This is a genomic window from Streptomyces malaysiense (genome assembly GCF_000980885.2).
GTDB lineage: Bacteria > Actinomycetota > Actinomycetes > Streptomycetales > Streptomycetaceae > Streptomyces > Streptomyces malaysiense.
This window is the reverse complement of sequence record NZ_LBDA02000048.1, coordinates 54,943-108,792: the sequence shown is the minus strand read 5'-3', so window position 1 is coordinate 108,792 and position 53,850 is coordinate 54,943. Positions and strand designations below refer to the sequence as shown.

The 53,850-nt window shown below is 71.7% G+C and carries 56 protein-coding genes, 1 tRNA gene and 1 pseudogene (1 of these 58 only partly in view); 24 read left to right on the top strand and 34 right to left on the bottom strand.

All coding sequences use genetic code 11. The features are described from left to right. Positions 1-180, bottom strand: a 180-nt coding sequence (locus VT52_RS39730) for an IPT/TIG domain-containing protein (protein ID WP_206306571.1), incomplete at its 3' end; no start/stop codon positions are given. 127 nt (positions 181-307) lie between these two features. Beyond that, positions 308-1,105, bottom strand: coding sequence for an IPT/TIG domain-containing protein (locus VT52_RS20385; RefSeq protein WP_046419609.1), 798 nt, complete (start codon positions 1,103-1,105; stop codon positions 308-310). Between the two features lie 922 nt (positions 1,106-2,027). Between VT52_RS20385 and VT52_RS20380 the strand changes: the two genes are divergently transcribed. Further along, positions 2,028-2,342, top strand: coding sequence for a hypothetical protein (locus VT52_RS20380; protein ID WP_046419719.1), 315 nt, complete (start codon positions 2,028-2,030; stop codon positions 2,340-2,342). Between the two features lie 198 nt (positions 2,343-2,540). Here the strand turns inward: VT52_RS20380 and VT52_RS20375 are convergent, their stop codons facing one another. Then, positions 2,541-2,999: a hypothetical protein gene (locus tag VT52_RS20375; protein WP_046419611.1), complete on the bottom strand. Its 459-nt coding sequence runs from the start codon at positions 2,997-2,999 to the stop codon at positions 2,541-2,543. Positions 3,000-3,065: 66 nt separating this feature from the next. Continuing rightward, positions 3,066-3,467, bottom strand: a complete 402-nt coding sequence (locus VT52_RS20370) for a hypothetical protein (RefSeq protein ID WP_046419724.1) — start codon at positions 3,465-3,467, stop codon at positions 3,066-3,068. Positions 3,468-3,785: 318 nt separating this feature from the next. Between VT52_RS20370 and VT52_RS20365 the strand changes: the two genes are divergently transcribed. After that, entirely contained in the window at positions 3,786-4,583 is a 798-nt protein-coding gene (locus tag VT52_RS20365; RefSeq protein WP_046419613.1) for a DUF1963 domain-containing protein, read from the top strand. A 340-nt stretch (positions 4,584-4,923) separates the two neighbouring features. On the opposite strand, the gene VT52_RS20360 is transcribed toward VT52_RS20365, so the two are convergent. Beyond that, positions 4,924-5,133: a hypothetical protein gene (locus tag VT52_RS20360; RefSeq protein WP_046419614.1), complete on the bottom strand. Its 210-nt coding sequence runs from the start codon at positions 5,131-5,133 to the stop codon at positions 4,924-4,926. 270 nt (positions 5,134-5,403) lie between these two features. Here VT52_RS20360 and VT52_RS20355 point away from each other — a divergent pair, with 270 nt between their 5' ends. Together VT52_RS20355 and VT52_RS20350 are read left to right on the top strand one after the other, a co-directional pair. Continuing rightward, positions 5,404-5,940, top strand: a complete 537-nt coding sequence (locus tag VT52_RS20355) for a hypothetical protein (protein ID WP_046419617.1) — start codon at positions 5,404-5,406, stop codon at positions 5,938-5,940. 131 nt (positions 5,941-6,071) lie between these two features. Continuing rightward, positions 6,072-7,151 carry a tyrosine-type recombinase/integrase gene (locus VT52_RS20350; RefSeq protein ID WP_476756026.1) on the top strand — a complete coding sequence of 360 codons (1,080 nt, stop codon included), beginning with the start codon at positions 6,072-6,074 and terminating at the stop codon, positions 7,149-7,151. 81 nt (positions 7,152-7,232) lie between these two features. Here the strand turns inward: VT52_RS20350 and VT52_RS20345 are convergent. Further along, a tRNA-Thr gene (locus VT52_RS20345) sits at positions 7,233-7,306 on the bottom strand. A 219-nt stretch (positions 7,307-7,525) separates the two neighbouring features. Here VT52_RS20345 and VT52_RS20340 point away from each other — a divergent pair. The 3 genes from VT52_RS20340 to VT52_RS20330 all read left to right on the top strand — a co-directional run bounded on the left by VT52_RS20340 (position 7,526) and on the right by VT52_RS20330 (position 10,058). After that, complete coding sequence (locus VT52_RS20340) at positions 7,526-8,662, top strand: ABC transporter ATP-binding protein (protein ID WP_046419618.1); 1,137 nt, start codon at positions 7,526-7,528, stop codon at positions 8,660-8,662. Between the two features lie 172 nt (positions 8,663-8,834). Continuing rightward, the gene (locus VT52_RS20335; protein ID WP_046419621.1) at positions 8,835-9,293 is read left to right on the top strand and encodes a hypothetical protein; all 459 of its coding nucleotides are present in this window, start codon (positions 8,835-8,837) and stop codon (positions 9,291-9,293) included. Positions 9,294-9,326: 33 nt separating this feature from the next. Further along, positions 9,327-10,058 (top strand): nucleotidyltransferase family protein, encoded by a 732-nt coding sequence (locus tag VT52_RS20330; protein ID WP_046419623.1) that lies wholly within the window; start codon positions 9,327-9,329, stop codon positions 10,056-10,058. 92 nt (positions 10,059-10,150) lie between these two features. Here the strand turns inward: VT52_RS20330 and VT52_RS20325 are convergent, their stop codons facing one another. The 7 genes from VT52_RS20325 to VT52_RS20295 form a co-directional block, all read right to left on the bottom strand. Next, the gene (locus VT52_RS20325) at positions 10,151-11,857 is read right to left on the bottom strand and encodes a DoxX family protein (RefSeq protein ID WP_206306568.1); all 1,707 of its coding nucleotides are present in this window, start codon (positions 11,855-11,857) and stop codon (positions 10,151-10,153) included. Positions 11,858-12,027: 170 nt separating this feature from the next. Continuing rightward, the gene (gene rlmB, locus VT52_RS20320; protein WP_046419627.1) at positions 12,028-12,972 is read right to left on the bottom strand and encodes a 23S rRNA (guanosine(2251)-2'-O)-methyltransferase RlmB; all 945 of its coding nucleotides are present in this window, start codon (positions 12,970-12,972) and stop codon (positions 12,028-12,030) included. Between the two features lie 99 nt (positions 12,973-13,071). Beyond that, on the bottom strand, positions 13,072-14,472 hold the full coding sequence (cysS, locus tag VT52_RS20315; RefSeq protein WP_046419630.1) for a cysteine--tRNA ligase: 1,401 nt from the start codon (positions 14,470-14,472) through the stop codon (positions 13,072-13,074). A 112-nt stretch (positions 14,473-14,584) separates the two neighbouring features. Continuing rightward, positions 14,585-14,989 carry a PPOX class F420-dependent oxidoreductase gene (locus VT52_RS20310; protein WP_046419637.1) on the bottom strand — a complete coding sequence of 135 codons (405 nt, stop codon included), beginning with the start codon at positions 14,987-14,989 and terminating at the stop codon, positions 14,585-14,587. A gap of 84 nt (positions 14,990-15,073) precedes the next feature. Continuing rightward, positions 15,074-15,565: a 2-C-methyl-D-erythritol 2,4-cyclodiphosphate synthase gene (gene ispF, locus VT52_RS20305; protein WP_046419639.1), complete on the bottom strand. Its 492-nt coding sequence runs from the start codon at positions 15,563-15,565 to the stop codon at positions 15,074-15,076. Further along, the gene (ispD, locus tag VT52_RS20300; RefSeq protein ID WP_046419642.1) at positions 15,555-16,352 is read right to left on the bottom strand and encodes a 2-C-methyl-D-erythritol 4-phosphate cytidylyltransferase; all 798 of its coding nucleotides are present in this window, start codon (positions 16,350-16,352) and stop codon (positions 15,555-15,557) included. The genes ispF and ispD overlap by 11 nt, the downstream gene beginning before the upstream one ends. Before the next feature lie 368 nt (positions 16,353-16,720). Continuing rightward, entirely contained in the window at positions 16,721-17,203 is a 483-nt protein-coding gene (locus tag VT52_RS20295; protein WP_003953493.1) for a CarD family transcriptional regulator, read from the bottom strand. Between the two features lie 614 nt (positions 17,204-17,817). Between VT52_RS20295 and VT52_RS20290 the strand changes: the two genes are divergently transcribed. Further along, positions 17,818-18,513: a copper chaperone PCu(A)C domain-containing protein gene (locus VT52_RS20290; protein WP_046419659.1), complete on the top strand. Its 696-nt coding sequence runs from the start codon at positions 17,818-17,820 to the stop codon at positions 18,511-18,513. Positions 18,514-18,642: 129 nt separating this feature from the next. Here the strand turns inward: VT52_RS20290 and phoP are convergent, their stop codons facing one another. Both phoP and phoR read right to left on the bottom strand, forming a co-directional pair. Next, a complete protein-coding gene (gene phoP, locus VT52_RS20285; RefSeq protein ID WP_467267396.1) occupies positions 18,643-19,314 on the bottom strand; it encodes a two-component system response regulator PhoP in 672 nt (223 codons plus the stop codon). Between the two features lie 5 nt (positions 19,315-19,319). Beyond that, a complete protein-coding gene (phoR, locus tag VT52_RS20280; RefSeq protein ID WP_046419663.1) occupies positions 19,320-20,576 on the bottom strand; it encodes a two-component system sensor histidine kinase PhoR in 1,257 nt (418 codons plus the stop codon). A 225-nt stretch (positions 20,577-20,801) separates the two neighbouring features. On the opposite strand from phoR, the gene phoU reads away from it, so the two are divergent. Next, positions 20,802-21,491, top strand: a complete 690-nt coding sequence (phoU, locus tag VT52_RS20275; RefSeq protein WP_046419666.1) for a phosphate signaling complex protein PhoU — start codon at positions 20,802-20,804, stop codon at positions 21,489-21,491. 120 nt (positions 21,492-21,611) lie between these two features. Beyond that, a complete protein-coding gene (locus VT52_RS38030) occupies positions 21,612-21,767 on the top strand; it encodes a hypothetical protein (protein ID WP_164932557.1) in 156 nt (51 codons plus the stop codon). 219 nt (positions 21,768-21,986) lie between these two features. On the opposite strand, the gene VT52_RS20270 is transcribed toward VT52_RS38030, so the two are convergent. After that, positions 21,987-22,340 (bottom strand): antibiotic biosynthesis monooxygenase family protein, encoded by a 354-nt coding sequence (locus tag VT52_RS20270; protein WP_046419729.1) that lies wholly within the window; start codon positions 22,338-22,340, stop codon positions 21,987-21,989. Between the two features lie 531 nt (positions 22,341-22,871). Between VT52_RS20270 and VT52_RS20265 the strand changes: the two genes are divergently transcribed. Further along, the gene (locus VT52_RS20265; protein WP_143070895.1) at positions 22,872-23,384 is read left to right on the top strand and encodes a hypothetical protein; all 513 of its coding nucleotides are present in this window, start codon (positions 22,872-22,874) and stop codon (positions 23,382-23,384) included. Between the two features lie 100 nt (positions 23,385-23,484). Further along, positions 23,485-23,880 (top strand): hypothetical protein, encoded by a 396-nt coding sequence (locus tag VT52_RS20260; protein WP_046419670.1) that lies wholly within the window; start codon positions 23,485-23,487, stop codon positions 23,878-23,880. A gap of 185 nt (positions 23,881-24,065) precedes the next feature. Here the strand turns inward: VT52_RS20260 and VT52_RS20255 are convergent, their stop codons facing one another. Then, the gene (locus VT52_RS20255) at positions 24,066-24,827 is read right to left on the bottom strand and encodes a phosphoglyceromutase (protein ID WP_046419673.1); all 762 of its coding nucleotides are present in this window, start codon (positions 24,825-24,827) and stop codon (positions 24,066-24,068) included. Between the two features lie 153 nt (positions 24,828-24,980). Between VT52_RS20255 and VT52_RS20250 the strand changes: the two genes are divergently transcribed. Both VT52_RS20250 and VT52_RS20245 read left to right on the top strand, forming a co-directional pair. Beyond that, complete coding sequence (locus tag VT52_RS20250) at positions 24,981-26,264, top strand: MDR family MFS transporter (protein ID WP_079175149.1); 1,284 nt, start codon at positions 24,981-24,983, stop codon at positions 26,262-26,264. 99 nt (positions 26,265-26,363) lie between these two features. After that, positions 26,364-26,837, top strand: a complete 474-nt coding sequence (locus VT52_RS20245) for a carboxymuconolactone decarboxylase family protein (RefSeq protein WP_046419675.1) — start codon at positions 26,364-26,366, stop codon at positions 26,835-26,837. A 61-nt stretch (positions 26,838-26,898) separates the two neighbouring features. Here VT52_RS20245 and VT52_RS20240 read toward each other — a convergent pair whose 3' ends face one another. Further along, the gene (locus VT52_RS20240) at positions 26,899-27,357 is read right to left on the bottom strand and encodes a DUF2000 domain-containing protein (protein WP_063888342.1); all 459 of its coding nucleotides are present in this window, start codon (positions 27,355-27,357) and stop codon (positions 26,899-26,901) included. 49 nt (positions 27,358-27,406) lie between these two features. On the opposite strand from VT52_RS20240, the gene VT52_RS20235 reads away from it, so the two are divergent. Beyond that, positions 27,407-28,267 carry a helix-turn-helix transcriptional regulator gene (locus VT52_RS20235; protein WP_046419678.1) on the top strand — a complete coding sequence of 287 codons (861 nt, stop codon included), beginning with the start codon at positions 27,407-27,409 and terminating at the stop codon, positions 28,265-28,267. Here the strand turns inward: VT52_RS20235 and VT52_RS20230 are convergent. Beyond that, a complete protein-coding gene (locus VT52_RS20230) occupies positions 28,236-28,736 on the bottom strand; it encodes a type III secretion system chaperone family protein (protein WP_046419680.1) in 501 nt (166 codons plus the stop codon). The genes VT52_RS20235 and VT52_RS20230 overlap by 32 nt on opposite strands. Further along, on the bottom strand, positions 28,729-30,066 hold the full coding sequence (mshA, locus tag VT52_RS20225; RefSeq protein WP_206306567.1) for a D-inositol-3-phosphate glycosyltransferase: 1,338 nt from the start codon (positions 30,064-30,066) through the stop codon (positions 28,729-28,731). The genes VT52_RS20230 and mshA overlap by 8 nt, the downstream gene beginning before the upstream one ends. Before the next feature lie 161 nt (positions 30,067-30,227). Between mshA and VT52_RS20220 the strand changes: the two genes are divergently transcribed. From VT52_RS20220 to VT52_RS20210, 3 genes are all read left to right on the top strand, one after another. After that, the gene (locus VT52_RS20220; protein WP_079175147.1) at positions 30,228-31,043 is read left to right on the top strand and encodes a class I SAM-dependent methyltransferase; all 816 of its coding nucleotides are present in this window, start codon (positions 30,228-30,230) and stop codon (positions 31,041-31,043) included. A 203-nt stretch (positions 31,044-31,246) separates the two neighbouring features. Further along, positions 31,247-32,332 carry a C40 family peptidase gene (locus VT52_RS20215; protein WP_046419687.1) on the top strand — a complete coding sequence of 362 codons (1,086 nt, stop codon included), beginning with the start codon at positions 31,247-31,249 and terminating at the stop codon, positions 32,330-32,332. 324 nt (positions 32,333-32,656) lie between these two features. After that, positions 32,657-33,952 (top strand): PP2C family protein-serine/threonine phosphatase, encoded by a 1,296-nt coding sequence (locus tag VT52_RS20210; protein WP_046419689.1) that lies wholly within the window; start codon positions 32,657-32,659, stop codon positions 33,950-33,952. Between the two features lie 39 nt (positions 33,953-33,991). Here VT52_RS20210 and VT52_RS20205 read toward each other — a convergent pair whose 3' ends face one another. The 3 genes from VT52_RS20205 to VT52_RS20195 form a co-directional block, all read right to left on the bottom strand. Next, the gene (locus VT52_RS20205) at positions 33,992-34,339 is read right to left on the bottom strand and encodes a DUF2516 family protein (RefSeq protein WP_046419736.1); all 348 of its coding nucleotides are present in this window, start codon (positions 34,337-34,339) and stop codon (positions 33,992-33,994) included. Positions 34,340-34,451: 112 nt separating this feature from the next. After that, positions 34,452-35,051: an ATP-grasp domain-containing protein gene (locus VT52_RS20200; protein ID WP_046419738.1), complete on the bottom strand. Its 600-nt coding sequence runs from the start codon at positions 35,049-35,051 to the stop codon at positions 34,452-34,454. A 79-nt stretch (positions 35,052-35,130) separates the two neighbouring features. After that, positions 35,131-35,562, bottom strand: a complete 432-nt coding sequence (locus VT52_RS20195) for a helix-turn-helix domain-containing protein (protein ID WP_046419692.1) — start codon at positions 35,560-35,562, stop codon at positions 35,131-35,133. 232 nt (positions 35,563-35,794) lie between these two features. Here VT52_RS20195 and VT52_RS20190 point away from each other — a divergent pair, with 232 nt between their 5' ends. The 4 genes from VT52_RS20190 (at position 35,795) to VT52_RS20175 (ending at position 38,544) form a co-directional block, all read left to right on the top strand. Continuing rightward, entirely contained in the window at positions 35,795-36,190 is a 396-nt protein-coding gene (locus tag VT52_RS20190; RefSeq protein WP_206306566.1) for a hypothetical protein, read from the top strand. A gap of 3 nt (positions 36,191-36,193) precedes the next feature. Then, positions 36,194-37,048 carry an alpha/beta fold hydrolase gene (locus VT52_RS20185; RefSeq protein WP_046419697.1) on the top strand — a complete coding sequence of 285 codons (855 nt, stop codon included), beginning with the start codon at positions 36,194-36,196 and terminating at the stop codon, positions 37,046-37,048. Between the two features lie 299 nt (positions 37,049-37,347). Then, complete coding sequence (locus tag VT52_RS20180) at positions 37,348-37,857, top strand: NUDIX domain-containing protein (protein ID WP_107481387.1); 510 nt, start codon at positions 37,348-37,350, stop codon at positions 37,855-37,857. A 93-nt stretch (positions 37,858-37,950) separates the two neighbouring features. Next, positions 37,951-38,544, top strand: a complete 594-nt coding sequence (locus tag VT52_RS20175; RefSeq protein WP_046419700.1) for a nucleotidyltransferase family protein — start codon at positions 37,951-37,953, stop codon at positions 38,542-38,544. A gap of 84 nt (positions 38,545-38,628) precedes the next feature. On the opposite strand, the gene VT52_RS20170 is transcribed toward VT52_RS20175, so the two are convergent. Beyond that, positions 38,629-39,873, bottom strand: coding sequence for an MFS transporter (locus VT52_RS20170; RefSeq protein ID WP_167377713.1), 1,245 nt, complete (start codon positions 39,871-39,873; stop codon positions 38,629-38,631). A 95-nt stretch (positions 39,874-39,968) separates the two neighbouring features. Between VT52_RS20170 and VT52_RS20165 the strand changes: the two genes are divergently transcribed. Continuing rightward, complete coding sequence (locus tag VT52_RS20165; protein WP_046419703.1) at positions 39,969-42,338, top strand: ATP-binding cassette domain-containing protein; 2,370 nt, start codon at positions 39,969-39,971, stop codon at positions 42,336-42,338. Positions 42,339-42,341: 3 nt separating this feature from the next. Here VT52_RS20165 and VT52_RS20160 read toward each other — a convergent pair whose 3' ends face one another. From VT52_RS20160 to VT52_RS20125, 9 genes and pseudogenes are all read right to left on the bottom strand, one after another. Continuing rightward, on the bottom strand, positions 42,342-42,818 hold the full coding sequence (locus VT52_RS20160) for an HAD domain-containing protein (RefSeq protein ID WP_046419705.1): 477 nt from the start codon (positions 42,816-42,818) through the stop codon (positions 42,342-42,344). 59 nt (positions 42,819-42,877) lie between these two features. Next, a pseudogene (locus VT52_RS35815) lies at positions 42,878-43,342 on the bottom strand (RraA family protein); the annotation flags it as partial. A 26-nt stretch (positions 43,343-43,368) separates the two neighbouring features. Further along, positions 43,369-45,426 (bottom strand): HelD family protein, encoded by a 2,058-nt coding sequence (locus tag VT52_RS20155; RefSeq protein WP_046419707.1) that lies wholly within the window; start codon positions 45,424-45,426, stop codon positions 43,369-43,371. Between the two features lie 72 nt (positions 45,427-45,498). Then, on the bottom strand, positions 45,499-46,116 hold the full coding sequence (locus tag VT52_RS20150) for a TetR family transcriptional regulator (protein WP_046419710.1): 618 nt from the start codon (positions 46,114-46,116) through the stop codon (positions 45,499-45,501). A gap of 20 nt (positions 46,117-46,136) precedes the next feature. Next, the gene (locus VT52_RS20145; protein WP_053055468.1) at positions 46,137-48,257 is read right to left on the bottom strand and encodes a phosphotransferase family protein; all 2,121 of its coding nucleotides are present in this window, start codon (positions 48,255-48,257) and stop codon (positions 46,137-46,139) included. Positions 48,258-48,536: 279 nt separating this feature from the next. After that, a complete protein-coding gene (locus tag VT52_RS20140; RefSeq protein WP_240509822.1) occupies positions 48,537-49,274 on the bottom strand; it encodes an HAD family hydrolase in 738 nt (245 codons plus the stop codon). Further along, the gene (locus VT52_RS20135) at positions 49,274-50,155 is read right to left on the bottom strand and encodes a winged helix-turn-helix domain-containing protein (protein WP_240509821.1); all 882 of its coding nucleotides are present in this window, start codon (positions 50,153-50,155) and stop codon (positions 49,274-49,276) included. The genes VT52_RS20140 and VT52_RS20135 overlap by 1 nt, the downstream gene beginning before the upstream one ends. Positions 50,156-50,767: 612 nt before the next feature. Then, on the bottom strand, positions 50,768-52,003 hold the full coding sequence (locus VT52_RS20130; RefSeq protein ID WP_046419715.1) for a GNAT family N-acetyltransferase: 1,236 nt from the start codon (positions 52,001-52,003) through the stop codon (positions 50,768-50,770). Between the two features lie 60 nt (positions 52,004-52,063). Further along, positions 52,064-52,666, bottom strand: a complete 603-nt coding sequence (locus tag VT52_RS20125) for an RsiG family protein (RefSeq protein WP_071387474.1) — start codon at positions 52,664-52,666, stop codon at positions 52,064-52,066. Between the two features lie 158 nt (positions 52,667-52,824). Here VT52_RS20125 and dtd point away from each other — a divergent pair, with 158 nt between their 5' ends. After that, a complete protein-coding gene (gene dtd, locus VT52_RS20120) occupies positions 52,825-53,250 on the top strand; it encodes a D-aminoacyl-tRNA deacylase (protein WP_046422650.1) in 426 nt (141 codons plus the stop codon). 28 nt (positions 53,251-53,278) lie between these two features. Here the strand turns inward: dtd and ygfZ are convergent, their stop codons facing one another. Further along, on the bottom strand, positions 53,279-53,850 hold the 3' portion of the coding sequence (gene ygfZ, locus VT52_RS20115; RefSeq protein WP_046422635.1) for a CAF17-like 4Fe-4S cluster assembly/insertion protein YgfZ. It continues 394 nt past the right edge of the window; only the last 572 of its 966 coding nucleotides appear in the window; its start codon lies off the right edge, out of view; the stop codon is at positions 53,279-53,281.

The following is a 53,850-nucleotide window of genomic DNA, read 5'->3' as shown; positions in this document are numbered from 1 at the left end:
GCCCGAACCCGGAGGCGCGATGGCCCTGATCGAGGAGTTGCTGACCACCGTGTAGGCGGCGGAGTTCGTACCGAAGCGGACGGCTGTCGCACCGATGAGGCCGGCGCCCGAGATGATGACCTGGTTGCCGCCGTCGGCGGGGCCCTGGGCGGGATTGAGAGTGCTGATCACCGGTGGCATGGAGCGGGCCTCTCTTGGTTGTCTCTCGTTCGGGGGGTGTGCATTCCGCGCGGGACTGGTCGGCCCCTGACCCGCGGCGGGGCGTGTGTGCCCTGAGCGCCCAGGGCACACACGACTTACGCGGGTATCAGGTGGTGTAGGTGAGGGCGGGGGTGGTGGTGCCGCCGGGGTTGGTGACGGTGACGTCGAGCGCCGTTCCCGTCGGAGCACCCGAAGGGACCGTCACGATCAGCTGGGTGTCACTGAGCTGGGTGAAGTCGGCGGCGTAGTCGGTCGGTCCGGCGGGGTCGGTGAAGGTGACGGCGCTGACGCTGTAGAAGGCGGTGCCCGTGATGAGAACGCCGCTGTCGCCCGGCGATCCCGTGTCGGGCGAGATGGTGGTGGCCGTCGGCTGGTCGTAGTAGGTGTACTGATTGACGGAGCCGGTGACGACGCTGTCCCCGCCCGGGTTCGTCGCCGTGATGCCGACGGTGACCGGGGCCCCGGTGACGGCGAAGTCCGGAGGGGTGGCGGAACGCTGGGAGTCGCTGACGACGGAACCGAGGGTGCCGGCGCCGGCCGCGCCGAAGGTGACCGCCGTGGCCGCGGCGAGCCCGCTGCCGTAGAGAGTGGTGGCGGGCGGGGAGGTGTCGGGGCCGACGCTGGCGCTCAGGCCCCCGATCGTGGGGGCCGCGACGTAGAAGAACGCCTTGCCGTTGCTGGTGGATGTGCCCACGGTGACGGTGACGTTGACCTGCCCCGCGCACCCGCTGGGGGCGGTGACGGTGATCTGGGTGTTGGCGATGGTGACCGCGCCGCTCACGGACGTGTTGCCGAAGGAGACGGTCGGTGTGCTGGCAAGGGCGCCGAACCCGGTACCGGTGATGACCACAACGGTACTGGCCGTGCCCTGGGTGGGGCTGATGGAAGTGATGACGGGTGCCATCGGAGTCCTCCTGTGAGGTCGGATGGTGAGTTGTGCCGTCGCATCCAGACCGGTGCCGCCCGCGAAGGCAGGCAGCAGGCGGCGGATTGGATCGCACCGCCGGGGGCGCCCGTGACCGAAGTTGCCGAGCCGAGGCGTCAATGGGAATCGCAGCACCGCCGCCGATACCCCCAGCGGAGGGATGGGCGGCCCACCTGGTCGGACGTCAGCCAGTGAGCCACTTGGGCGTAGGAAGCGGCAATAAGCGCAACGACAGATCACCCAAATGGGCTACATTCACGTGCCTGCGGGGATATATGAAGAATATCTGCGCGGCGAGCCGTGAGAGCGACCGGCTGACGTCGCACAGCGGCGCGGGAAGGGCACGGAACCGTTCCACGCGGCCTCGACCGGTCGGTTCTGGTGCCGGTGGCACTCGTCCACGGCGCTCGCCGCGCTGGTACCTCGGGAGAGCTACGGCCGGCACCGGGGGATGGAGGAATCCCACCGAGCGGGTGTCATCGGTGAAAAGGGTATCCGGGAGATTGCCGGCCATTCCTCGATCGCCATCACGGCGGACACGCCACGAGGCTGCCTCCCGAGACCGACCTCGCGATCGCCGAGGTCGCTGCCCGCCCCGTGGGCACGGTCCTGGTGGCGCACTCGCTCACTCAAACGGCCCCGGGCGGGGAGCCCGAGGCCGGGCAGGGCGCTTCCCCTGAGAGAAACCCCAGGTCAGCGCGGTACGTATAGAGCCCCCTGTCGGATTCGAACCGACGACCTTCGCTTTACAAGTTCGATCGCTCCTCGGTACTGCCGGGGAGCCACCCGGTCACACTGGCCGTGTCGGACCGCCCAGGAGTGCTGGCGTCCGGCGTCGTTGATGTCACTCGTGGATGTCAGAGTGGAGCAACCCGCGCGCGCTCACTGGCACGATGATCCCGTGGTTGACCTGGAGCGCATCAAAGCAGAGACCGTGGCGTACTTCCGAGCACTCGATGAGGCCGCCACCCTGCGCCACCATTTCTGCCACGCCGACGAGGACGGCGGCTTGTGGTACTTCGAGGCCGTACCCGACCGCGGCGAGTTGATCGCCATCAAGCAAGCCGAGCTGACTCCGGCCGGCCAACTCCACCGGTACAGCTGGGAGCACCTAGAGGACGAGCACGGCTTCCTGACAGACCAGGCGCTCGATCCTGAAAGGGACCCCCTGAAGGCCATCCCGGCCGAGGAGTTCCAGCGGGTCTGGACTCGGTGAGCCCGCCGGACAACCGCTTTAGGAGAGAGGCTGGGGAGCGGGGGCCCTGACCTGGAGCTTCGATACCTGGTCGGGTCACCGCGGAACTCGGCCGCGAAGCACCCCGGTTGACCGTGGATGGCCCTTGTATCTGGCACGACTGTGGCACGCGGCGAGCATGCTGCTCGAAACCTGGCCGGCTCCCCCGGTGCATGGGGCTCAACCGCCGTAGCGGCTGCGCAGATCCTCGGTGATTCGCGACATCAGCTCAATCGAGCCTACCGGTGGTGTCTCCGTCAGCGGACGTTCTGTCTGGGGATCGTAGGCAGTCAGCCCGGTCTCCTTCTCGACGATGGCCGCAAGGGCCGAGACCTGGCCGAGCACGACTTCAGTGTCGTCCCCTGCATGCCAGTAGGGCACAGTAATGCTCACCTCGTCACCGAAGACGGACAGGTCGATGCCGGTGCCCGAGTGGCTCAGGTCTCGCGACTCCTGTTCGTACTCCGTGATCTCCACTTCGCCGAGCAGGGTCCGAGCCTGCGGCACTATTCGGTCCCAGGCTTCAAGGACGCGAGTAGGGATCGGCTCGCTGTGCTCGGCCGCGTCTTCCATCGCCTCCAGGACCTCGTCCCAAGACTGCCCATCGAGCCTGCTCAAGAAGTAGATGTCGTAGCTCACGGCGCGATCGTAGACACTCCTCTCGCATGGCCGCAGTCCGCCTGATCCCTCACGACGCGGGGTTGCTCACCAGTCCCGCCACCGGTCCGTGAGCTCGTGCCGACCCAGCCCGCACTTGGCGGTCAGAGCCGCGACGTCGACTCCCTGCTCGGTGAGTGCCTCATCGATGTAGGCGCACAGCTGCTCGCGTTCATCGGTTTCGAAGGCGCATTCGTCGTGAGCCTCGTTCACGGCGTTCAGGGCCAGGACGACGCGCTCCACTGCAGCGAAGATCCGTGCGTCGTCGCCTTCGGCGAGCGTGGGCAAGTCGGCCTCGAACACGTCGAGGACGGCATCGGTCTCCAGCAAGAGCTCTTCGGGGAACAGCTCGACCATGCACGCGCAGTCGGGATCCAGGGTGCCGGCGGCAAGCTCCGCGGCCTCCTCAGCTATGCCCCTGCGCCAGTTCGTCGTCGGTCTCTCAGCCATGGAGCGGACCGTACAGCGCAGGGCTGACAGCAAGACCTGTCTTCATGGGAGAACCCCAGCTTGGGAAGCTTGGGTCTTCTGTCGGCAGTCGCTCGGCTGACCTGCGGCGAGTCGGCATCAGAGACCTGGTCGCGCCGTGACCAGTCCCCGCTGTTCCCCGTGGTTCCCCGCAGGATCTGGCACGCGTCTGGCACGGGAGCGGTCGTCTGGTCTGTGCGCCCGACAGGCCTCTCCGGTGTCCAGAGTTGTCAGCGGTCGAGTGGCGCGTCTCGTGCTTCAAGGTGGCCGAGGCCAAGCAGAGGTTGGCAAGATCCTGGCATGCAGTTCGACGATCCTGGCAGCCTGTTTGACGTGTGCACCCAGCGGCTCGGTGAGAGGGCAGGTCGGCAGTTTGCTGCCCTGGCCCGCCGCGGCTTCCGGCTGATCCGCGCACCCGAAAGGGCCCAGGCAACCGGTCAATGTCGGCTTGGGGGTCCTGCCCTCCTCGAACCGGAGACCCTGTGGCCCGAACAGAACGGTGTTCCGCTGTCCCTGCACGCCGTGCTGGACACGGATGCTCTCGCTACCTGGCTGGGCAATGAACTGCCCGTACGGCCTGGCCTGCTTAACTTCTTCTACCTGGATCCAGACCTGCCGTACGAGGAGTACCGCAAACTGGACCTGTCCGAATCTGGGGTATGCCGCGTCATCCCTGCCGATCCGGCACAGGCAGTCATGGTGACAGCCCCCCAACCAGCGAGAAGTTACGCGGTGATGCCGGTCCACGCGGCTGAGGTGACCATGCTCCCGGACTGCTGGGACGTCGAGGACGATGACGTGGAGTTCGACAGGGGCCAGCACTGGGGAGCGGCATCGTTGATCCTCAGCGAGATGGGAGATCTCGATGGAAACACCGCTGGCAGTCACTGTGCCTTCGGTTGGCCGGACACCTCGTACACGCTGAAGGTGTCGTCTCGCGACTCCGACGGCGCAGCCGTCCATCTACTCCAGCTTGCCGAGGACACCGAGCTCGGATGGGGTTGGGGTGACGCGGGAACGTTGTATTTCACGATCCCGGCCAAGGCATTCGCGGCTGGCGACTTCAGCAAGGTAGTGGGACAGGTCCTCTGCTGTTGACGCGCACAACAGAAGATCGTCGCGGGAGGCCGTATCCGCCGTAGAACTCCATCTGGCACAGTCTGCGTTCACTGTGGCCCCGGCTGTTCCCGCTGTTCTGGTGCACTTGCGGTGCGGCCATCGCGCGTCGGCTCCCCGTGACTTCCCGCCAGACTGGGCGCTCGAAGATCACGGACCACCGCTTTAGGAGTTCGATCCAGCAGCCGTGTACTTGGTGATACTCGCCTTCTTCGCGATCGGATAGATACGGTCGCGTGCGCCTGCGTCTGGTGTCGTTGATGTCAGGCCTGGATGTCAGGGACCTGGTGCGGGTCGCTGTGGTTGTTGCTGCACCGAGCGCCTAGTTGGATCGATGGCGTTTCCGCCGCTGGCGCGCCCTCTCGACCACCGCCACGGCGCCGATGAGCGCGCCCACCCTCACGGCGGAGTCGGCGAGGTCCTCCGGTCCTCCGAGGACTCGGGCCAGACCCCATCCGGCAAGTGACAGGGCCGGCCAGACGATGAGCACGGTGAGCGCGAGTCGACGCCGGTGCGGTGTGTTGTCGGCCATGAACTGAGGTTACTGGTTTGATCCCTGGGCAAGTCCGTACGGTTGTACGACGTTGAAGGACCAGATGGCGATCAGACCTCTTCGTCCCGAAGCAACTGGGGTGGGGGAGCTTCCTCGGGGTGCTGTGCCTCTCACCTGCGCTGACGGTCCGCAGACGTTCGCGCTCGTCCGCCCCCTGTTCGTCGGCGTTGTCACGTAGTTAGACACGCACCTGATGGGGCTTCTCAGAGGTCAGCCTAGGATGCCGAGCGGTCAGGGGAGGGCGGACGTATGGGCGAGAGCCTGCGCAAGATCTTGCTGTGGGGGCGGGTCCTGCAAGAGTGGTGGTCGGACCGTCTCGGTAAGGAGATCGTCTCCACATGGGCGGCAGGCATCATTTTGGGTGTTCCTGTCTGGATCTTCATCGAGACGTTCTGGCACCCGGACTCGATCCTCGGTGACGGCGGGCTCGCCGCCTTCGGGCTGCTTATCATCCTGGCTGTCGCAACGCTCTTCGCATGGACGGGCGTCATGATCGTCCGCGAAACGATTGCCGAGTCTCGCGTGACTACAGGTGGCACCCGGCGCCGGTTGCTCACGGTTCAGGTACTCACGGCGGGGATGGCCGGGTGGGTCGCTCTGAGGACGATCTTGGTCTTCGGTAATCACGTGTCGCTGACCGTAGGCCTGATCTCGGCGATTCCGCTGGCGGCTCCGTACTCACTCGCGTTCCTGGCACTCGTCGTGCGCGAGGACGTTCAGTGGCGGCTGGTACGTGCTGTGCTCCCCGCGCCGATTGCCCTGGTGGTGCTGCTCCGGTTCATGTGACTCGGTGCGTGGCGCCTGGATTCATCTCCCACGGCAGCATCCTCCCTCCTCAGCCCACCACCCTCCCCAGCTCCCATCCCGTCCGCCGTCGACCCACACACCGTGGAGCGGGCGTGGTTCATGGCGTCCAGGTGGAGCGCGCCACTGTACGAACGACCTGGACGCCATGGGCCGCGTCTGCTCGGCTCTGCCTGGGTCGGCGGTGGATGGGATGGGAGCTCCCCGCGCACGCTCCTACGGACCCGCAGCCGACGGCGGCGCCCCCTCCATCCCGGTGCCCGGAGTGGCTGCCGTACTGGCTGGAGCACTTCATCAAGCCCAACCACAAGCGGACGACGTACAGCAAGTACGCGATGCACGTGCGCCTCTACCTCGTGCCGCTCCTCGGCTCCAAGAGCCTGGAGGCGCTGGGGCCCCGCCACGTGCGGACGTTCATCGCCGAGGTGTCGCGCCGGGCCTCCCCGGCCACGGCCAAAGAGGCGCATCGCGTGCTGAGGACCGCCCTCACCGCGGCCTGCCGTGAGGAGCTGGTGACGCGGAACGCCGCCTCGCTCGTGGAAGCCCCGAAGGTGCCCCGCCGCGAGCTGACGCCGTGGACGCTGGACGAGACGCTGAAGTTCCTGGAGGAGGCCCGCCGCGATCCGCTGTACGCCGCCTTCGTCCTGGCGGTCTCCATGGGCCTGCGGCGTGGCGAGATCCTGGGGCTCCGCTGGTCGGACGTGGACCTCGAACACCGGGTGCTGCGGATCAGCAAGCAGGTGCAGCGCGTGGGCGGGGAGCTGTACGAGGACACGACCAAGAGCGGCCGGGCGCGTCCCGTGCCTCTCCCCCTGATCTGCCTGGCGGCGCTCCGCTGGCACCGGATGCGGCAGTTCGGGGCTGCTCGGCTCAAAGGGGTCGAGCTGTCCCCGTCCTCGTACGTCTTCACCACCCGCACCGGCCGCCCGATCGACCCGCAGAACATCAACCGGTCATTCTTCCGCATCACCGCCGCTGCCGGCCTTCGGCGCATCCGTCTGCACGACGCCCGGCACGGCTGCGCCACGCTCCTCACCGCGGCCGGTGTCGCGCCCCGCGTCGTGATGGAGATCCTGGGGCACAGCCAGATCAGCATCACCATGGACGTCTACACGCACGTGGCCTCGGACACGCAGCGCGAGGCCATCAGCCACATGGATCGCCTGCTCAGGCGCCGTGTCGAACGTGAGTGACCGCCCGCGTTGATGTCACCTGTGGATGTCGAACGCCCCGGACCGATCATCGGCCGGGGCGTTCGCGCCGTTCAACCCAAGAGCCCCCTGTCGGATTCGAACCGACGACCTTCGCTTTACAAGAGCGGCGCTCTGACCAGCTGAGCTAAGGAGGCGTGCCGCGCGCGATGCGCGGACGTGCCTGTGCAGTGTACCCACGTCACCTCGTGGACCCGTCGAAAATTTCCGCGAAGTCCACCGTCGCCCATGTACTGACAGATCACGTGAACGCCGGGTACCGTCTCGAAACGGTTCACTCGCGTGGACTACACCAACCACCTTCCTACAACGGATCGTCCGGCACGTTCCTGCCGGTAGAAGGGGGCCCATTCACCATGGCCACTGTCACGTTCGACAAGGCGACCCGGATCTACCCGGGTTCCAGCAAGCCCGCCGTCGACGCGCTCGACATCGCGATCGAGGACGGCGAGTTCCTCGTCCTGGTCGGCCCGTCGGGCTGCGGCAAGTCCACCTCGCTGCGGATGCTCGCGGGTCTGGAGGACGTCAACGGCGGCGCCATCCGCATCGGCGACCGCGACGTCACCCACCTGCCGCCCAAGGACCGGGACATCGCCATGGTGTTCCAGAACTACGCGCTCTACCCGCACATGACGGTCGCCGACAACATGGGCTTCGCGCTCAAGATCGCCGGCGTCAACAAGGCGGAGATCCGGCAGAAGGTCGAGGAGGCCGCGAAGATCCTCGACCTCACCGAGTACCTCGACCGCAAGCCGAAGGCGCTCTCCGGCGGCCAGCGCCAGCGTGTCGCGATGGGCCGCGCGATCGTGCGCGAGCCCCAGGTCTTCCTGATGGACGAGCCGCTGTCCAACCTGGACGCCAAGCTCCGCGTCTCCACCCGCACCCAGATCGCCTCGCTCCAGCGCCGACTCGGCATCACCACCGTCTACGTCACCCACGACCAGGTCGAGGCCATGACGATGGGCGACCGCGTGGCGGTCCTCAAGGACGGTCTGCTCCAGCAGATCGACACCCCGCGCAACATGTACGACAAGCCCGCCAACCTCTTCGTCGCCGGTTTCATCGGCTCCCCGGCCATGAACCTGGTCGAGGTCCCGATCACCGACGGCGGCGTGAAGTTCGGCAACAGCGTGGTGCCCGTCAACCGCGAGGCACTCAAGGCCGCCACCGACAAGGGTGACCGCACGGTGACCGTGGGCGTGCGCCCCGAGCACTTCGAGGTCGTGGAGCACGGCGCCGCCGCCGCGGCCGCCCTCTCCAAGGACGCCGCCGACGCCCCGGCCGGTCTCGCCGTGTCGGTGAACGTCGTCGAGGAGCTGGGCGCCGACGGCTACGTCTACGGCAGCGCCGACATCGACGGCAGCCAGAAGGAGCTGGTCGTGCGCGTGAACGGCCGCCAGGTGCCGGAGAAGGGCGCCACCCTGCACGTCGTGCCGCGCCCCGGCGAGACCCACGTGTTCTCCACGTCCACCGGCGAGCGCCTGTCCGACTGAGCACCGCCCGGACACCGTTTTGGCAGAGGGCCCCGCGGTACGCCGCAGGGCCCTCCTCGCATGATCGTTCCGGGCCGGGCGTCAACCCCCTACCCCGAAAACCGCACTTTCTCATCCCCCATAAGGGTGACGGAATGTCCTCGCGTCATTACCGCCCGCTACCCTCACACGCGTGAAGCACTCCATCACCACTCAGACGCGACGCAGCCACCGGGGCCCTGCCCGCCGGGTCGGCCGCTCCCTCGCCCTCGTCCTGCCCGTCGTCCTGGTGCTCTCGGGAACCCTCGCGGTCACCCGGGTCAACTGGACCGGAAACCCCGCCGGCTCGGTGCTCACCGCCTCCGACATCACCTCGGCGGAGGCCGCCCCGAAGACGGTCGCCCACGCCCCCGAGGACGTGCTGCGCGACCGCCTGCTGAGCGAGCTGCACGAGAAGAACCCGGGCGTGGTCCTCACCCACCTCCAGGAGGCCGTCAACGGCCACCCCTCGCTCGCCCGGCACTGCACCTCCATCGCCCGCTCCCTCGGCCGGGCCGCGGTGCGCATCTACGGTGCCTCGCGCGCCCAGTCGTACGCGCGCCCGGTGTGCGACACCTCCTTCGCCACCGGGGTGCTGGCCGCACGCGGCTGAACCCGGCCCGGGGCGCCACGTACAGTGCGGGTCATGACCCATCCGAACGCCGCGTCGCGCCCCGCCCAAGCCGTGATCCTGGCCGGCGGCCAGGGCTCCCGGCTGCGTCCGTACACCGACGACCGGCCCAAGCCGATGGTCGAGATCCCCGGCACGGGCACTCCGATCATCGGCCACCAGCTCGCCTGGCTCGCCGAGGAGGGTGTGACGGACGTGGTGGTCTCCTGCGGCCATCTCGCCGAGGTCCTCCAGGACTGGCTGGACTCGGCCCAGCTGCCGGTCTCCGTGCGCACCGTCGTGGAGACCGAGCCCCTCGGCCGCGGCGGCGGCCTCAAGTTCGCCGCCGCGCACCTCCCCCACCCGGACCGGCCCTGGTACGCCACCAACGGCGACATCTGGACCCGCTTCTCCCTGCGGGACATGGCCGACTTCCACACCGAGCGGGACGCCGTGGCGACGCTGGCGCTGGCCCGGCCGCGGATCCCCTGGGGCGCGGTGCGCACCGACGGCTTCGGGCACATCACCGACTTCATCGAGGCCCCGCCGTCCACGTTCGAGATCAACGCCGGTGTGTACGTCTTCTCGCCGGAGTTCACCACCCTGCTGCCCGAGCGCGGCGACCATGAGCGCACGACGTTCCCCGGCCTCGCCCGGGAACGGAAGCTCGCGGGCTTCCCGCTGCCGCAGGGCGCGTACTGGCGGGCCATCGACACCGCGAAGGATCTGACCGAGGCGGCCAAGGAACTGGCGGCGCTGGGACGGTAGCCCTCCCGGTCCCCCTGCCCCCGACTGCCCCGCACGACGAGGAGCCCCCGTACCTTCCCGGTACGGGGGCTCCTCCGCTGTTCCGCCCGGCCTCAGCCCAGCAGGCCGCCCAGTACGCCCGGTTGGCCCGTGGAGGCGCCGCCGCTCGACGTGGAGGTGCCGCCCGGGGCGGAGCCGCCGGAGGTGGTGGAGGTGCCGCCGGTGCCGGTCGGGCCCGCCGTGGTGCTGGGGGCGCCGCCGGTGGGGGCGGACTGGCGGGGCGGGACCCGGCCCGTGGTGCCCTGGGTCGCGCTCGGCGTGGTGGTCGTACCGCCCGCCGAGTGGCTCGCGCCCGGGGCGGTGGCCGAGCCGGAGGGGCTCGCGCCGGCCGTGGCACCGCCCGAGGGGGAGGCGGGCGCCGACGGGGTGGTCCGGTGCCGGGTGCCGGGCTCACCGGGGAGCGGGGAGCCGGGGACGTTGTTGCGGGGGGCCTCGCCGGGGCCGGGCACGACCACGCGGCTGGAGTCGCGGACGGCGCCGCCGAGCAGCGAGCCCACCAGCAGGGTGAGGCCGACGGTCAGCCCGGTGATCAGGGCGCCGCGGCGCAGCACGTAGCGGCGCAGCTCCCAGATGTCGGAGCGGGGGCCGAGCCGCCGCCAGGCGCTGCCCGCGAGGCGGCCGTCCACCGAGTAGACGGGGGCGCCGGCGATGATCAGCGGGGACCAGGCGGCCAGGTAGATGATGTCCGGGGCGTCGTACGCCGGGACCGTCTTCCAGCTGACCGTGACGATCAGCGCGGCCGACAGCAGCGCGCCGACCACCGCGGCCACCCGCTGCCAGCAGCCGAGGATCGTCAGCACGCCCACCACGACCTGCAGGAAGGCGATCACCAGGCCCGAGCCGACCGGGTGGTGCAGGGCGAACTGGCGCAGCGGCTCGGCGACCTCCCACGGGTGCAGGGTGTTGAGCCAGGTGACCATGGAGCCGCGCTTGCCGCCGTCGAAGTAGACGGGGTCGCACAGCTTGCCCATGCCGGCGTAGATCGAGATGAAGCCCAGGAAGATGCGCAGCGGGAGCAGCACCACGCCGAGGTTCATCCGGCGGCCCGGGTAGTAGGCGTGCCGGCCCGGGTCGTCGGCGCCGCGCCGGGCGGGGCGCGGGATGTCGAGGTCGTCCTCGTCGTCCGCGGGGTACGGCGGGAACGGCTCCGTGGGGTCGTCGTCGTACCCGTCGTACTCGTCGTACCCGTCGTGGCGCCCGAAGTCCGTCCGCGGGTAGGGGGGTTGGTCGTAGGAGCCGCTGCGCATGTGCGGCAGGAGCCGGGTGCCCCCGCCGCCGTCGGCGGCGGTGCGCTGGTGGCCGACGACAGGGGTCTCGGTGGTCCGGTCCAGCGCGTCGTACGCCTCGTCGTAGCCGGGGGTGCCGACGCGCGGGATGACGCGGGTGGCGCCGGCGTCGGGCTCCTCGGCGTGGCGGACGATGCTGCCCCGCACGGCCTGGAGGAGCCGGTGGGCGCCGGTGTCGTCGGGTGCGGAGCGGCCGCTCCACACGACCGGCCGGCGGCGGCCGGCGCCGGCCCGGACCGCCTGGCCCGCGAGGGGCGTACGGGCGGTGTCCTGGGCGGCGCTGAGATGGCGGGCGATCCGGGCGGACCGGGTGCGCCCGGCCGTCCCGCCCAGCTGCACGCGGAAGCTGGCGTGGTTGACGATGATCTGCGCCGGGTCGCTCGGCACCTTCACCATGCTCAGCGCGGGAGCGTCGTCGAATCCCGACGAGCGGTCCCCCGTGGGTGTGCGGGGTGTTCTGGTGTCCACACTCATCTAACCGAGTGACATGGAGTTAGGACACTGCTTTGACCGGCCGGATGTGTCCGGGCCCCGTCAAAGCAGCGTCGAACGCCATATGGACGCCTGGATTCCCGCGTAAGGGTGAAGTTCCGGACGGGTGTTCAGCCCCGTCGGCGTGGCGCTTCGGCGGACCGCCGCGCGGGTCAGCTCCGCCTGCGGGCGGCTTCGTAGAGCACGATGCCCGCGGCCACACCGGCGTTGAGGGACTCGGTGCCGCCCGGCATCGGGATGCGCACCCGGTGGTCGCAGGTCTCGCCGACGAGGCGGGACAGGCCCTTGCCCTCGCTGCCGACCACGATCACGACCGGGCCCGCCAGGGCCTCCAGCTCGCCGAGCTCGGCCTCGCCGTCCGCGGCCAGGCCGACGACCGTGACGCCCGCCTTCTTGTACTGCTCCAGGACGCGGGTGAGGTTGGTGGCGCGGGCCACCGGGGTACGGGCGGCCGCACCGGCGGAGGTCTTCCAGGCACCGGCGGTCATACCGGCCGAACGGCGCTCGGGCACGACCACGCCGTGACCGCCGAACGCGGAGACCGAGCGGACGACCGCGCCGAGGTTGCGCGGGTCGGTGACCCCGTCGAGCGCGACGACCAGCGGGTCCGCGCCCTCGTCCGCGGCGGCGTCGAGCAGGTCCTCGGGGTGCGCGTACTCGTACGGCGGGACCTGCAGGACCAGACCCTGGTGGTTCAGGCCGTTGGTCATGCGGTCCAGCTCGGGGCGCGGGGCCTCCATGAGGTTGATGCCGCCGCGCTCGGCGGCGAGCTGGAGTGCCTCGCGGACACGCTCGTCGTTGTCGATGAACTGCTGCACGTAGAGGGTCGACGCGGGGACGCCCTCGCGCAGCGCCTCGACCACCGGGTTACGGCCGACGACCAGCTCGGACGTCGACCTGCCGCCGCCCCGGCGCGCCTGCGGGCGCCCGCCCTGCGAGCGGCGGACCTTGGCGGCGGCGGCGCGCTGCTTGGCGTGCCCCTTGCGCATCTCGGCGGGCGGGGTCGGGCCCTTGCCCTCCAGGCCCCGGCGCCGCTGGCCGCCACTGCCGACCTGCGCGCCCTTCTTGCCGGACATGCGGCGGTTGTTCGCGGCCATGAGTCACCTGTTCCGTGAGCTTTGTTCGTACGTACGTCTTATGCAGTGTGCCGCCCGGGGGGCCGGGCGGCACAATCGATCAACGGGCGCCCGCGGTGGCTAGCGCGCGCCCAGGGTCCAGCGCGGGCCCTGCGGGCCGTCCTCGATGGCCAGGCCCGCCTGGGCGAGCTGGTCGCGGATGGCGTCGGCGGTGGCCCAGTCCTTGCGGGCGCGGGCGGACTCGCGCTGGTCCAGGACGAGCCGTACGAGGCTGTCGACGACGCCGTGCAGGTCCTCGCTCTGGTCGGACTCGCCGGCCCACTGCGCGTCCAGCGGGTCCAGGCCCAGGACGCCGAGCATGGCGCGGACCTCCGCGAAGCGGGCGACCGCGGCGTCCTTGTCGTCGGCGGCGAGCGCGCTGTTGCCCTGGCGGACGGTGGTGTGCACCACGGCGAGGGCGCCGGGGACGCCCAGGTCGTCGTCCATCGCCTCGGCGAAGGCGGGCGGGACCTCGGCGGCGGGCTCGACGGTCTCGCCGGCCAGCTCGGTCACACGCTGGAGGAAGCCCTCGATACGGCCGAACGCGGCCTCGGCCTCGCGCAGGGCCTCCTCGCTGTACTCGATGGTCGAGCGGTAGTGCGGGGTGCCCAGGTAGTAGCGGAGCACGATGGGGCGCCAGTGCTTGACCATCTCGGAGACCAGCACGCTGTTGCCGAGCGACTTGGACATCTTCTCGCCGCTCATGGTGACCCAGGCGTTGTGCACCCAGTACCGGGCGAACTCGTCGCCGAAGGCCTTGGCCTGCGCGATCTCGTTCTCGTGGTGCGGGAAGATCAGGTCCAGGCCGCCGCCGTGCACGTCGAAGGCGGAGCCCAGGTACTTGTGGGCCATCGCCGAGCACTCCAGGTGCCAGCCGGGACGGCCGCGGCCCCACGGGGTCTCCCAGTCGGGCTCGCCGGGCTTGGTGGCCTTCCACATGGCGAAGTCGCGGGGGTCGCGCTTGCCGGTGATGCCCTCCTCGGCGGGCTGGCGCATCTCGTCCAGGTCCTGCTTGGACAGCTCCAGGTAGGAGGGCCAGGAGCGGACGTCGAAGTAGACGCTGCCGTCGGCCTCGTAGGCGTGTCCGCGCTCGATGAGGGTGCGCATCATCTCGACCATCTCGGTGACATGGCCGGTGGCGCGGGGCTCGTAGGTCGGGGGCAGGCAGCCGAGGGCGGTGTAGCCGTCGTTGAACGCCCGCTCGTTCTCGTAGCCGATGGACCACCAGGGGCGGCCCCGCTCCCGGGCCTTGGTGATGATCTTGTCGTCGATGTCGGTGACGTTCCGGACGAACGTCACCTCGTAGCCGCGGTACGCGAACCAGCGGCGCATGATGTCGAAGTTGAGGCCCGAGCGGATGTGCCCGATGTGCGGGGCGGCCTGCACGGTGGCGCCACACAGGTAGATCGAGACACAGCCCGGCTTGACCGGGGCGAAGTCACGGATCTGCCGGGCGCTGGTGTCGTACAGGCGAATAGTCACCACTCCAGAGTAGTGGGCGCGACCCAGTGCCTCACGCCCCTTCCCCTGTTTACGCCGCCCTCCCCCGGCGGCATGCGCGGGTTCGCCCCCTCCGCCCGCCTTTCCCCGGCCCTCAGAGCCGTCCGACGACCTTGCGCGGCGTGATCCGTACGACGACCCGTTCCGCGTCCCGGGACGACTCGGGGTTGAACTCCGCGTACTTCCTGCCCGTGTACTTGAGGCTCAGCTCGTCGATCAGGGACCGGCCGCCGTCGGTGGTCAGTTCGGCGGTGCCGCGGATCTCGGCGTACTCGTAGGGCTGCTCGGGGTTCATGACGACGACGGTGACACGGGGGTCGCGGTCGAGGTTCAGCTTCTTGCGGCGGTCGACCGTGGTGGAGAAGAGGAGGTGCTCGCCGTCGCGCTTCACCCAGACCGGGGACATCTGCGGGCTGCCGTCGGGCTGGACGGTGCCGACGACGATGAACACCTTGCCGTCGAGCAGGGACTTGAGCCGGTCGGACAGGGCGGCGGGCATGGGTACCTCCGAAAGGCCGCGGACGGTGACTCTCCGGGTACCCTCGCACGCTCCCGGCTCACCCGCACCAGGAGGCCGCGGGGTTCAGAACGCCCGCACCACCAGCGCGGTCGCCACCGCCATCAGCCCCTCGTCGCGCCCCGGGAAGCCGAGGCCGTCGGTCGTGGCACCGGAGACGGACACCGGCGCGCCGGCCGCCTCGGAGAGGATCTTCTGCGCCTCGTCCCGCCGTCTGCCGATCTTCGGGCGGGGCCCGATCACCTGCACGGCGACATTGCCGATGGTGAAGCCCGCGGCACGCACGATCCGCGCGGCCTCGGTGAGCAGCGTGACCCCCGACGCGCCGGACCACTCCGGCCGCCCGGTGCCGAAGTGCTGCCCGAGGTCACCGAGCCCGGCCGCGGAGAACAGCGCGTTGCAGGCGGCGTGCGCGACCACGTCCGCGTCGGAGTGCCCGGCCAGACCCGGCCCCTCGCCCTCCCACCGCAGGCCGGCGCACCACAGCTCGCGGCCCTCCTCGAAGGCGTGGATGTCTGTGCCGATGCCGACCTGGGGCAGTGGCGTCTCAGTAGCCATCGTTCAGCCTCCTGCGGGCCAGGACCGCCTCGGCGAGGACCAGGTCCAGCGGGCGGGTCACCTTGAACGCCTCCTCGTGACCGGGCACGGTCACCACGGGCAGGCCGAGCTGCTCCACCATGCTCGCGTCGTCGGTGACGTCCTCGGTCACGGTCTCGTGCGCGCGCACCAGCGTCGCCCGGTCGAACCCCTGCGGCGTCTGCACGGCCCGCAGCCGGGCCCGCTCCGGCGTGGCCACGACCGGCTCGGGCGCGCCGGGCTCGGTGGCCGGTTCGACCTCCTTGACGGTGTCGGCCAGCGGCAGCGCGGGGACGACCGCCGGCGCGCCGTCGCGCACGGCCTCGATCACGGCGTCGACGGTGTCGACCGGGACCAGCGGGCGGGCCGCGTCGTGGACGAGGACGACACCGTACTCGGGCGGTACGGCCGCGAGGCCGAGGGCCACCGACTCCTGGCGGGTCTCGCCGCCCGGCACCACCTGGAAGTCGGTGCTCCCCCAGCTGCCGCTGGGGGCGCTCCCGGACAGCGCGTGCGCGTCGAGCAGCGACTTCACCTCGGCGGGACCGTCCGCCGGGGCGACCACGACCACGAGGGAGACATGGCGGGAGGCCGCCAGCGCGTGCACCGCGTGGATGAGCATGGGAGTGCCGTTGAGTGCCCGCAGCGCCTTGGGCGCGCCCGGTCCGAGCCGTACGCCGCGGCCGGCGGCGGGAATCACGGCGGCGACGGGGGCCCGCACGGGCGCCGAGGGCGGTCCGGCGGGCGAGGGACGCGATTCGTCAGACATCGGTTCCTGTCAGGTTTGTGTGCTCGACCTAGTTGGGTATTGGCTGGAGGAGCGCCGGGCGCGACGCCTTGACCGGACCCTTTCCGTGACCCCTGGTCGAGGCCGTCCACCCGGGCCCGGCACATCGAGTATCGGGGGCCCGCTTCGTTTCGAGGGGCTTTCCGGGGGTAGGCCACAGACGGCGCCGCGGAGACGAACATGCCGCAGCGCCCGGCGACAGAATCGAGTGTCATCGGGCACCGCGGCATTTTCGCTGCGCTGAGGATGTGCGAGAGCGCTGTGCTGGCCGTGCGGGAGTGGGGGCGAGCGGCAGGACCGATCAGGACATCAGCCGCCGCCCGGGGATCGCCGCCCACGGCACGGGCACGTCAGGAGGCGAGCACCTCGTCGAGCAGGGCCTCGGCCTTGTCCTCGTTCGTGTTCTCCGCGAGAGCGAGTTCGCTCACCAGGATCTGGCGAGCCTTGGCGAGCATGCGCTTCTCACCGGCGGACAGTCCGCGCTCGCGCTCACGACGCCACAGGTCGCGCACGACTTCCGCGACCTTGATGACATCGCCGGAGGCGAGCTTCTCCAGGTTTGCCTTGTAGCGACGGGACCAGTTCGTGGGCTCCTCGGCGTACGGCGCGCGCAGCACCTCGAAGACCCGGTCCAGTCCGTCCTGACCGACCACATCACGCACGCCGACGAACTCCGCATTGTCCGCTGGCACACGCACCGTGAGGTCACCCTGGGCGACCTTCAGCACCAAGTAGGTCTTGTCCACGCCTTTGATCTGACGAGTTTCGATGGCCTCGATCAGCGCGGCCCCGTGATGGGGATAGACCACGGTGTCGCCAACCTTGAACGTCATGTGACAGGTACCCCTTCCGTGGCTATCCAGGGTAACACGGATACGGCGTCTTCTGAATGGCGTTTTCGCAGGTCAGGGCATATCTCGGGGCTTGACAACAGCAACCGGAACGTGCTGCGAGGTCCCTCCGGAAGCGGGAATTCGCAGGTGGGAGGGGCTGTCCGGACGGGGTGAAACGCGTACGTTACACACCTCGCGCGCACACGCCAAGTGGATGAACGTCCCGTTTTGTCCGGTTCCTGGCGTACGACTTCCGCTACTCCGTTCGGAGGCCGCGGGCGCATGTGAGCCGATTCCGGAATTGATCAGTGACGGCCGGACGGGTGATCCGGTGATCAATTCCGGGGCGGCGGTACATTCCTTCACGGAAATTTTGCGCGCGGTTATGCGAATGGGGTACCGCGACCTCGGCAAAGTGACCGGAGAGACCGCTGTGACTGCTGAGACGCGTGGAGCGTTGTCCGGGCCGTGTACCCCCACCTGGCGGGAAGGCCGGCGCCAGGGGGAGGGTCGGGTGCGATCACGCGGGAACGGCTCGGTAACCTGAAGCCGCTGACAGACACTTAGGGCGGCTTTACAAGGAAGCCGCCCCTGCGTTAGGAGTTGCCGCCGCCGTGAGCAGCAGCCTTCGACGCGGCGCACTCGCCGCTTCCGCCATTGTCTTCTCGATCGCCTCGCTCGCCGCCTGCGGCGCCGGCAACGACTCGCAGACGCTTCAGGTCAAGCCGGACAACGCGGCCACCAGCGTGGGCGACATCAAGATCCAGAATGCCCTGGTCATCACCCAGCCGGACCCGAAGGCGACCGGCCCCGCCGTGGTCTCCGCGACGCTGTTCAACGCGGGCAGCGACGACGAGACCCTGCAGTCCATCAGCATCCCGGGCACCAGCGACACCGTGAAGCTGACCCCGGCCAAGGGCGGCAGCCTGACCGTCCCGGCGCACGGCTCCCTGATCCTGGGCGGCAAGGGCAACGCCTCCGCCGAGATCCCCGGCGGCCACCAGAGCGTGCAGGACGGCAACGCCCAGCCGGTCACCTTCACCTTCAGCAAGGCCGGCGCGGTGAGCCTGCGCGCCTTCGTGGTCCCGGCCACCAGCTACTTCGACAAGTGGGGCCCCTCCCAGGTGCCGTCCGCCCCCACCGGCTCCCCGGCCGCCGGCGCCACCGCCTCCGGCAGCGCCAAGCCGGGCAAGCACGACGGCGCGAACCCCTCGGCGAGCACGAGCGCGAGCGGCACCGCCACCACCGGCACCGGCACCGGCCCGACCCCGAGCGACTCGGCGTCGCAGTCGGCCGGCGCGGGCCACTGAGCGGTCGTACGACCGGCCGCTGAGCGGTCGTGGGGGCCTCGCACAGCGGACTCCCGCACAGCGGACTCCCGCACAGCGCGAAGGGCGGCACCCCCGAGGGGTGCCGCCCTTTCGTCAGGGGCTTTCGGTCTACGGCTCGAACTTGTAGCCGAGGCCGCGCACCGTGACCAGGTAGCGCGGGGCGCCCGGGTCCGGCTCGATCTTGGCGCGCAGGCGCTTGACGTGGACGTCCAGGGTCTTGGTGTCACCCACGTAGTCGGCACCCCAGACCCGGTCGATCAGCTGCATCCGGGTCAGCACCCGGCCGGCGTTGCGCAGCAGCATCTCCAGCAGGTCGAACTCCTTGAGCGGGAGGTCGACCTTGGCGCCCGCGACCGTCACCACGTGCCGGTCGACATCCATGCGGACCGGACCGGCCTCCAGCGCGGCCGGGGTGACCTCCTCCGGCTCGCCCCGGCGGCGCAGCACCGCGCGGATGCGGGCGACCAGCTCACGGGAGGAGAAGGGCTTGGTGACGTAGTCGTCGGCTCCTATCTCCAGCCCGACGACCTTGTCGATCTCGCTGTCCTTGGCGGTCACCATGATCACGGGGACGTTCGAGCGGCCGCGCAGCTGGCGGCACACCTCGGTGCCGGGCAGGCCCGGCAGCATCAGGTCGAGCAGGACGAGGTCGGCGCCGTTGCGCTCGAACTCGTCGAGGCCGTCGGGGCCGGTGGCCGCCACGGCGACCTCGAAGCCCTCCTTGCGCAGCATGTAGGACAGAGCGTCGGAGAAGGACTCCTCGTCCTCGACGACGAGCACTCGGGTCACGGAAGGACCTCCGGGGAGGGAAGCGGTTCGTACGGGGATGGCTCGGTGGGACCGGCCTCGTCGTCGAGGCCGGGGTCCGGATGCTGCAGCGCGCGGTCGCGGGCCGCGCCCGCCTCCGGCAGCCTGAGGGTGAACGTGGAGCCCTGGCCTTCGGCGCTCCAGACCGTGACCTCCCCGCCGTGCGAGGCGACCACGTGCTTGACGATGGCGAGGCCCAGACCGGTGCCGCCGGTGGCCCGGGAGCGGGCCGGGTCGACGCGGTAGAAGCGCTCGAAGATGCGCTCCTTGTCCTTGTCGGAGATGCCGATGCCCTGGTCGGTCACGGCCAGCTCGATCATGTCGCCGCCGGGGGCGCTCACCCGGCGGGCGGCGATGCCCACCCGGGTGCGGGCCGGGGAGTAGTTCACCGCGTTCTCGACCAGGTTGCCGAGGGCGGCGGCCAGCTGGCCCCGGTTCCCCCAGACGTGCAGGTCGGCGGTGCCGCCGGCGGCGATGGTGATCTGCTTGGTGCCCGCCTGGTGGCGGCAGCGGTCCACGGCCTCGGCGACCAGCTCGTCCACCTGGACGGACTCGGCGTCCTCCAGGGGGTCGTCGTTCTGCACCCGGGACAGGTCGATGAGCTCCTGCACCAGGTTGGTCAGCCGGGTCGCCTCGATCTGCATGCGGCCCGCGAAGCGCTCCACGGCCTCGGGGTCGTCGGAGGCGTCCATGACCGCCTCGGACAGCAAGGAGAGGGCGCCGACCGGCGTCTTCAGCTCATGGCTCACGTTCGCCACGAAGTCGCGTCGTACGGCCTCGATCCGGCGGGCCTCGGTCAGGTCCTCGACCAGCAGCAGGACCAGGCGGGAGCCGAGCGGCGCGACCCGCGCGGAGACGGCGAGCGCCTCACCGCGTCCGCTGCCGCGCCGGGGCAGATCCAGCTCGACCTGGCGTATCTCACCGTCACGCCGGGTGTCGCGGGCCATCTGGAGCATGGGCTCGATGGAGAGTCTGCCCCCGCGCACCAGGCCGAGGGCGTAGGCGGCGGAGCTGGCCTTGACGACGGCGTCGGCCTCGTCGAGGACCACTGCGGAGGAGCGGAGCACCGAGAGAACGGTGTCGACGCCGGGCGGGAGTACGGGATCGGTGTGCAAGGAAGTCCTGGTCGGTCGCTTCTGGTCGCGTTCGCTCCAGCGGAACGCCAGCATGGCGATGACACCGGTGAGCACCCCGGCGATCGCTGCCGCTGCGGCGACCGCCGCGTTCACGTCCATGCGTCCAGGTTAGGCATGGGGTACGAGATGCCCACAGCCGATCGGGTGCGACCTCGAACACTCGTCGCCCAGAGTTCACCTAGGGGCCAGTATCGGTTCATTCGGGAAGCCGGAAACGGACGCGTACGGGGCGGAACGTGGGAGCGTGGGGTTCGCACCGCCGGTTCTGCCGCCGGGCCCCCGGACAACGACCCCCGGAAGCACGTATTACGAGAGGGAACCCTGATGCGGGACGCGTACCACGAGGAACTGGACTCGATCGGCGACGGTCTGGTGGAGATGGCCCGGCTGGCCGGCTCGGCGATCGGACGCGCCACGACCGCCATGCTCGACGCCGACCTCAAGCTCGCCGAGAGCGTGATCGAGGCGGACCAGAAGGTCGACGAGCTCCAGCACGACCTGGAGGCGCGGGCCATAGCCCTGCTGGCGCGGCAGCAGCCGGTCGCGACGGACCTGCGCATCGTCGTCACGTCGCTGCGCATGTCGGCCGACCTGGAGCGCTCCGGCGACCTCGCCCAGCACGTGGCGAAGCTGACCCGGCTGCGCTTCCCGCAGCGCGCCGTCCCGCAGGACCTGCACGCGACCATCCTGGAGATGGGCCAGCTCGCGCAGCGCCTGATGGCGAAGGCCGCCGAGGTCATCGTGACCAAGGACGTCGACCTCGCGCTCCAGCTGGAGCAGGACGACGACGAGATGGACCTGCTGCACCGCACCCTCTTCCAGCACCTCATCGACGACCGCTGGAAGCACGGCATCGAGACGGCCGTCGACGTCACCCTGCTCGGCCGCTACTACGAGCGCTACGCCGACCACGCCGTCGCCGTCGCCAAGCGCGTGGTGTACCTCGTCACCGGTGAGCACGCGGACGAGATCCAGTCGGACATCCAGCCGCCGACGGGGGTGGAGGGAGCATGACTCCCGAAGGGCGTGGCGGGGGCGCCTCCGTGCGCCGTTGATGCGCCCGGTCGGTCGGGCATCAAATGGGTGAGGGCATGCCTGCCCCGGCAACTAGGCCCCGGCGTCTAGGAGGGACCCATGACCGATTCCCCCAGCACCACCCCCGACCCCACGCAGGAGCGCGAGACCGAGCAGCCCGCCGAGATCAGGGGGCTGCCGCTGATCGCCGCGTGCGGGTGCGGCTCCGGCTGCGGCTGCGGCTGCCAGTCGGGCGCGCCCTGCCAGTGCGGCTGACGGCAGAGCCGTCGTAGGGCCGGTGCGAACTCACTTCGCACCGGCCCTTTCCGCACACGGTCACGCCCGCACGCCTCGTGCCCCGCCCCCTGGTCCCTCCCGAGCGGGCGGCGAGGTCTGCGCCTTCGACCTGATCGCGCCGCCGGTGTGACGCCGCGCGTGACCGCAGAACCGGGCCGCACGACGGTGCGGGTGGTCCGGTAACGGCGCTGCCGGTACCTACGCTCGCTTGAACGCGTGGCTCCGCTCCACCTTCGCCACATGCAGCGTGTAGTTCTGGTACCACTCGGCTCGCCCACGCTTCTGTGCCGCACGGTGCTCGGCGTTGCTCCGCCACTCCGTGAGGGCGTCCGCGTCGCGGAAGTACCCGACGGTGATGGACAACCCGCCAGGAGTCTGCGCGTGGTCCGCCCCCAGGAACCCGGGGATGTCCTTCACCAGGTCCTCCATGCGTGCGTTGGTCTCGCCGTAGCCGCTCTGGTCCTCGGTTCGGACAGCGCTGAACACAGCGACGTAGTAAGGGGGTTCAAAGGCCTCGACGGGCGCGACAGCCGCTTCGGAATGATCGCTCATGACGTCACCGTGCGTCAGGTCACGCCCAGCGATCCAGTGACTTTCCCGAACGGGATCCATCAGGGATCCGATTCTTGACCGAGCCGAGGCGGGCGTCACCTGATCCGCGTGAGCCTGCCGGCCACCGCGCCCAGCAGAACCCCGGCCGCAGGCGCGACGCGGATCAGCCGCGTGCCCTGGGACTTGTCCCCGCTCTCGGGGAACTGGGGATCTCTTTGTCGGTTCGGCCGCCCGCAGCCCTCGCAGAGGCGCCATTTCCGGTCCGCCGGCCGGCCGCCCCTTTCAGGCCGGTGCCGCCACGGCACCGCACGCCGCGCGACAGGACGGAACCGTGATTTTCCATCATTCCGGCGCACTATAACCGTCGTTCTCGAATGCCGCGAGCCATCGAAAACCATGCGGCCATCTGACACGTGATCGAAGTGCGGACGGCCTCGCGCGCCATGACGATGACGCTGAAGCGCGGAGCAAGCAGTGAGCTGGTGACAGCTGGGCGCTCCGCCAAGTCATGCGTCGAAGAAAGAGAGAGTCATGACGGCAACGACGGAGACCCCCACTCGCGAAAAGGCCGGGACGGGCCAGGAAGAGATGGGCGAGGAATCCGCCTTCGGACCGCTCCTGCTGGCAGCACTCCTGGCGCGCCGTGACGAGCGTGGCGAGGAGTCGGGCATCGAGCACCCGCTCCTGCTCGCCGCACTCGCCCGCCGCCGCGAGGAGGGCGGCGAGGAGTCGGGCATCGAACACCCGCTCCTGCTCGCCGCACTCATGCACCGCCGTAAGGAGCGTGGCGAGGAGTCGATCATCGAACACCCGCTCCTGCTCGCCGCACTCATGCACCGCCGCCGCGAGGAGCGCGGTACGCCGCTGATCGAACACCCCCTCCTGCTCGCCGCGCTCATGCGCCACCGCCGCGAGGAGGGCGGCGAGGAGTCGATCATCGAACACCCGCTCCTGCTCGCAGCACTCATGCACCGCCGCCGCGAGGAGCGCGGTACGGCGCTGATCGAACACCCCCTCCTGCTCGCCGCGCTCATGCGCCGCTGAACGGAAACGGCGACACCCCTGCCCCCCGATCCTCGGAGTCGACGGAATTGGGGGGCAGGTCCCATAGGGAAATCGAGACATGAGGACATGAGGAACGACAATGGCAGCTGAGCCCGGCGGAAAATCGGAACGGGATCCCCTGGAGGCTTTCATCGACGAGATCTTCGATGAAATGATGCGCGATACCGGGGTCCCCCAAACCGGCATCGGCGTCAAGCATGGAAAGGACCCGCTGGCGGGAGCCCTGATGGAAGCAGCCGTGGCGTCCTTGTCACAGCCGCCCTCCCGTTCCTCGGAACTGGAAAGGGTGTTCTTCGCACAGACTCTCGCAACCGCACTGGCAGAAGCTCTCGCGCCGGCTCTGTCGGATGTGCTGGCCTCGGAGATCATGAAGGTGCTGACCCACCACGCGGACTCCCAAAAAGGCACCACTCATGAATCCGCCGGTACGACCGGCCGAGGCCGCCGTTCCTCCGGAGGCGGCGAACGTTCCTAGTGCCCGCCCGGCCGTGACACCCCCCTTTTCCTTCCGGCGTCGGGCACTGATCGCCGTGCGAGGTGAGCAGCCCGAGACGGCCTTCAAGTCCTGTGCGCACGAAGAGACTCCAGCGCGCCGGCGATACATGGAAAAGCCCCCTTCCAGCGGCGGAACCGCAGGCAGGGGGCTTGTTCCTGGGGCGCTTACTTCTTCTTGCCCTGGTTCTTGACCGCCTCGATCGCCGCCGCGGCCGCCTCCGGGTCGAGGTACTTGCCGCCCGGGGTGAGGGGCTTGAAGTCGGAGTCGAGTTCGTAGGCGAGGGGGATGCCCGTGGGGATGTTCAGGCCCGCGATGTCGGCGTCGGAGATGCCGTCCAGGTGCTTGACCAGGGCGCGCAGGGAGTTGCCGTGGGCGGCGACGAGGACCGTGCGGCCGCTCAGGAGGTCCGGGACGATCGCGTCGTACCAGTAGGGGAGCATCCGGAGGACGACGTCCTTCAGGCACTCGGTCCTGGGGCGCAGCTCCGGCGGGAGGGTCGCGTAGCGCGGGTCGTCGAACTGGGAGAACTCCGAGTCGTCCGGCAGCGGGGGCGGCGGGGTGTCGTACGAGCGGCGCCAGAGCATGAACTGCTCCTCGCCGAACTCGGCCAGCGTGGCCGCCTTGTCCTTGCCCTGGAGGGCGCCGTAGTGGCGCTCGTTCAGGCGCCAGCTGCGGTGGACCGGGATCCAGTGGCGGTCCGCGGCCTCGAGGGCCAGCTGGGCGGTGCGGATCGCGCGCTTCTGGAGCGACGTGTGCACCACGTCGGGCAGCAGGTCGGCGTCCTTCAGGAGCTCGCCACCGCGGACTGCCTCCTTCTCGCCCTTCTCGTTCAGGTTGACGTCCACCCAGCCGGTGAACAGGTTCTTCGCGTTCCACTCGCTCTCGCCGTGGCGGAGGAGGATCAGCTTGTACGGTGCGTCGGCCATGCCTCAGAGCGTAATCCACGGCCCCTCGGCGCCGGTGCGGCCGACCGGTGGGCGGGACACCGAGGGCGTCTGTTAATCCGTTGGTCGATGTCAGACCCCCTCTGTAAGTTGTGCTTGCCTGCCAAGCCACTTACAACTCCAGGGGGTCCCCGCATGCCCGCCGCCCGTCTCGGACGCGCCGCCAGGGAGACCGTGTCCGGGCTCCCCCGTGAGTTCTGGTGGCTGTGGACCAGCACCCTCGTCAACCGGCTCGGCGCCTTCGTGGCCACCTTCATGGCCCTCTACCTCACCCTCGACCGCGGCTACTCCGCCTCGTACGCCGGGCTCGTCGCCTCCCTGCACGGGCTGGGCGGGACCGTCTCCGCCCTCGTGGGCGGGGTCATGGCCGACCGCATCGGGCGGCGGCCCACCCTGCTCGTCGCCCAGTCGGCCACCGCCGCCTCCGTCGCGCTGCTCGGGTTCATGACCGACCCGGTCGCCATCGCCGGCGTCGCCTTCCTCGTCGGCATGGCGTCCAACGCCTCCCGGCCGGCCGTGCAGGCGATGATGGCCGACATCGTGCGGCCCGAGGACCGGGTGCGGGCCTTCTCGCTCAACTACTGGGCCATCAACCTCGGTTTCGCCGTCTCCGCCGCGGCCGCCGGCTTCATCGCCGAGTTCAGCTATCTCGCCGGGTTCCTGATCGAGGCGGGCATGACGGCCGTCTGCGCCCTCGTCGTCTTCCTGAAGGTCCCCGAGTCCCGGCCGGCCGCCCCGGTCCACGAGGACGAACCCCGGGTCGGCCTCGGCACCGTGCTGCGGGACGGGCGCTACATGGCCGTCGTGGGCCTGTCCTTCCTCGTCGCCCTGATCTTCCAGCAGGGCTCGGTCGCCCTGCCGGTCGCCATGGGCCGGGCCGGGTTCACACCCGCCGACTACGGCGTCGCGATCGCCGTCAACGGCGTCCTGATCGTCGCCCTCCAGATTCCCGTCACCCGGTTCATCGAGCACCGCGATCCGCGCACCCTGCTCGTCGTCTCCTCGGTCCTCGCCGGGTACGGCTTCGGGCTCACCGCCTTCGCCGGGTCCGTCGGCGCCTTCATGGCCACCGTCTGCGTGTGGACCCTCGCCGAGATCGTCAACGCGCCGACCCAGACCGGCCTCGTCGTCCGCCTCTCCCCCGTCCACGGCCGCGGCCGCTACCAGGGCGTGTACACCCTGTCCTGGTCCGTCGCCGCCCTGATCGCGCCCCTGATGTCCGGCCAGGTCATCGACCGGTTCGGGGCGCGGTGGCTGTGGGGGTCGTGCGCCGTCCTGGGGATGGCCGCGGGGCTCGGGTACGCGCTGCTGATGCGCGGACCCGAGGATCGCGGGGCCGGGAGCGGGAGCCGTACGACGGACGACCGGGCCGCCGCCCGCACCGCCGGTCCCGCGCCGGAGCACTCCCCGGCGGCGTGATGCAGGTCACACGCCTCCCTGTCACATTCCCCGCGCCCTCCTCCGTCCATGAGGTGCAACCAGCAACGAGCGGTACGACCCACCCAGGAGCGCATCATCATGGACGCCCGTCTGAACCTGATGGCCAACCCCGTCGCCGGCAAGTTCCTCAAGCACATCAACTCGGCCGGGAAACTGCTGTCGGACTCCACCCTCCCGGCCGCGACACAGGAACTGGTGAAGCTCCGGGCCAGCCAGATCAACGGCTGCGGGTTCTGCACGGACATGCACAGCAAGGACGCCGAGGCCGCCGGGGAGAGCACACAGCGGCTGCACCTGGTCGCGGCCTGGCGCGAGGCCACGGTGTTCACGGAGGCCGAGCGTGCCGCGCTGGAGCTCACCGAGCAGGGCACCCGGATCGCGGACGCGGCCGGCGGGGTCACCGACGAGGCCTGGGCGCAGGCCGCCCGGCACTACGACGAGGAGCAGCTCGCCGCCCTCGTGGGCCTGATCGCCGTCATCAACCTGTACAACCGCCTGAACGTCGTCGTCCGGCAGCCGGCGGGCGACTACCAGCCCGGCATGTTCGGCTGACCACCGCGGACAGGGGCGGCCGGTACGGGGGTCCGGCCGCTCCCACCGAAGGGGGCGCGCCTCAGGGATGCATGCGCGCCCCCTTCAGTACTTTGTCCACCCCGTTGCGCGGGCCGTACACCGCGAGCCCGACCAGATCCAGACCGGCCGTCGGTACGGCGCGCACGGCCGCGCGGTTGTCGCGGTCGTTGCCGGTGGTGAACAGGTCGGCGGTGAACACGGCGCAGGGCAGGGCCCGCCCGAGCGCCCGCCCGTGGGCCGCGCGCAGGGTCTCCTTCTCCCCTTCGAAGACCAGCACCGGCTGCCGGAACATCGGCAGGTAACGGGTTCCGTCCGCGTCCTCGTAGGGCTCGCCGACCACCTCGGGGAGTGTCGCGCCCAGGCCGCTGACCAGGAACGCGGTGACGTTCAGCCGCTGCCAGGAGGCCAGGTCCGCGCGCAGCAGCACGGCGAGCTTGGTGTCGAACCGGATGGGCTCGGCGGTCTCGGAGGGGTTCGGTCCGGGGGTCGAGATGCTCATGGGACGAGACTGCCGATCACCGCCCCGCACCGTCTTGTACGTTGTTTGCATGGCCGCGAGCAGGGCCCCGGGCGAGGAAGTGAGCGCGTGGCGTCCCCGGGTGCCGGGCGTCACCGAGGTGTTCCACGCCCATTTCACCGAGTACGCCTACCCGATGCATGTCCACGACGCCTGGACGCTGCTCATCGTGGACGACGGCGCGGTCCGCTACGAACTCGACCGGCACGCGCACGGCACCCCCCTCGACACGGTCAGCCTGCTGCCGCCGCACGTGCCTCACAACGGCTCCCCCGCGACCCCCGGCGGCTTCCGCAAGCGGGTCGTCTACCTCGACAGCAGCCGGCTCGGCGAGGAGCTGATCGGGGCGGCCGTCGACGGGCCCGACCTGCGCGACCCGGTGCTGCGCCTGCGCGTCGGACAACTGCACGCCGCTCTCGCCAGGCCCGGTGACGAACTGGAGGCGGAGAGCAGGCTGACCCTCGTCGGGGAGCGGCTGCGGGGGCATCTGCGGCGACGCGTCGAACCGCCGACGGCCCGCCGGGATCCCGGTATCGCCGGAAAACTGCGGGAGTTGCTGGACGCCCGGCTCGCCGACGGCGTCTCGCTCGCGACGGCGTCCGGGCTGCTGCACGCCCATCCCGCCCATCTCGTACGGGCGTTCAGCGGCGCGTACGGCATCGCACCGCACCAGTACCTGATGTCACGCCGGGTCGGCCGGGCCCGCCGGCTGCTGCTGGACGGTCTGCCGCCCGGCGAGGTGGCGGCCCTGACCGGGTTCTACGACCAGGCCCATCTCACCCGCCATTTCCGGAAGTTGGTCGGGGTGCCGCCGGGCCGCTACCGGAGCGGGGCGCGCCGGGCGTCGCGGCCCGCGGGGCTCACTCGGCCGGACGCTCGATCAGGTGCTTGAAGGCGTCCAGGTTGCGGGTGGACTCGCCGCGGGAGACGCGCCAGGCGTACTCCTTGCGGATGGAGGTCGCGAAGCCCAGCTCCAGGAGGGAGTTGAAGGCTCCGTCGGCCGCCTCCAGGACCTGGCCGAGGAGGCGGTCGATCTCGTCGGGGGTGACGGAGGCGAGCGGGAGGCGCGCGGCGACGTAGACGTCGCCGAGGCGGTCGACGGCGTAACTCACGCCGTACAGCTTGAGGTTGCGCTCCAGGAGCCAGCGGTGGACGCCCGGCTCGTTCTCGTCGGGGTGGCGTACGACGAAGGCGTTGAGGGAGAGGGAGTGCCGGCCGACGAGGAAGGAGACGGTCGTGGACAGCTTGTGGGTGCCGGGCAGCCTGACCGCGTAGGTCCCGGGCTCGGGGTTCTCCCACTCCAGTTCGGCGTCCTGGAAGACGGCCTCCAGGACCTGTCCGGCCTTCTCGACATCACCCATGGTGGGAGCGTACGCGACGGCGGTACGACTGGGTCGCGGCCGTGTAGACGTCGGCGGTCGCCGCGGCCGCCGCGTCCCAGCCGAAGGAGCGGGCGTGCCGGGCGGCGGCTTCCCCCATGCGCGTGGTGAGGGCCTGCTCGTCGGCGAACCGGGCGAGGACGCGCGCGTAGTCGGCCGGTTCGTGCCCCTCGACCAGGAAGCCGGTCTCGCCGTCGCGCACCGCCACCGGCAGTCCGCCGACCGAGGCGGCGAGCACGGGGGTGCCGGCCGCCTGCGCCTCGATGGCGACCAGCCCGAAGGACTCGCTGTAGGACGGCATGACCAGCACGGACGCGGCCCGGAACCAGTCCGCGAGCTGCTCCTGCCCGACGGGCGGGCGGAACCGTACGACGTCCGCGATGCCGAGCCGGGCGGCCAGCTTCTGGAGGCCCTCGGGCTTGGCGAGGCCGCTGCCGCTCGGGCCCCCGACGACCGGCACGAGGATCCTGGTGCGCAGTTCGGGGCGTTCGTCGAGGAGGACGGCCACCGCGCGCAGCAGCACGTCCGGTGCCTTCAGGGGCTGTATGCGGCCCGCGAAGACGGGGATCAGGGCGTCCTTCGGCAGTCCGAGGCGGGCTCGGGCGGCGGCCCGGCCGTCGGCGGGGCGGAAGCGTTCCAGGTTGACGCCGGGGTGGACGACGGCGACCGAGCCTGGGTCGGCGTCGTAGTGCCGGACCAGTTCGCCGACTTCGTCGTCGGTGTTGGCGATCAGCCGGTCCGCGGCGGCGACGATCTGGGTCTCGCCGATGACCCGGGCGGCGGGCTCGGGACGGTCGCCGGCGGCCAGATTGGCGTTCTTGACCTTGGCCATGGTGTGCATGGCGTGCACCAGGGGGACGCCCCAGCGCTGGGCGGCGAGCCAGCCGACGTGGCCGGAGAGCCAGTAGTGGGAGTGGACCAGGTCGTAGTGGCCGGGGCGGTGGCCGGCCCAGGCCTGCATCACGCCGTGCGTGAAGGCGCACAGCTGGGCGGGCAGCTCCTCCTTGGCGAGGCCCTCGTACGGGCCCGCGTCGACGTGCCGGACCAGGACGCCGGGGGCGAGCTGGACGGTGGGCGGCAGATCGCCCGCGGTGGCCCGGGTGAAGACCTCCACCTCGATGCCGAGCGCCGCGAGCCGCTGGGCCAGCTCGACGATGTAGACGTTCATGCCGCCCGCGTCGCCGGTGCCGGGCTGGTGCAGGGGTGAGGTGTGCACGGAGAGCATCGCGACCCTGCGGGGCCGGCGGAGCAGCCGTAGCCTGGGCGCGGCGGACGGGGAGCGGCGCCCGAGCCTGCTGGCGTACTGGCTCACGTGGCGGTCCTCCTTGCTGCGGGCATGCCGGACGGAGGACTCGCCTGCGCCCTCCAAGGGGGTGCAACAGCAGGTGGGGGGCCGGCCATTTCCGGAACAAGCCGCTTTACCGAATCATTACTTTTACTGGCTCAACCCCGTCCCCCTTTACCCTCGTACCCATGGCAACCCGCGCATCCGCCCTCCGCCCCGTGGGGACCGTGACGCGCGGCACCACCAACCCCAACCGGCTGCGCCGCATGGACCGCTGGATCACGGCCGTCCACGGCGCCGAGCTGCGTCGTGCCGCCGAGCCGGTCGCCGTCGACCTCGGCTACGGCGCCGCCCCGTGGACCGCCGTGGAACTGCTCGGCAGGCTGCGCACCGCCGCCCCGGACACCCGTGTCGTCGGTATCGAGATCGAGCCCGAGCGGGTCGCGGCGGCGCGGCCCTACGAGCGCGAGGGGCTGGTCTTCCGGCACGGCGGCTTCGAGGTCCCGGTGACCGGGCGGCCGCTGCTGATCCGCGCGGCGAACGTGCTGCGCCAGTACGACGAGGAGCAGGTCGCCGCCGTATGGGAGCGGCTGTGCGCGCGGCTGGCCCCCGCGGGCGGCGGCTCGCGCGGGGGGCTGCTGGTCGAGGGGACGTGCGACGAGATCGGGCGGCGGCACGTATGGGTGGCGCTCGGGCCCGAGGGGCCGCGGACCGTCACCTTCGCCACCCGGCTCGGCTCCCTGGAACGCCCCTCCGACCTCGCCGAACGGCTGCCGAAGGCGTTGATCCACCGCAATGTCCCCGGTGAGCCGGTGCACGCCTTCCTGCGCGACTTCGACCGCGCCTGGGCGGCGGCCGCGCCGTACGCCGCGTACGGCGCCCGGCAGCGCTGGCTGCGCACGGTGCGCGCCCTCACCGCGGACTGGCCGGTGGCGGACTCGCCGGCCCGCTGGCGGCAGGGTGAAGTGACGGTGGCCTGGGGGGCCTTGGCGCCGCGCGGCTGAAGCCGTTGAAACCACCCCTTCGAGTGGGCGGGCAACGGAACGGATCCGGCGCGTCGTTCGTCAGACGGGCGAGATGATCGTCGCCCTGGCCGTGACGTGGGGGAAATCCGACTTTCCCACGGGCTCTGTCGCTTTGCGCGCGGCCGTGGCACGATCCCTCGGGCATCGCCAAGTTACTGACGGTAAATCAGCTGGGGGTAGGTATGGGTACGGGCAAGCGCGGTCTGCTCGCGGCCGCCCTGACCGTGGTCTGCGCGGTGGCCGTACTCGCGGCGCCCGGGACCGCTCTCGCCGCGCCGGCGCCCCCGCAGGACACCGGTCCGGCGGCCGGTCCGAGCCCGAGCCCGGTGCCGGACAAGGATCTTGAGCAGGTCCGCGAGAAGCTGGACAAGCTCTACCACGACGCGGCCGTGGCCACCGACGCGTACAACGCGGCGGAGGAGAAGACGAGGAAGCAGTCCGCCGAGATCGTCTCGCTGGCCAAGAAGATCGTGGCCGGACAGCAGAAGCTCGCGCAGCTCAAGGACCAGGCGGGCGCGGCGGCCCGGGAGCAGTACCGCACCGGAGGGATGCCGCCCACCGCCCAGTTCCTGCTCAGCGACGACCCGGACCAGTTCCTGGACGGCGCCGGTCTCGTCCTCCAGAGCCAGCAGGCGGCCAACCATCTGATCGGCGAACGGACCGAAACCCAGCAGCAGTTGCGGGACTACGCCTCGGACGCGGCCGCCCAGTGGAAGAAGCTGGAAGCCGACCGCAAGGCCAAGGCGAGCGCCAAGAAGAAGATCCAGCAGCAGATCGACGCGGCGAAGAAGCTGGAGTCGTCGCTGGAGGAGAAGCAGCGGAAGAAGCTCGCGCAGCTGGAGCAGAAGGCCGCGCTGAAGGCGCAGACCGCCTGGCTGGACACCGGCATCCTGGACAGGATCCACGGCAAGGCGTCCGCGGCGGGCGAGAAGGCCGTGGCGTTCGCCACCGCCCAGCTCGGCAAGCCGTACGTGTGGGGCGCCGCGGGCCCGGACTCCTTCGACTGCTCGGGGCTGACCTCCCAGGCGTGGGCCGCGGCCGGCCGCCCCATCCCGCGCACCTCCCAGGAGCAGTGGAAGCAGCTCAAGCACATCGACGTCAAGGACATGCGGCCCGGCGACCTCGTCATCTACTTCGACGACGCCAGCCACGTCGCGCTGTACATAGGGGACGGGGCGATCATCCAGGCCCCGCGTCCGGGGCGTTCGGTGACGGTCGCGGGCGCGGGTTCGATGCCCATCCTGGGGGTCGTACGCCCCGACGCGTGACGCCGTCGGCCCCGACGGCGGGGGTGTGAGCGGCGTCGCGTGAGCCGCGTTATACGGCTTTCGCCCAGGTGACACCGGTCATGTGACCCACCGCACCGCCAACCCCCGCTCAAACCGGGGCAGGGCGTGAGCTTCGTCATCCCCCGGGGCCCGGTTCGCTGTCCAACTGCGTTACGGAAAGCGGCATATGACAGTGGCCTGCGCCAGAGCGACGCGGCTCACACCATTCCATCGGGGTGGTCCCACCCGCTATGGTCACCCGTCGGTGGGTCGAGACCCCTCGACACCGCCGTGCCCTCGGGGGGAGGGAAGGAACCCAGGACGATGCCCGTACCCGTACCGCGGCAGAGAGCGATCCCGGCCGTGGAGAGTGGTCAGGCGCAGGCCGCCGGCGCCGTCGGCGGCCCCCTCAAGGAAGAGGCCCACCGCGACGCCGCGCCCACGAGCGGCGCCACTCTCACGCTGCTGCTGATCGAGGACGACCCGGTCGGCTCGCCGATCGTGCCCGAACTGCTGGACTCGGCCGGCAAGCCGGTCCGCGTGCGCACCGCCCGCAACCTCACCGAGGCCGAGCGGCTGCTCACCGACGACGTCCACTGCATCCTGCTGGACCTGGCGCTGCCCGCGCCGGGCGGCAGCGACGCCGACGACGAGCTGGCCGTGCTCCACCACGTCCTCCAGCTCGCGCCCCGGCATGCCGTGCTGGCCCTGACCGGCTCCGGCGACGCCGAGCGCGGCGCGGAGGCGGTGCGCGTCGGCGCGCAGGACTACCTCGTCCGGGACGAGCTGGACAGCCGGCTGCTCAGCCGCGCCGTCCGGTACGCGGTGGAACGGAAACGATCCGACACCGCGGAGCGCCGGCTCACCGAGAGCCGGCTGCGGGCGCAGGAGAACCGGCGCCTGCAGCGGGGGCTGCTGCCCACGCCACTGCTCGACGGCTCCTCGCTGCGGTTCGCGGCCCGGTACCGTCCGGGCCGCTCCCGCGCGCTGCTCGGCGGCGACTTCTACGACGCCGTGCGCACCCCGGACGGCACCGTGCACGCCATGATCGGCGACGTCTGCGGGCACGGCCCGGACGAGGCGGCGCTCGGCGTGGAGCTGCGCATCGCCTGGCGTGCGCTCACCCTCGCGGGGCTGTGCGGGGACCAGCTGCTGGGCACACTCCAGGAGGTGCTGGAGCACGAGCGCGCCGACGAGGAGACCTTCGCGACGCTGTGCACGGTGGACATCGCGCCCGACGGCCGCCACGCGGGGCTGTGTCTGGCCGGCCATCCGGCCCCGCTGCTGGTGCGCCCCGACACGCCCGCGCGACTGCTGCCGTACGACAACAACGGTCCCGCTCTCGGGATGCTGCCCGGGGCCCGCTGGCCGCGGGTTCAGGTGGAGCTGGGCGCCGAGTGGAGCCTGATGCTCTACACCGACGGTCTGATCGAGGGCCGCGTCGGGGCCGGCGGGGAGCGGCTCGGCCAGGACGGCATGGTGGAGATGATCCGCCGCCAGCTCGCCGAGGGCCTGCGGGGCGAGGAGCTGCTGCGGGCCGCGGTGCAGGAGGTCCGCCGGCTCAACGAGGGCGAGCTGACGGACGACGTGGCCGTGGTGCTGCTGGACCGGACGGCGTAGGCCGGTTCGGGGGACCCGGCCGGCCGACGCGCGGTGCCGCTAGCGGCCGCCGTTGTACGGGCCGTACGGGCCGTCGCTGCTGCTGCCGCCGCGGCGGCGGCCGTAGCCTCCGCCACCGGTGACCTGCTTGAGCGCGGGGCGTACGTCCACGATGTAGACGATGCTGGCGACGGCGCCGGCGATCGGCAGGATGGCCAGGACCGAGAAGATGACGCTGGCGATCAGGGCGATGCCCAGGATGATCAGCCAGAAGACCTTGTTCTGCTTGTCAGCCGCGCGGAAGGCGTCCTCGCGCCGCACGGCGGCGTCGACGAGCGCGAAGGCGGCCAGGGCCATGAGGACGATCTTCAGGATCCCCATGAATCCCGCGAAGCCCAACATCAGCATGCTCGCCACCGCCCGTTTCCGCCGCTCGGTCCCTACGCCGCAACCGTACCCATAGAACGGGCGGAACGGGCCGGACACCCCAAAGATGACCGGCCCGCCACCGCCCGCGCGGTCACTTGGCCGGCGGGGTGGGCTTCTTCGTGGTGGCCGTCCTGCGGGCGGTCGGGGCCTTCCTGGCGGCGGCCTTCTTCTCCGCGGCGGCCTCGGGCGTGGCGACCTTGGGCCGGCCGGCCTCGTCCTTGACCGCGACGGGCTCGGGCTTGCCCTCGACGACGATGGCCAGTTCCTCGATGTCCTCGGCGGCCTCGCCGCGCCAGGTCTTCACGGCCGACTCGCCGTGCTCGGCGACCTTCTCGTACGTCTCGCGGGCCTTGACCGCGTACTCGGCGGCGACGCCCACACCGCGCAGGGCGAGGTCCTGGGCCTGCTCGCCGAGCTTCTTCAGGTCCACGTCGAAGCCGCCGATCAGCTCGGTGACCTTGGCCTGGAGGGTCTCCTGGGCCTCCTTGGCCCGAGCGGTGGCCTTCTCCTGCACGGCCTTCGGGTCGGTGCCGCGCACCTTCTCGATCCGGGCCGGGGCCTCGGCGCGCAGCTGCTCGACCAGTGCGGGCACCTTCTTGGCCTGCTGGAGGGCGAGGTCGGCGGTGCCGGCGGCGAAGTAGAGCGGAGTCGGGTCGCTGAGGGTCTTGCGCAGGTCGTCGGTGATGGCCATGGTGATCAGGTCCTCCCGGATCTCGCGTTCGGCTGAGGTGGTGTGGTTCGCGGTGGGCGCCCGGTGCCCTGGTCCGGCGTCAGCCGGCCGTCCGCCGCGAGCCGGCATCGTCGTCGTCCGTTCCCCGCTCCGCGCCGTCCTCACCCGCGGGTTCGCCGGCCCCGGATCCGTTCTCCTTGCGGAAGGACTCGTAGATCTGGAGCAGCACCTGCTTCTGCCGCTCGTTGAGCGAGGGGTCGGCGAGGATGACGGCGCGCGTCTCGACCTCGTCCCGGTCCCGCTCGGCGTCGAGGATCCCGGCGCGGACGTACAGCGTCTCGGCGGAGATGCGCAGGGCCTTGGCGACCTGCTGCAGCACCTCCGCGCTCGGCTTGCGCAGCCCGCGCTCGATCTGGCTCAGATACGGATTGGACACCCCGGCCGCCTCGGCGAGCTGCCGCAGCGACAGCTGGGCGTTCCGCCGCTGCTCGCGCAGGTACTCACCGAGATTGCCGACGTTCAGCGATGCCATGCCTCCACCATGCCCCAACCCCGCTAACAATTGCAAGCAGGTGCTTGCAATTGTGTGCCGGGTGTCGCCGGGAGGCGGCGTTGTCGGTGGTGTCCTGTCTCCGCGATGTGTGGGCAGTCCCGCTCTTCTGCAGGCATGTGCGACCGCGTCCCGGTCATGTGTAGGCAAGTTCTGAGTCCGGACGAGTACATCGAGCTGCTGCCCCGCTGTCGGCGGCGCATCAACTCCTACGGTGTCCGTCTGGGCCACCGCCGTCTGGCGGCACCTTCGCACCGCCCCGACACCGATGGGCGAACTCGCCTGGGGCCACGCCCGCCGCATCCTGGCCCAGCACGGCACCGACCCGGCGACCGGGGACGAGATCGCCGAGGCCGCCGTCGCTCTGCTGGACCGCGCCGCCGACGGCCCCAAGGACAAACCCGCGAAAGCGTCCCGTGCATCGCGTCGGGGCCGCAAGGTCGCCGCCCGGACCCGGGCCACCGCCGAACCTTCCTGGCCCCGGCCCGACGAGCCGGCCGAAGAGCCCGCCGCCGAACCGGTGGAGACGGACGAGGACGAACTCGCCGACGTGATCCCGCTGGAGATCTTGCCTTGTTCTTGCCTCGAAGATCGGTCCCTTGGAGGCTGAGGCATGCAGAATCTGCCGACATTCGTTTTTGTTCATGGGGCCTTCGCGAATTCGTTCTCGTTCGCACCGCTGCAGGCCGAGCTCGCCTTGCTCGGGCACCGCTCGGCCGCCGTCGACCTTCCGGGGCACGGATTCGAGGCGACCTTCCCCGCGACCTACCAGGCTCCTCAGGATCTCGACGCACTCGCCGCAGAACCGGGGAGCATCGAGGGAGTCACGCTCGACGACAACGCCGCCAGCGTGATCGAAGCCCTCGAACGGGCCAAGCGGAACGGGCCCACCATCCTCGTCGCCCACAGCAGGGGCGGCATCACGACCACCGCCGTCGCCAACGCCCGGCCCGAGCTGATCGACCGGATCGCTTACGTCTCCGCCTGGTGCCCCGTCGATCTGGGCGTGAGCGACTACTACGCCCAGCCGGAGATGGCGGACGTCGACGCGGGAGCCTTCGCTGCCACACTCGTCGGGAACCCCGTCGAACTCGGTCTGCTCCGGACCAACTTCCGCACCGCCGACCCGGCAGCGCTCGCCGCGTTCAAGCGAGCGCTCGCCGCCGACCTCACCGATGACGAGTTCCGGACCTTCCTGAACACCTTCCAGCCCGATGAAAACCTTGATGTCGGTACGTCCACCGACCGGGCACAGGCCACGACCTGGGGCCGGATTCCCAAGACCTATGTGCGCCTGGCCAACGATGCCAGCCTTCCGCTCGCCGTGCAGGACCGCATGATTCGCGAAGCCGACGCACTCACACCCGACAACCCCTTCGACGTCCAGACACTCGAGGGCAGTCACCTGCGCTGGCTCGTCCACCCGAAGCCCGCCGCCAAGCTGCTCGCAAACCTCGCAGCGCGCTGACACTCCACCAGGCAACCGGCGGTGCTACAGGGGCAGTGCCGTCAGTCTTCGCGTGATCGCATGAGCCTGCACGGGCCAGCGCACCGGCACGCCCCGGCCCAGTCAGGCCCCGCCAGGCTCTCCACCACCAGGAACGCCAGGCCGATCGGTGGACTTTCGCGATGCGCACCCCAGAGGCGGCTGCCCACGGTCGAGCTGGGCAGGAGGAGCCCGTTCGTCCCACTCAGCCGTAAGCACCACAGCTCAGAGCCCCACCATGCCCACAGCCATCTGGGACAGGACACGTGGGCTCTGCCAGGGTGTCCGTCGTGGACGAACTGGTGGAGCGTGTCGACGATCAGGATCGTGTGCTGGGGGTGGTCAGCCGCCGGCGAGCCGTCCGGGAGGGCTGGCCGCACCGGGTCGCCGCGACGGTGTGCCGTGACGAGCGGGGGCGGATCCTCGTCCACCGTCGGTCGGCGCGGCTGTCGCGCTTTCCCGGGCTCCATGAGGTCGTGGTCGGTGGCGCCGTGGGGGTCGGCGAGTCCTATGAACAGGCCGCCGCGCGGGAGCTGGCCGAAGAGCTGGGCATTCATGTGCTGCCGCGCCTGCTGTTCACGTTCCTCAACCGCGGCGGTCTGAGCCCGCACTGGCTCGGCGTGCACGAAGCCGTGGTGCCGGACGCCGTGGTCCCCGATCCCGACGAGGTCGCCTGGTACGGCTGGCTGACCGGGCCGGAGCTGCGGTCGGCCCTGCTGAAGTGGTGCTTCACCCCCGACAGCCACGAAGCCTTCGGCCGGTATCTCGCCCACCGGACCGCACGGTCCTGACCATGGGCCGGCGGGCGGACGTCCGCGGGACGGGACGGCATATAGTGCCCTCCGTCCGAGAGGGAGCAGCACGCGATCAGGTGGGTGGTGCGGATGCCGGGGCGGCTTCCGGCGGGGGAACAGGACGGGCTTCGGGATGTGCTCGGACGGAACGAGGTGCTGGTCGACGTGCTGGGCAGGGCCGCAGAGCTGGGGCTGCCCGGGTGGTACCTGACGGCAGGGTGTCTGTTCCAGACGGTGTGGAACGTGGTGACGGGGAGGCCGCCGGGCCACGGCATCAAGGACTACGACCTCTTCTACTTCGATGACACCGATCTGTCCTGGGCGGCGGAGGACGCGGTGATCCGGGCGGGGCGCGAGGTGTTCGCGGGGGTGCCCGCCGAGGTGGAGATCCGCAATGAGGCGCGGGTGCACCTCTGGTACGAGCGGAAGTTCGGGGTGCCCTGCCCGCCGTACGGGTCGACGGAGGCCGCCATCGACTCGTTCGCGGCGACGGCCTGCTGTCTGGGGGTGCGCCTGGAGGCCGGCGGTGAGTGGGCCGTCTACGCGCCGCACGGGCTCGCCGATGTGTTCGGGCTCGTCCTGCGGCCCAACCCGGTGCTCGCCCCGCGCGAGGTGTACGAGGCCAAGGCCGCGCGGTGGAAGGGGGAGTGGCCGGAGCTGACCGTGCTGCCGTGGAGCGGGTGAGGAGGCCGGCGGCGACCCGGCGGGTGCCGCCCGCCCCGGCCGGCGGCACGCCCCGGCACCCGGGCGCCCGGGTGCCGGGGCGCGTCAGCTCTCCCGCGGGCCGCGCATGTTCCGTACCTGCGGGGAGAGCAGCGCCGCCGCCGTCGCCAGCGTGATCAGCGCCGCGCAGCCCGCCAGCGCCCGCCCCGGCCCCACCGCCGCGGCCGTGGGGCCCGCCACCAGGAGGCCCAGCGGGGCGAAGGAGAGGGAGCCGAACCAGTCGTAGGAGCTGACCCGGGAGAGGGCGTGCTCGGGGACCTCGCGGTGGATGGTCGTGGCCCACAGGACACCGAAGACGTCGCTCGCGAGGCCCGAGGCGAACATCGCCGGGACGATCGCCCAGAGCGGGGCGGGCAGCGCGAGGAGGGCGACCGGCACGGCGGCGGGGAAGGTGCACAGGACGGCCACGAGGAGGGGGCGGGAGACCCGTACCCGGGCGGCCAGGCCCGCACCCGCGACGGTGCCGACCGCCTGGGCGGCCACGACGACCGACCACGCCCGCGCGCCGCCCAGGTGCCGTGTGGCCATCAGGGGGCCCAGGACCCCCGCGTTGGCGTTGAGCGCGGCGACCACGAGGGCGTACTGCGCGACCACCACCCACAGCCACTGCCGGGAGGCGAACTCCCGCCAGCCCTCCTTCAGTTCGGTCCAGCCGGAGGAGGCGCCGCGGGGCCGCCTGGGCACCCGCAGCCGGGCCGTCAGGGCCGCGCTGACCACGAAGGAGACGGCGTTCAGCGCGAGCGCCCAGCCCGCGCCCACCACCGCCACGGTCACCCCGGACAGGGACAGGCCCAGCAGCAGGGAGGTGTTGGTGCCCACCCGCAGCAGGCCGTTGGCGCGCTGGAGGCGCTCCTTGGGGACGAGGAGCGGGACGAGGCCCTCGGAGGCGGGCGCGAACAGGGCCGTCGCCGTGCCCGCCAGGACGGCGAGGACGCACATCGCGGGCAGCGGGGCCACGCCCGTCAGCACCATCGCGGCCAGTGCGCCGTACGCCCCCGCGCCGAGGACATCCGCCAGGGCCATCAGCGCCGAGCGGGACATCCGGTCCGCGATCACCCCGCCCACCAGCACGAACAGCAGCTGTGGCAACGCCTGGCAGGCCAGGACCAGCGACAGCCGGCCGGGGCCCGCGCCGGGCAGCGCGAGCACGGCGAAGGCGAGGGCCACGCGCGCGAAGCCGTTCCCCAGCACGGAGACGACCCGGGCGCACAGGAGGAGGGTGAAGCGGGTGTCCCGCCACAGCGGGACGGCGGTTTCGTCCGGGAGGGGTTTGCTCGAAGACAGCGTCACGGAGGCGGAGCCTAGGGGCGGCCGGGCGGGCACGTACCGGAACCGGTCAGAATCGGAGAAGCGGTTCTCCCGCGCCCCCGGCTACCGTGGCCCGCATGGACGCCGCCAACGCCGCCCCCGCCGCCGACAGCCATGACCTGATCCGGGTGCACGGAGCCCGCGAGAACAACCTCAAGGACATCAGCGTCGAGATCCCCAAGCGCCGTCTGACCGTGTTCACCGGTGTCTCCGGCTCCGGCAAGAGCTCGCTGGTGTTCGACACCATCGCCGCGGAGTCGCAGCGGCTGATCAACGAGACGTACAGCGCGTTCGTGCAGGGCTTCATGCCCAGCCTCGCGCGGCCCGAGGTGGACGTCCTGGACGGACTGACCACCGCGATCATCGTGGACCAGCAGCGGATGGGCGCCGACCCGCGCTCCACCGTCGGCACCGCCACCGACGCGGGCGCGATGCTGCGCATCCTCTTCAGCCGGCTCGGCACCCCGCACATCGGCTCGCCCAAGGCGTTCTCCTTCAACGTGGCCTCGATCAGCGGCGCCGGCGCGGTCACCGTGGAGCGGGCCGGCCGGCAGGTCAAGGAGCGGCGCAGCTTCAGCGTCACGGGCGGCATGTGCCCGCGCTGCGAGGGCCGGGGCACCGTCACCGACCTCGACCTCACCCAGCTCTACGACGACGGCAGGTCGCTGAACGACGGCGCGCTGACCGTGCCCGGCTACAAGGCCGGCGGCTGGAACCACCGCCTCTACGCCGAGTCGGGGCTGGTGGACCCGGACAAGCCGATCCGCTCGTACACCAAGCGGGAGCTGGCCGACTTCCTGCACCGCGAGCCGACCCGGATGAAGATCGCGGGGATCAACATGACCTACGAGGGTCTGATCCCGCGCATCCAGCGGTCGATGCTGGCCAAGGACCGGGAGGGGATGCAGCCGCACATCCGGGAGTTCGTGGACCGGGCGGTCACCTTCACGGTGTGCCCGGACTGCGCGGGCACCCGGCTGACCGAGGCGGCCCGCTCCTCGAAGATCGCGGGGATCAGCATCGCGGACGCGTGCGCGATGCAGATCAGCGACCTCGCCGCATGGACGCGGGAACTCGCCGAGCCGTCGGTGGCACCGCTGCTGGACTCGCTGCGCGGCACCCTGGACTCGTTCGTGGAGATCGGCCTCGGCTACCTCTCGCTGGACCGCCCCGCCGGCACGCTGTCGGGCGGCGAGGCGCAGCGCGTGAAGATGATCCGGCACCTCGGCTCCTCGCTCACCGATGTGACGTACGTCTTCGACGAGCCCTCCGTCGGCCTGCACCCGCACGACGTCCGGCGGATGAACGGGCTGCTCCGGCGGCTGCGCGACAAGGGCAACACGGTGCTCGTGGTGGAGCACAAGCCCGAGGTGATCGCGATCGCCGACCATGTGGTGGACCTCGGCCCCGGCGCGGGCACCGCGGGCGGCACGGTCTGCTACGAGGGTGACCTCGCGGGGCTGCGGGCCGCGGGCACCCTCACCGGGCGCCATCTGGACGACCGGGCCGCGCTGAAGGAGACGGTGCGCGAGCCCACCGGCGCGCTGGAGATCCGCGGTGCCACGACGCACAACCTGCGCGGCGTCGACGTGGACATACCGCTCGGGGTGCTGACCGTGATCACCGGCGTGGCCGGGTCCGGGAAGAGTTCGCTGGTGCACGGGTCGGTCCCGGCCGGCGAGAACGTCGTCTCGGTCGACCAGGCGCCGATCCGCGGCTCGCGGCGCAGCAACCCGGCGACGTACACCGGGCTGCTGGACCCGGTCCGCAAGGCGTTCGCCAAGGCCAACGGGGTCAAGCCCGCGCTGTTCAGCGCCAATTCGGAGGGGGCCTGCCCCAACTGCAACGGCGCGGGCGTCGTCTACACCGACCTGGCGATGATGGCCGGGGTGGCCACGACCTGCGAGGAGTGCGAGGGCAGGCGGTTCGAGGCATCGGTGCTGCGGTACCGGCTCGGCGGGCGGGACATCAGCGAGGTGCTGGCGATGCCGGTGGCCGAGGCGGCGGAGTTCTTCGGCGCGGGCGAAGCGCACACCCCGGCGGCCCACCGGATCCTCGGCCGGCTGGCCGACGTCGGCCTCGGCTACCTCACCCTCGGGCAGCCGCTCACCACCCTGTCCGGCGGCGAACGGCAGCGCCTGAAGCTGGCCACGCACATGGCCGACAAGGGCGGTGTCTACGTCCTGGACGAGCCGACCACCGGCCTCCACCTGGCCGACGTCGACCAACTCCTCGCCCTGCTCGACCGGTTGGTGGACTCCGGCAAGTCGGTCATCGTGGTGGAGCACCACCAGGCGGTCATGGCCCACGCCGACTGGATCATCGACCTCGGCCCCGGCGCCGGGCACGACGGCGGCCGGATCGTCTTCGAGGGGACCCCGGCCGACCTGGTCGCGGCCCGCTCGACGCTCACCGGGGAGCACCTGGCGGAGTACGTGGGGGCGTGAGGTTCAGGCCGCCGCCGACCAGTCCGCCAGGATCCGGAAGTCGGCCTCCGTCAGGCCGTACCGGTGGTCCACCCGGTGCAGGAGCGCCGGTCCCGGGTGGTGCGCGGCGGTCCAGGCGCGGTCGGCCTCGGTGATCTCGTCGTCCACCCAGATGAAGGCGCGGCCCGCCGCCCAGGCGACCAGTGGGCGGGTCTTCCAGTGCGGCGGACCGGGCGGGCCGTCCTCGTCCGGCCACCGCACGACGGGCAGCGCGGGCAGGCCCAGCCAGGGCGCGAGCACGGCGTTGGCCTCGTCCAGCCAGGTGGTGGCCCACACCAGCTCGCAGCCCAGGGCGGCGAGGCGGCGGCCGAGCGCCGGGTCGACGCGGGTGAGCAGCGGGTGTCCGCCGGCGGGCACGGGCGGGCCGTCGTGGACCGGGTACGCGCGGTCCGCCGCCCCGAACGGGATGAGCGGGCCGTCGACGTCGAGGAAGAGCAGCATCACCGTCCAGGATCGGCCCCGGAGCGGCTTGAGGGAAACCCCCCTCGCCTCACCCCTCGAACCCCCGCGCCTTCAGCATCTCCTGGCCGGCCGAAGGCAGTCGTGATCTCCTTCGCGCCCGGGACGGGCACGACCCCCCGGGCGAAGACGGGGAAGCCCAGGTCACGCACCTCGGCGAGATCGCGGACCAGTCCGTCGGCGACGAATCCGGCGGTGCCGCCCCGCCGGGCCCACGGCGCACACGTGGCCGCCGGGCGGGGCGTACCGCGGATCGCCGGACCCGACCACGGTCACCGAGCCGGGGGCGGCGCGGTGGACGGCCGCGTGCAGCACGAGGTTGTCGCCGGGCGGACAGCTCACGGTGAGCGCCGGTCCCGCCGGCCGGGGCACCGGCCCCCGCAGCGGCCGTATCCCGATGTCCATGACCTGCTCCACCCCGAGCAGATCGGCGAGGGTGGTGGTGGGATCTCCCGGAAGGCGGCGAAGTCCGCTGCCTCGTCGGCGCGTTGTGCGAGTCCGGTCATGTCCGGCACGCTGCCCGGCGCGCCGCTCAGAACGGCAGCGGCCGCCCGTGCACCACGTCCAGGCGCGACACCGCCCGGGTCAGCACCACGTACAGCCGGTGCGCGCCCCGCTCCTCCGCCTCGGCGACGGCGGCCGGTTCCACCGCGATGACGTGGTCGTACTCCAGCCCCTTGGCCACGCTCGCGGGGACGAGGGCCAGACGGGCGCCGAGGGCGTCGGGGGCGGCCGGATCGAGGCCCGCGCCGGAAAGGGCCCGTGCCAGGGCGGGCACGTCCGCGTCGGCCGCGATCACCCCGACCGAGCCCTCCCGGCCGAGGGCGCGGCGGGCGGCGGTCACCGTGGCGGCGAGGACGTCCTCGGCCGGACGCAGGGTCAGCTCCCCTTCGGCGCGCAGGGATCTGGCGGGCGGCACCGCCACGTCGAAGCGGGCAAGCAGCCGGTTGGCCAGGGCCACGACCGCCGCCGGCACCCGGAACCCGGTGGTCAAGGACACCACCGCCGCGTCCGGCCGGCCGAGGTGGCCCAGTTGCGCGGACCAGTCCCGGGCGGCCCACGGCGCGGTGCCCTGGGCGAGGTCGCCGAGCACGGTGAGCGAGCCGAAGGCGGCCCGGCGGGCGATGGCCCGGCACTCCATCGGCGAGAGGTCCTGCGCCTCGTCCACCACGATGTGCCCGTAGCCCGCGGGGTGTTCGATCAGCCCGGACAGCTCGTCCAGGAGGACCAGGTCGGCGGCCGACCAGCGGACGGACTTGAACGAGCGCGGCGGGCGCGCCCACAGCAGCGCCTCCCGCTCGCCGGGTTCCAGCAGTCCCCGCGCCGACCGCTCCAGCACCTCCTTGTCCGTGAGGAGCCGGGCCAGCACCTCCTCCGGGCGGACCTTCGGCCACACCAGGTCGAGCTGGGCGGTGAGCGGCCGGGCGTGCTCCATGCGCCGCACCCAGGCGGCCGGCAGCACCCCGGAGCGCCGTTCGGCGAGATGGCGCAGCCGTCGTACCACCCGGGTGCGCACCCGCTCGCGGCCGACGGCGTACGGCGGCTCCTGCGCGCGCACCTCCCTTACGATCGCGGCGAGTTCGGCGGCGCTCACCCGCCAGCGGTAGGAGCCGTCGGGCACGGCGAGGTCGCTCACACCGTCCGTGGTCACCCGCGCGTACAGCGCCCGGCGCAGCACCTCGGCCATGCGGGGGTCGTGTTTGAGGGCGGCCGCCGGCGCCGGGTCGGTGCCGGTGACCGGATGGCGGGCGATCTCGTCCAGGAGGGTGGACTGGCGCACGCCGCTCTCGCCGAGCGCGGGCAGTACCTCGGAGATGTAGGCGAGGAAGGTGCGGTTGGGGCCGAGGATCAGCAGTCCGGCGCGCTGGAGCCGCTTGGGGTGGGTGTAGAGCAGGTAGGCGGCGCGGTGCAGCCCGACGGCGGTCTTGCCGGTGCCGGGGGCGCCCTGTACGCACACCGAGTCGGCCAGGGCGGCGCGCACGAGGTCGTCCTGCTCGGGCTGGATGGTGGCGGCGATGTCCCGCATCGGGCCGACGCGGGGGCGCTCCAGTTCGTGGGCGACGATGCCGTCCGGCCGGAGCGTCCCGGCCGCGGTCCCGCCACCGCCCGCGCCACCGTCCTCCAGGTGCTCGTCCTCGAAGCCGGTGAGGTCGGCCGTCTCCCCGGTGCTGCCGGGTGCCCAGCCGAACCGCCGGCGTACCGCCACGCCCTGGGGATCGCGGGCGCTCGCCTGGTAGAAGGCTCGGGAGACCGGGGCCCGCCAGTCGACCACCAGGGGCGGGGCGGCGGGGCCGTCGGTGATCCGCAGCCGCCCGAGGTGGAAGGGGAGTCCGCCGTGCTCGGGGTGGTCGCGGGCGAAGTCCAGGCGGCCGAAGAACAGGGGCCCCGGCGGGAGTTCGCGCAGCGCCTTGGCCTGGCTGCGCAGCAGGTGGCCGAGGACCTCGGCGTCGGCGCCGGAGGCGGAGACGTCCTCGCCGATGACGACCTGCTCCGCGGCGCCCTCGATCATCGCGGCGAGGGCGGTCCGGCAGTCGTCGTGGTGGGCGCGCTCGGCGCGCAGGGCGTCGGTGAGGGCGGGGCGTGGCGTCATGCCGCCCAGCGTACGGTAAATCGTTACCGAGTTAAATTTTTAACCCGATCTCATAAGCTGCTGCCGTGCCGCTCACCCCTCGGCCGACACACCCGCCAGCCGCCCGAACGCCCGCTCCGCCGCCCGCACCGCCTCCGGCGCGATGTCGGCGACCTTCTCGCCCGCCGCGATCCGCCGCCAGTTGTCCAGGGCGAGGATCCGCTGGACGGCGATGATCTGCCCGGCCGCGAGCCGGGCGTCCAGATCGCCGCCGAGCGCCTCGGCGAGGGCCGCCTCCGAGCGCTCCTGGTGCCGGTAGGCGCGCGCGACCAGGGACGGGGTGCCGTAGAGCAGGGCGTGGAAGGCGAGCACCTGGGGGTGGTCGTTGAGCCCGGTGACCGGGTCGCGCCGCTCCAGGCCCGCGAGGAAGTGCCGGCGCAGCGCGTCGACCGGGTCCGGCTCGCCCGCGACCACCCGCGCGGCCTCCGCCTCGTGGTCCGCGATCCGGTGCAGGACCAGGTCCTCCTTGGCCGGGAAGTACCGGAAGAGGGTCGGCTTGGAGATGCCGGCGGCGGCGGCCACCTCCGCCACCGACACCGCGTCGAAACCCCGCTCCAGGAACAGCCGTACCGCGACGTCCGAGATCTCCTGGAACATCCGCTGCCTCTTGCGCTCCCGCAGGCCCGACCCGCGCGGCTCCGTCTCGTCCATGGGGCGAGCCTACGCAGTGCTCAGCCGAGCTCCAGCCGCGGCAGCCCCAGCCGGGGCAGCCCCCACGGGCGCCCGGACAGCCCCAGCGAGGCCGTCGCCGCGGCGAGCGTCATGCCGTACGACGCCAGCGCCCGACGCACGTTGGGCGCGTCCAGGCTGGATCCGGTGACCAGGCGGTCGAGGTCGACGTAGGCCGAGCGCACCAGCTCGATCCAGCGGTAGACCCGCCAGTCCGTCTGCCAGTCATGGGTGTACCGCGCGTCCAGCCGGGCCGCCCAGCGGCGGAACATGCGGTCGCGGATCTCCGGCCGGGTCGGGGTGAGGTGCATGTGCCGGACCAGTTCGTACAGCGGGTCCCCGACCAGGGCCATCTCCCAGTCGATGAGGGTGAGCGGGGGACCGTCGTCGCGGCGCACCAGGTTCCAGGGGTTGAGGTCGCCGTGCAGCAGGGCGGGGGCCCGGTCGAAGACGCGGTGGCGGGCGAGGATCTCGCGCAGCCGGGGCGCGTCCGGCAGGCCGAGGAAGCGAGCCGCCTGCTGGGACCGTCTCGGCAGCGCCTCGACCATTGCGACGAGCTGCTCGCAGAGCCAGCCGTGGAATCCGGGGCGGCCGCCGAGCGGGTCGATGCCGGCCGGGTCCACCCCGGTCAGCGCGGCCAGCTGGTCGACCAGGTGGTCCGCCTCGTGCGGGCGCAGCCCGTCGACCGGGTGGTCGGGCCGGCGGCCGAGGTCGCGGGCGCCCTCGTAGGTGTGGACGGAGAACCGGTCGCCGCGGTACCGGTGGGCCGGGTCGGTGGCGTGGCTGGTGCCCAGGGCGAGGACCCGGGGGGCGGCGACCGGCACCCCGGACCGTTCGATGGCGGCGAGGACGGCGTGCTCGCTGAGGAAGCTGCGCTCGCGGCGCAGGACGACGGTCACCTCGCGCCGTACGACGACGGGGAAACCGGTGCCGGGCACCCGGAGCACGGTGGTGAGGTGGGCGGCGCCCTTGAACACCCGCTCGGCCGGGGCGGCGCCCTCCAGGAACAGGGCGTCGGCGACCGCGTGGTGCGGGAAGTCGGGGTGTTCGGGGACCCGCCGGTCCGGTGACCAGGCGATGGCCCGGGGGCGCCGGCCGGGCCGGGCGGCGCCGCGCCGGAAGAGGATCCGTTCGATCTCCCCGTCACCGGGCACCCGGCCGAGCCGCAGCGGTTCGGCGGCCGCGCGCAGGGCGTCGCCCACGATGGCGGTGGCCCGTTCCAGGGAGCGCGGGTCGAAGGAGCGGCCCAGGGCGCGGACGGCCCGGACGACCTCGGTGTAGAGGGACTGGGCGTGTTCGAGGGCGAGGTAGTGGGGCAGGTCCTTGCCGAGTCCGGCGACGGCGGCGGGCCGGGCGCGGGCCACCGCGTCGGCCCAGGCGCGCACGACCGCGGCCCGCTCGGGTTCCGGGCGGCGCGTGCGTACGAGGTGGACGGCGAGGTCGTACAACGGGTCGCCGAAGCCGGCCAGTTCCCAGCCGGTGCAGTGCAACCCGTCCTCGGCGTTGATCAGTTGGGTGCGGCGCAGATCGCCGTGGAGCAGGACGTAGGGGCGTCGGGTCAGCGCGGGCACCCGGTCGGCGAACCGGGCGAGCGCGTCCTCGGGGACGCCGAGCGCGGTGCACAGGCCGCCGTACCTGCGCCAGTCGGCCCTGCGGACCTGCCGGTCGGCGAGGTGGGCGACGGTGCGCAGGAAACCCTGGGAGTCGGTGTGGTTGCGCGGCCAGTGCGGGGGCAGCGGCGGCAGCGCGGTGCCGCGCACCTGGGCGAGGGCGGCGAGCAGCGCGGCGATGTCCCGCGGCGGCGGCCCGTCCTGGGGTCTGGGGCCGTCCACATGGCTGTGGATGACGTATCCGTCGCCGGCGGCCAGGCACTTTGGCGCCCGGGGCAGCACCCGGTGGACCGCGCGCAGGATCTCCGCCTCGCCGTCCCAGGTGCGCACCGCGGGCGCCGCGTCCGGGCGGGGCAGCCGTACGGTCACGAGCGTGCCCGGGGCCCGGCCGAGCAGACCGGCGAGCGGTTCGGTCAGCGGCAGTACGTGGTCGCGGTGGCGCGGGCCCTCGTGGGCCGTCCCCGCGGCCGCGGCACGGGCCACGAAGGCACGGCAGGCGGCGTCCGTCCGCATGGCTTCGGCGCGCTCCCCCACGACGGTAGGGGGAACCGACGGTGCGCCCACTGGCCGCTCCGGGATCGATCGCACAAAGGGGGAGGACCTGCCGGGCGGCAGTTCCGGGGAAACGCTATTCCCCCGTGGTGGCCGGTACGGCCTCCGGGCGCGGTGGAGTAGCCCAACGGGTGGTCCGCCGCTCGGCTGTGCCGATCCGGCGAGCGGGGCCCGGCACCTCGCCGCACCCCGCGCCCGTGTACCCGCGGCCGGACGGTGACCCGGTCGCGTGTCCGCATGCTAACCGACCCCGCGCCCAGCCCTGAGCAGGCGCAGCAGCGGTTCCAGCGACCGTACGACGTGCTCGGCGCCGGCCGTGCGCAGGGGCCTCTCCCGCGCCTCGTCGCGGGCGTAGCCGAGGAAGGGGACCCCGGCGTCGCGGGCGGCTGCGAGGTCGGAGGGGGCGTCGCCGATCATCAGGGCGGCGGCCGGGGCGGCGCCCATGGCCTTGAGGGCGCGCAGCAGGCAGTGCGGGTCGGGCTTGAGGTGGTGCAGGTGCTCGGTACGGCCGTACAGGTGCGGGGCGAAGCAGGCGGTCAGGCCCCGGGTCTCCAGGTAGCTGCGCACCACGCGGGGCGAGTTGTTGGTGGTGACGGCGAGCCGGGTGCCGACGGCCGTCCAGGTGCGGATCAGCGGGTCGGCCCAGGCGGTGGGCAGCGCGGAGGCGGCGGCCCGCAGTTCCTCCTGGGTGAGGCGTTCCTCGAGGCCGGTGACGAGGTCGCTGCCGGGCCGGCGGCGGCCCACCGCGCGCAGCACCACCTGGGGGTCCGGGGTGCCGCGTTCGGCCGGGGTGAGCAGGCCGTGCAGGCCCTGCCGCTCCAGCCAGGCCACCAGGTCCGCGGCGATCCGCTCGGCCTTGTGCGTGGCGAACAGCCGGCAGATGGGTCCGTCGAAGTCCCAGAGCACGACCCGGGCGGAAGTGATCAGTACACGAAGCTTCTCGATCTCGCTCGCATCAGAAGTCGTATCAGAAGTCACTAGGAGAGTGTCAGGTCCGTGGAGATGGTTTCCCAGAGGGCGTCGAACCACTTCTGCGATTCCTCCACGAACGCCGTGTCCCGCTGCCCGGCGGCCCGCTCGAAGGAGAAGAGCAGGGACTCGGAGCCGACCGCGTCGTACATCTCCAGCATCCCGTCGTCGGTGGCCTCGGCGCGGCGCGTGATCATGTAGTGCGCGAAGAGGGCCTCGGACCCGTTGAGCAGGTACAGCTTCACCGGCGGGGTGAACGGCAGGGCCCGGAAGGCGACATGGACGTCGATGTCGTGGGTGCCGCGCAGGGCCTGGAGGTTGTACTGGAGCACCTGGCCCTGGGCGTTGCGCATGGCCAGCCAGCGCTGGTGCACCGCCTCGTCCTCGGCGCTCCCGGCGTCGACCGAGACCGGGAAGGCCAGGTTGATGTCCCGCGACGGCAGCAGGATGCGGACGTCGATCCGCTCCGGGTTCAGCTTGCCCTCGTGGATCAGGCGCAGCGGTTCGCCGAGGGCCGGGATCAGGCTCTGCGCGGTCAGGCAGACGGCGTCGACGCGCACCCGCTGCGCCGCGAACGCGTCGGTCAGCCGGGGCGCGAGCGCCACCATGGTCGGCTGGGGTTCGCCGGCTCCTGAGCGCTGCTCGGCGACTCGTGGCGGGCTGCCCTTGGTGACGCCGCTGAGCAGGCCGTCCTGCTGGAGCACCCGCAGCGCCTGACGCACGGCACCGCGCTCGACGCCGAACTCCTCGGCCAGCTCGGCCTGGGTGGGCAGCCGTTCGCCCGGCCGCAGGATTCCGGCGCGCATGCGCTCACGCAGGACTCCCGCGATCTCCTGGGGGCTGCGTCTGCCACCGCCGTTGACTGCCATGTGCTCCTGGGCCACCACCAAACGTTACAACTTCCATCCATCTATGGGGAGTTGTCGAAAGGTTGTTTATGCGGTGCCACCAAGTGGAGACAACTCCAACGGATCACCCAGCCAACTTCGCCGAGTTGGCGGAAGTTCGCGCGGAGGCCGATCTTGGCCGGTTTCGACTCCCTCGCACGGATCAGCCGCAGCCGGCCTTGCCGCCCCCGACCCCGGTGAGCACCGCTCCGTGCGCGGGACGTCCAGGGCCTGCCGGAGTCGCGCTCCGGACCCACGGCCGGACCCCGCGACTTCTCGCCAACTTGGGGAAGTTCGGCGACAGCTGGTTATGAGACGCCCCCCAACGGAGATAACTGGAGATAAGTTGGCAGCCAACTCGGCTGACATGGTCAAGCTTCCCAGTGGTTGGCCGTACCGGGCACCGATCCGGAGGGGAGCCGGGAGCCCGGACCGGGGACGGCCGGCGAAGCGCACAGCCACAACTGAAGACGCGAACAACTGAAGACGCCGACAACTGAACACGACGCGCACAGCCACAACTGAACACGGTCACGACCGAGGACCGCACAGCACAGCCACAACTGAACAGCTCGCTACGGATGAACACTTCGCCGCCGCCGACGAGGGGAGCGGTCAGAAGTCGTCCGGGCACCATGGAAGCCTGGGCGAGCGGAACAGGGCGTCGGCCTGCCGGGCGGCGCCCTCTCGCTCTTCCCGCACCCGGCCCAGCGCGGCCAGCCGCAGCGCCGACCGCCCGCCGAGCCATACGGACGCCAGCTCCTGGACCCCGAGGGTCAGATCGGGGCTCGCGGTGGTGGCCGTGCAGGAGGCGCCCTGCGGTGAGACCTCCAGCCGGTAGCGCCCGCCCGCGCAGCCGGCCTCGTCCGCGATCTCCAGCACCAGCGCGCCCTCGTGGTCGTACCCGCGCGCCTCCAGAGCCCGCACGACGTCCAGGATCCGCACCCACAGCATGTCCGCGTGCTCGGTGATCCGGGCGGCGCGCGGGTCGGGCAGGAAGCACGGGAGCAGGTCGTCGGGGCCGCGACCGCCGCTGTCGACCTTGGTGATCCAGTCGATGGAGCACAGGTGGTGCCACAGCGCGCGCTCGGCCGCCGGGGTGGTCCCGAAGAGCCGCACGACGCGCGCGGTCTGGTCCGGCTGCCGGCCGGTCCAGGTGTCGTCGCTCCGGTACGACACCAGGCCCTGGGCCTCACCGGACGCCGAGCGGTAGAGGGCGTGCGTCGGCTCCACGTAGTCGGCGTGGGCGCGCAGCTCGCCGGTGAACTGCTCCCACCACAGCTCGTCGCGGCTGACCGCGCCGGGCTGTGCCCGGCGGAACCGGTCGAAGAGCTCGGGGCCCAGCTTGCGCACCTCCGCGCCGTCCAGCAGCTCGATCCGGCCGCCGTCGTCCGGGCCCGACCAGCGGCGGTCGAGGCCGGCCCGCGGGACGTCGACGGTCCACCGGGACGTCCAGGTGGCCGGGCCGAAGCCGAACCGGCCGTAGATCGGGTACTCGGCGGCGAGCAGGGTGGCGACGACGTCCCCGCGCTCCCGGGCCGCCGCGAGGTCCTTCGCCATCATGCGGCTCAGCAGGCCGCGGCGGCGGTGTGTGGGGCTGACGGTCACCCCGCTGATGGCGTCGGCGGGGACCACACCGCCGCCCACCGTGGTCAACTCCTGCTCGAAGGAGCGGAACGTGGCCACCCAGCGGCCGCCGTCCACGGCCCCGAGATAGCGGCCCGGTGTGAACTTCCTTCGCCGGGCGTCGAGTTGCTCACGGGCCAGGGCCGAGGACTGGGTGAAGCCCACGGCGAGGGCGCGCTGCCAGTCGTCGAAGTCGGCCTCGGTGGCGGTGCGGACGTCGTTCATGAGCCCACGGTAGGCATCCGTCCCGCCGGCTGTCCCGCCGATTTCCGCCCCCTGGTCGCGTCACACCAGCAGGTCGTCCACCTGCGCCTCGCCCACCCGGTAGCGGCGGGCGATCTCCCCGCCGCACCCGTCGGCGGTGTGCTGGAGGCGCTGGCGGCGCCGCGACACCTCCTGCTCGTACCGCTCCAAGCGGCCCATGGCGGCGGACAGTTCGAGGTCCGTGCGCGCGGTGAGATCGCTCAGCTCCACCTCGGCGAGCATCTCGGCGGCGAGCTGTCGGACCTCCTCGCCCCGGGGGGTGCCGACCGTGACATGGCGGGCCGAGGAGCGCTGGCGGGCCGGGGCGTCGCGCAGGATCTCCGGGAGCCGCTCGACCACGGAGGCGTCCTTCGGCGCGGGCGCGGCCGCCCGGCCGCGGCGGCCCAGCTCCGCGTGCAGGATGTCGATCCGGCCCTGCAGCAGCCGTCGCACATAGCTGAGATCGGCCTCGTCGCGCTGGGCGTCACGGCGCAGCGCGCGCAGTTCGGGCAGGCTCAGCCGGGACAGCTCGGGCGCCGGTGGCCGCCCCGGCGCCGGTGCGATCACGGGCTCGTCGGCCCGCTGCACGGGTGGCCGGTACGTCCCCTGCGGGGCGGGCAGCTCGCTGGTGCTGGAAGTGCTCATGTGGTTCGGACCGTCCCCTCGACCGGCGTGTGAGAGCATCGTGCCACCCTCGGCGCACCGTATGTGACCGAGTGCCCCCGAACAGCCCCGGATGGGCGGTAAGGGTTCCATAAGGTCCGCTTGTGACCGCTTCCCCGGTACCCGGCATCATGGTCCGCATGCGAGCGGTGGTGCAGAGAGTGGACGGCGCGAGCGTCGTCGTGGACGGCGAGACGGTGGGCGCGATCGAGGGCGAGGGCCTGTGCGTCCTCGTCGGCGTGACCCATGAGGACACCAAGGAGAAGGCGGCGCAGCTGGCCCGCAAGCTCTGGTCGGTGCGGATGCTGTCCGAGGAGCGTTCGTGCAGCGACATCGACGCCCCGCTGCTCGTCATCAGCCAGTTCACCCTCTACGGCGACGCCCGCAAGGGCCGCCGCCCCACCTGGAACGCGGCGGCCCCCGGTGATGTCGCCGAGCCGCTGGTGGACGAGGTCGTGGCCCGGCTCCGGGACCTGGGCGCGACGGTGGCGACGGGGCGGTTCGGGGCGAAGATGCGGGTGTCGCTGACGAACGACGGGCCGTTCACGGTACTGCTGGAGATGTGACCGGCACGGCCCGGGGCGCCCGGCGGCGCTACGGCTCGACCACGACCTCCTGCGCCGCGGCCGTCTCTCCGGCCAGGAGCGCCGCGTCGAGGGGCACGTTCCGCTTGACCAGGGCGAGCGCCACCGGGCCCAGCTCGTGGTGGCGCACGGACGAGGTCACGAAACCGATCTTGCGGCCGTCGGGGCCCTCGTCCGCCAGCCGGATCTCCGTGCCCGGCGCCGGCAGGTGCACATCGCTGCCGTCCAGGTGCAGGAAGACGAGCCGGCGCGGCGGCTTGCCGAGGTTCTGGACGCGGGCGACGGTCTCCTGCCCCCGGTAGCAGCCCTTCTGGAGGTGCACGGCCGTGCCGATCCAGCCCAGCTCGTGCGGGATCGTACGGTGATCGGTCTCGAACCCGAGCCGCGGCCGGTGCTGCTCGACCCGCAGCGCCTCATGCGCGAGCAGCCCCGCGGCGGGCCCGTGCGCCGCCGCGAAGGACTCCAGGTCCTCGCGCGGCAGGAAGAGATCACGGCCGTACGGGGTCTCGCGTACGACGACGCCCTCGGGCACCTCGGCGATGGACCCGGCGGGCAGGTACACCACCGCGAACTCGTCGGTGC

Excerpts from the sequence above, each read along its gene's own strand:
- VT52_RS20385 (WP_046419609.1), bottom strand. The coding sequence starts at position 1,105 with ATGGCACCCGTCATCACTTCCATCAGCCCCACCCAGGGCACGGCCAGT.
- VT52_RS20370 (WP_046419724.1), bottom strand. The coding sequence starts at position 3,467 with ATGGCTGAGAGACCGACGACGAACTGGCGCAGGGGCATAGCTGAGGAG.
- VT52_RS20365 (WP_046419613.1), top strand. The coding sequence starts at position 3,786 with ATGCAGTTCGACGATCCTGGCAGCCTGTTTGACGTGTGCACCCAGCGG.
- VT52_RS20360 (WP_046419614.1), bottom strand. The coding sequence starts at position 5,133 with ATGGCCGACAACACACCGCACCGGCGTCGACTCGCGCTCACCGTGCTC.
- VT52_RS20355 (WP_046419617.1), top strand. The coding sequence starts at position 5,404 with ATGGGCGAGAGCCTGCGCAAGATCTTGCTGTGGGGGCGGGTCCTGCAA.
- VT52_RS20340 (WP_046419618.1), top strand. The coding sequence starts at position 7,526 with ATGGCCACTGTCACGTTCGACAAGGCGACCCGGATCTACCCGGGTTCC.
- VT52_RS20330 (WP_046419623.1), top strand. The coding sequence starts at position 9,327 with ATGACCCATCCGAACGCCGCGTCGCGCCCCGCCCAAGCCGTGATCCTG.
- VT52_RS20325 (WP_206306568.1), bottom strand. The coding sequence starts at position 11,857 with ATGAGTGTGGACACCAGAACACCCCGCACACCCACGGGGGACCGCTCG.
- rlmB (WP_046419627.1), bottom strand. The coding sequence starts at position 12,972 with ATGGCCGCGAACAACCGCCGCATGTCCGGCAAGAAGGGCGCGCAGGTC.
- VT52_RS20310 (WP_046419637.1), bottom strand. The coding sequence starts at position 14,989 with ATGCCCGCCGCCCTGTCCGACCGGCTCAAGTCCCTGCTCGACGGCAAG.
- ispF (WP_046419639.1), bottom strand. The coding sequence starts at position 15,565 with ATGGCTACTGAGACGCCACTGCCCCAGGTCGGCATCGGCACAGACATC.
- ispD (WP_046419642.1), bottom strand. The coding sequence starts at position 16,352 with ATGTCTGACGAATCGCGTCCCTCGCCCGCCGGACCGCCCTCGGCGCCC.
- VT52_RS20295 (WP_003953493.1), bottom strand. The coding sequence starts at position 17,203 with ATGACGTTCAAGGTTGGCGACACCGTGGTCTATCCCCATCACGGGGCC.
- phoR (WP_046419663.1), bottom strand. The coding sequence starts at position 20,576 with ATGGACGTGAACGCGGCGGTCGCCGCAGCGGCAGCGATCGCCGGGGTG.
- phoU (WP_046419666.1), top strand. The coding sequence starts at position 20,802 with ATGCGGGACGCGTACCACGAGGAACTGGACTCGATCGGCGACGGTCTG.
- VT52_RS38030 (WP_164932557.1), top strand. The coding sequence starts at position 21,612 with ATGACCGATTCCCCCAGCACCACCCCCGACCCCACGCAGGAGCGCGAG.
- VT52_RS20270 (WP_046419729.1), bottom strand. The coding sequence starts at position 22,340 with ATGAGCGATCATTCCGAAGCGGCTGTCGCGCCCGTCGAGGCCTTTGAA.
- VT52_RS20265 (WP_143070895.1), top strand. The coding sequence starts at position 22,872 with ATGACGGCAACGACGGAGACCCCCACTCGCGAAAAGGCCGGGACGGGC.
- VT52_RS20260 (WP_046419670.1), top strand. The coding sequence starts at position 23,485 with ATGGCAGCTGAGCCCGGCGGAAAATCGGAACGGGATCCCCTGGAGGCT.
- VT52_RS20255 (WP_046419673.1), bottom strand. The coding sequence starts at position 24,827 with ATGGCCGACGCACCGTACAAGCTGATCCTCCTCCGCCACGGCGAGAGC.
- VT52_RS20250 (WP_079175149.1), top strand. The coding sequence starts at position 24,981 with ATGCCCGCCGCCCGTCTCGGACGCGCCGCCAGGGAGACCGTGTCCGGG.
- VT52_RS20245 (WP_046419675.1), top strand. The coding sequence starts at position 26,364 with ATGGACGCCCGTCTGAACCTGATGGCCAACCCCGTCGCCGGCAAGTTC.
- VT52_RS20240 (WP_063888342.1), bottom strand. The coding sequence starts at position 27,357 with ATGAGCATCTCGACCCCCGGACCGAACCCCTCCGAGACCGCCGAGCCC.
- VT52_RS20235 (WP_046419678.1), top strand. The coding sequence starts at position 27,407 with ATGGCCGCGAGCAGGGCCCCGGGCGAGGAAGTGAGCGCGTGGCGTCCC.
- VT52_RS20230 (WP_046419680.1), bottom strand. The coding sequence starts at position 28,736 with ATGGGTGATGTCGAGAAGGCCGGACAGGTCCTGGAGGCCGTCTTCCAG.
- VT52_RS20220 (WP_079175147.1), top strand. The coding sequence starts at position 30,228 with ATGGCAACCCGCGCATCCGCCCTCCGCCCCGTGGGGACCGTGACGCGC.
- VT52_RS20215 (WP_046419687.1), top strand. The coding sequence starts at position 31,247 with ATGGGTACGGGCAAGCGCGGTCTGCTCGCGGCCGCCCTGACCGTGGTC.
- VT52_RS20210 (WP_046419689.1), top strand. The coding sequence starts at position 32,657 with ATGCCCGTACCCGTACCGCGGCAGAGAGCGATCCCGGCCGTGGAGAGT.
- VT52_RS20205 (WP_046419736.1), bottom strand. The coding sequence starts at position 34,339 with ATGCTGATGTTGGGCTTCGCGGGATTCATGGGGATCCTGAAGATCGTC.
- VT52_RS20200 (WP_046419738.1), bottom strand. The coding sequence starts at position 35,051 with ATGGCCATCACCGACGACCTGCGCAAGACCCTCAGCGACCCGACTCCG.
- VT52_RS20195 (WP_046419692.1), bottom strand. The coding sequence starts at position 35,562 with ATGGCATCGCTGAACGTCGGCAATCTCGGTGAGTACCTGCGCGAGCAG.
- VT52_RS20185 (WP_046419697.1), top strand. The coding sequence starts at position 36,194 with ATGCAGAATCTGCCGACATTCGTTTTTGTTCATGGGGCCTTCGCGAAT.
- VT52_RS20175 (WP_046419700.1), top strand. The coding sequence starts at position 37,951 with ATGCCGGGGCGGCTTCCGGCGGGGGAACAGGACGGGCTTCGGGATGTG.
- VT52_RS20165 (WP_046419703.1), top strand. The coding sequence starts at position 39,969 with ATGGACGCCGCCAACGCCGCCCCCGCCGCCGACAGCCATGACCTGATC.
- VT52_RS20160 (WP_046419705.1), bottom strand. The coding sequence starts at position 42,818 with ATGCTGCTCTTCCTCGACGTCGACGGCCCGCTCATCCCGTTCGGGGCG.
- VT52_RS20155 (WP_046419707.1), bottom strand. The coding sequence starts at position 45,426 with ATGACGCCACGCCCCGCCCTCACCGACGCCCTGCGCGCCGAGCGCGCC.
- VT52_RS20150 (WP_046419710.1), bottom strand. The coding sequence starts at position 46,116 with ATGGACGAGACGGAGCCGCGCGGGTCGGGCCTGCGGGAGCGCAAGAGG.
- VT52_RS20145 (WP_053055468.1), bottom strand. The coding sequence starts at position 48,257 with ATGCGGACGGACGCCGCCTGCCGTGCCTTCGTGGCCCGTGCCGCGGCC.
- VT52_RS20130 (WP_046419715.1), bottom strand. The coding sequence starts at position 52,003 with ATGAACGACGTCCGCACCGCCACCGAGGCCGACTTCGACGACTGGCAG.
- VT52_RS20125 (WP_071387474.1), bottom strand. The coding sequence starts at position 52,666 with ATGAGCACTTCCAGCACCAGCGAGCTGCCCGCCCCGCAGGGGACGTAC.
- dtd (WP_046422650.1), top strand. The coding sequence starts at position 52,825 with ATGCGAGCGGTGGTGCAGAGAGTGGACGGCGCGAGCGTCGTCGTGGAC.